This window comes from Streptomyces sp. NPDC036822 (assembly GCF_055609145.1).
On record NZ_JBVJPY010000006.1, the window covers coordinates 336775 to 391907 of the forward strand.

A 55133-nucleotide genomic window follows, 5' to 3' on the forward strand; every position below is an offset into this window, starting at 1 on the left:
GTACGCGAGGGAGACGACGCGCCCGTCCGCCGGGGAGAACTCGTTCGCGCACACGCCGAACGCCTGCTTCAGGGAACCCGCGAGCGGCACCAGGAACGCGCAGGACTCGCAGGACGCCGGCGCGGCCTGCGCCATCGGCGTCTTCGCGCCGAACGCCTCGTCCCAGCGGTCCGCCGCCACGTGCAGCCCGTACCGCGACAGGACCCGCGCCCTCCGCATGCCCAGGTCCTCGGCGACGGAGGCGATCGCACCCCGCGACGGCGTACGGGAGACGATCTCCGCGTCCTCGGCGTCGAGGTGGTCCGCCATCTCCTCCGAGACCGGGCTGTTCGGCGGCGGGGCGTCCTCGCCGGTGTAGCCGGGCTCGAGGCGCAGGTCGTCCTGTTCCGTCGGCAGCAGGTCGCCGGGGCCCATGTCACCCGGCCGCAGCCGCTCGCTCCACGGCACCCACTCGGGGGCCAGGAGGGCGTCGGAGCCCGGCAGGAGCACGGTCTCGTCGAGGGTGACCTCCTTGGCCCGGGAGGCGCGGGCGACGGTCACCGCCCAGCGCCAGCCGCGGTAGCCGAACTCCTTGCACTCGAAGAAGTGCGTGACGACCCGGTCGCCCTCGGCGACGACCCCCACATGCTCCCCTACGATGCCGGGGGCGGCGGCCTCCTCGGCGGCCTCCCTCGCGAGGTCTACCGCCTCGGCGCACAGGCGGTCGGGGGTACGCGGGGTACGCGGGGTACGGCTTCGCGTCGTCGCAGCACTCACAGGTCTCGCTTCTCTCCTACGCCGTCTCACGGGTGCGCCGGCCGAGGAGCGGGAGCGATATCACCGGGCGGCGGGCGGAGCGGACCAGGGGGCCGCATCGACGTCCGCACCCGACATGTCTCGCAGGTCTCGGGCACACCTATCGTCATCCATTCTGCGGGATGCCGAAGAGGCGCGCGGCCGAGAACTTCCGCCGGTGGCGCGCTACGCACGCTACCCCCTCCGCCGCCCGGCGCCCACCTGCCCGTCCCAAGTGGCCCGTATCCCGGACGCCCCAGGGGGTTCCGACGAGGCGGACGGGCGGTCCGGGACGGCATCGGAAGACCCGCGGAGATTCCGAAAGATCGCGAAAGATTCCCGGAGATCGCGGCAGATCGCGGCACATCACGTCCGGGCGGGCCCTGCCCGGACGCCGCAGGGCCGCGCTTCGGTTCGTACGGGAGGGGTGTGGGGCACTATGACGGGGTGGCAGCCGCACGGTCGTCCGCACGATCCCACGATCATGCCGGGCCGCTCCGCAGAGCGGGCCGGTCGGTCGGGCGCGCCCTGCGCCGGCCGTTCACGGGCACGGCGCGAGGGATCAGAAAGGCGACCCACGCGCACGGGGCCGGTGAATCGGGCCTCGGGAAGCTGATCGAGCTGCACGCCGTGAACGGCGCCGGCGACGTGATGATCACCGTGGCGCTCGCCTCCACGGTCTTCTTCTCCGTGCCGACGGACGAGGCCCGCGGCCGGGTCGCGCTCTACCTGGCGATCACGATGGCTCCCTTCACCCTGCTGGCCCCGGTCATCGGCCCGCTTCTCGACCGCATCCCGCACGGGCGGCGCGCCGCGATGGCCGGGGCGATGCTGACCCGGGCGGTCCTCGCCATCACGATGTCCGCGGTGGTGGCCACGGGCGGCATCGAGCTGTATCCGGCGGCCCTCGGCGTCCTGGTGGCCTCCAAGGCGTACGGAGTGGTGCGCAGCGCGGTCGTGCCACGTCTCCTTCCACCGGGCTTCTCGCTGGTCAGAGCGAACTCCCGGGTCACCTTGGCGGGTCTCCTCGCCACGGGCGTCGCCGCGCCGATCGGGGCGGGGCTCCAGCAGATCGGCCCGCCCTGGCCGCTGTACGGGGCGTGCGTGCTCTTCCTCCTGGGGGCGTTCTGGGCGTTCCGCATGCCGCACAAGGTCGACTCGGCGAAGGGCGAGCGCCGGGCGCATCTGCTGACGCACGGGGAGGAGAAGCCGAGCCTGCGGACCGTCGGCCCGGCCGTGCTGCACGGCCTCCAGGCCAACGCCGCGCAGCGCGTGCTCTCCGGCTTCCTGATCTTCTTCCTGGCCTTCCTGCTGCGCGAGCACCCGCTGGGGGACCAGAGCGCGGCGGTCTCCCTGGCGATCGTGGGCGTGGCGGCCGGCGTCGGGAACGCGTGCGGCACGGCGGTCGGCTCGCTGTTGCGGGAACGCGGCCACGGCCCGGAGGTGATCATCGCCACGATGATCACCATCGTGCTGGCCACGGCGATCTGTACGGCCGTCTTCTTCGGCGGGGTGATGGTGGCGGTCCTGGGCGCGGTGGCGGGCCTCACCCAGGCGCTGTCGAAGCTCTCGCTCGACGCCCTGATCCAGCGGGACGTGCCGGAGGTGGTGCGGACATCGGCGTTCGCCCGCTCGGAGACGTTGCTCCAGATGGCGTGGGTGGTGGGCGGTGCGATCGGCATCTCGCTGCCGCTGAACGGGACGCTGGGCATGGCGGTCGCGGCGGGCATCCTGGCCCTGGGCGCGCTCCTCGCGGTCCGGGGCCTGCTCAAGGCGGCACGGCGGCCCCTGCCGCGCAGGCGGCCCGCCTGAGCCGCGCCGGGACGGCGGCCCGGGGCCGGGTCAGGCCCGGCGGAGCGCGGCGGGGCCGGGTGGGGCCGAAAACGCGGCGCGCCGCACCCCCGCGTGGCGTAGCTCGACACGCCCGATAGCCTTCGGGCCATGACCGTTGCGTTCTTCACCGGCTCGCGCCGCCGGGCCGCCGTCGCCCTCGGGGCCGTCGCCGCCGGCCTCCTCTCCCTCTCGGCCTGCGACAAGCCGACTCCGCTCGCGACCCTGACGGTCGGGACCGATTCCGTGCACTCCGAGGCCTCCTGCTACAACGACGGCGACGCCATCAAGGAGTCGCAGGTCCAGCAGTGCCTGAACAAGAAGCCCGAGAAGACCCTCACGGTCTCGATGGACGACAAGATCCGGTTCGGTGTCGACCCGGAGATCGCGGAAAAGGGCTGGACCATCTTCCTGGGCGGCCAGCAGGCCGAGCCGGAGCCGTACAAGAAGACGTACCGGACCATTCCGGCCAGCGCCTTCTTCTCCAGCCAGACCGGTGAGACCACCGACAAGTCGCAGGTCACGATCGTCGAGACCGACGGCAAGAAGCTGACCGGCATCTGGCACTTCGAGCTGAAGAAGGACTCCTGATCCGCCGGTGGTCCTCCGGATCCTGATCGTGACGGCCGTGGCGGCGGAGGCGGACTCCGTCGCCGCCGGCCTCACCTTCGGCGTGCCGGGCTCGGGTGAGCACCCGCTCCCGGGCGGCTTCGTGCTGCGCCGCCACGCGCGTACGGTCCCGGAAACGGCGCTCCCGTCGCCCTCCGGCCCGCACCCCGGCGCCCGCCCGGGCACGCGCCCCGGAACCGCGTCCCGGCCTGTCCACGGAACCGACGCCGGAACCGCCTCCGCCACCGCCTCCCGGCCCGACGCCGGATCCGTCCACGCAACCGACGCCGGAACCGCCCCCGCCCCCGGCTCCCGCTCGGACACCGCCTCCGGCTCCCACTTCCCCTCGCGAACCGCCCCCGGCTCCGAGGCGCCCGGGCACGTCCTCGTCGACGTTCTCGTCGGCGGCGTCGGGCCGGCGTCGGTCGCCGTCGCCACCGCGACCGCCCTCGCCTGGGCGTCCCGCGCGAACGCCTCGCCTTCCGCCGCCGGGGACCCCGGCCCGCCGACGCCCCCGCCCGCCGACGCGCTCCCCTACGACCTCGTCGTCTCCGCCGGGATCGGGGGCGGGTTCCAGCCCGGCGCGCCGATCGGGTCCGTCGTCGTCTCCGACGCGATCGTGGCCGCCGACCTGGGGGCCGAGACCCCCGACGGCTATCTGGCCGTCGACGCGCTCGGCTTCGGCCGGTCCGTGCACCGGGTGCCCGAGGAGGTGACCGGGCGGATCTCCGCCGCCCTCGCCGGCGGCGGGCACCGCCACACCGTCGGGCCCGTGCTCACCGTCTCCACCGTCACCGGCTCCGCCGAGCGCGCCGCCGAGCTGGCGAGGCGTCACCCGGGCGCCGCCGCCGAGGCGATGGAGGGGTTCGGCGTGGCCGAGGCCGCCGCCGCGTACGGCGTGCCCGTGGTCGAGATCCGGGCGGTCTCCAACGCCGTGGGCCCGCGTGACCGGGGAGCCTGGCGGATCGGCCAGGCCCTGGACGCCCTGCGCGTCACCTTCCAGCTGCTCAGCCACTCCGTCCTCGTGGAGCCCGCCCCATGACGCCCAAGCTCAAGATCGCCTACTCGCCCTGCCCGAACGACACCTTCGTCTTCGACGCCTGGGCCCACGGCCGCCTCCCCGACGCGCCGCGGCTCGACGTGACCTTCGCCGACATCGACCTGACCAACGGGTGGGCCGAGAGCGGATCGTCCCCGTACGACGTACTGAAGGTCTCGTACGCCGTGCTGCCCTGGGTCCTCGACGAGTACGCGCTGCTGCCCTGCGGCGGCGCCCTGGGCCGTGGCTGCGGACCGCTGGTGCTCACCCGGGAGGAGGGCGCGGGCGCGGACCTCGCGGGGAGGACGGTGGCGGTGCCGAGCGAGCGCTCGACCGCCTATCTGCTCTTCCGGCTCTGGGCGGCCGACGTCGTCCCGGGAGGCGTCGGGAACGTCGTCGTCATGCCGTTCCACGAGATCATGCCGGCCGTGCGGGACGGGAAGGTCGACGCGGGGCTCGTCATCCACGAGGCCCGTTTCACGTACCGGAACTACGGCCTGCACGCCCTCGCCGACATGGGCGCCCACTGGGAGGACACCACCGGCCTGCCCATCCCGCTCGGCGCGATCATCGCCAAGCGCTCCCTGGGCGCGGACATGCTGCGACGGCTCGCGGACACGGCCCGCGCCTCCGTGCGGATGGCCTGGGACGACCCGGCCGCCTCCCGGCCGTACGTCCTGGAGCACGCGCAGGAGATGGACCCCGCGGTGGCGGACCAGCACATCGGGCTCTACGTCAACGAGTTCACGGCCGACCTCGGCGAGGCCGGCTACGCGGCGGTCCGCGGCCTGCTCACGCGCGCCGCGGCCGAGGGGCTGGTGCCGCCCCTCGGCCCGGACGCGCTGGCGTTTCCCTGAGGCCCCGAGGGCTCCGCGCGCCTCGCGGGGCGGGGCTCAGACGTCGAGCTGGTCCGCCACCGCCCGCAGCAGGCCCGCGATCTTCTTGCCCTGCACCTTGTCGGGGTAGCGGCCCCGCTCCAGCATCGGGGTGATGTTCTCCAGCAGCGTCGTCAGGTCCTGGACGATGGACGCCAGTTCGTCGGGCTTACGGCGCTGCGCCGCGGCGACGGACGGGGTCGGGTCGAGAACGGTCACGGAGAGCGCCTGGTCGCCGCGCTGCCCGGCCACGACGCCGAACTCCACGCGCTGCCCGGGCTTGAGCGCGTCGACTCCGGCAGGGAGCACCGACGAGTGGACGAAGACGTCGCCGCCGTCGTCGCGGGAGAGAAAGCCGAAGCCCTTCTCGCTGTTGAACCACTTGACCTTGCCGGTAGGCACGTCTGTCCTCGTCCTCGTACTCGATGGGTGCGCCGGGAATCCGGCTCGGGATAGCAAGACAGCGGGTCACCCGACCCGCCGGCACCAGGCTAATAGGCATCCGGCTGCTGACAAGACGTCGCCGGTTTGTTCCTCCGGCCGGGGAACTACCCTGGCCGAATGCGTAGTGAAACCCCTTCGGTCCCCTCGGACGACAGCGCCCCGGGTGACGTACTCGTCCGGGCCGGTGCGATCGTCTTCGTCATCGGCGCGGTGGCCACCCTCGTCACGGTCGCCCCGCTCTTCCTGGGCACCGATCCGTTCCCGCCCGTCGCTTACGCGGTGTGCATGCTGATGGGCGTCGGATTCCTCGTCGCGGGCGCCGGCGTGCTGCGGTCGATCGCGGCGCAGCGCCGGCAGGCGCGGGGGGCGGCCGTCCCGGGACGGTAGGGCCTGCTCCGGGGGCCGTCGGCGCGCCGGCGGGGAGGCGTGGGCGGTCAGGGCCGGCCGGTGGAGCGGTACGCCTCCAGCCAGGCACGGAAGTCCGTCAGATCGGCCAGGACCACGTCCGCGCCGGCCGCGCGCAGCTCCGTCTCGTCGCACGGTCCCGTCGCCACGGCCACCGACAGGGCGCCCGCCGTCGCGGCGCCCCTGACGTCGCCTATGTGGTCGCCGACGTACACGCTCGCGCCGTGCTCGCGCAGCGCCTCAGCCTTGCCCTCGGCCCACAGTCCGCCGATCACGGCGTCCGGGTCGATGCCGAGGTGGGTGAGGTGGAGCTTGGCGTGCGCCTCGTTCTTGGCGGTGACGACGATCGTCCGGCCGCCCGCCTCGTGAACGGCTTGAATCGCATCCCTCGCGCCGGGCAGCGGGAGCGACGGCCCGATCGCGTACGCCGGGTAGAGCGCCCGGTACTGCGCGACCCGCTGCTCGATCTCCTCCTCCGGGAACCAGTGCGCCAGCTCGTGCTGGAGCGGGGGCCCCAGCCGGGAGACCGCGAGGTCGGCGTCGATGGCCACACCTGTCTCGGCGGAGAACGCCTCGTAGGCGGCCTTGATGCCGGGGCGGGAGTCGATCAGCGTCATGTCGAGGTCGAAGCCGACGGTGAGCGGAAGTCGTGGCAGCGTCATGCGGCCCATTGTGCCCAGACGTCCGCATCGGTCCGCCGCCCCGCGTGCGCCCCGCCCAGCCGGGGGCGAGCCCCCTTCCGGCCGGGGACGGGACGCCGCCTCAGAGCCGGCGGGCGCGCCAGAGCAGGAAGAGGGACGAGACGACGGCCGCCGCGCGCAGCACCCACGGCCAGGTCTCGGAGAGGGCCGCGCCCATCGCCTCGCCGCCGTGGGCGATCGGGGAGCCCCAGCGGCCCTCGACGCGGCCCCAGATCCAGACGGCACCGGAGGTGAGCGTGAGCCCCGGCAGGATCACGACCGCCCACCGGGCCTCGGCGCGGGTCAGGCGCCGGGAGGCGTAGGCGAGGAGCCAGCCGGCCGCGAGGGCGACCAGTGACCCGAAGGCGGCTCCGCCGAGGAGCAGCAGCGCGGCCAGCACCAGGAAAGGGCTGCCCAGGCGCAGGCGGCGCGGGCCGGGCACGGCGTCGGTGGCGGGCACGGGGTCCGCCGCCGGTACGGGAGCCTTGCGCCGCAACCGTGCCAGAGGGCGCGTCCAGCGGCGTCCGGCCGGCTCCGCCTCCGGTGCCCCGGGCCCCTCCGTCCCCTCCTCCGCCTCGTCGTCGGCCGGCGGCTTCAGCAGCTCCGGGATTTCCACCCCGCCCCTGAACCCCGGCACCAGCTCGTCCCCCGGCCGGGACGGGGCCTCGGTGCTCCACCAGTCCGGCTCGGTGTCGGCGGCCCCCACCTCGTCCTCGCCGGCCAGATGCGGCGGGGTCGGCCACCGGTCCTCCGTGCGCGGCTTCGGCACCGCGGTCGGCTCGGGCGCGAGCGCGCGCCCCGTCGCCCGGTCCACGACCTCGTCCGGGGTCCCCAGCGCGGCGAGGATCCCGCGCACCGCCCCGGGGTCGCCCTCGCCGTCCGTGGCGCGCCGACGGTCGATCTCGTTCCGGAGGGACGACACGAGCCGCATCCGCGACGCGGACGGAAGCTGCCGTTGCTGCGCCAGATCGCCGACCCGGCTCAGATAGTCGAAGACCAGCTGGTCGCTCTCGATCCCCACAATGCCCCTCCGCAGCCCGTACGCCCCGACGTTAGCGCCTGCGCAGGGGCTAACGTGGGGCGGATGGGGATCGGTGAGCTCGATCGGGAGGCGCACGTGCCCGCAGAATCCAGTGCCGCCACTGCGCCGCGCACGCTCGCGGAGGCGCTGCGTGCCCGGGGGGACGAGGGGCTCGCCGCGCTGCTGCGCGCGCGCCCGGACCTGCTCTCCCCGGTGCCGAACGACCTGACGCAGCTCGCCACCCGGGCCGGGACACGCGCCTCCGTCGTCCGCGCCCTGGAGCGGCTGGACCGGTTCGCGCTCCAGACGGCCGAGGCACTGGCCGTGGCCCCGGACCCCGCGCCGTATCCCGTGCTCCTCGCCCTGCTCACCGGCGACGACGGGGACGCGGAGATCGAGGCGGCGCTGCCGCGCGCGGTGGAGGCGCTGCGCGAACAGGCGCTGGTCTGGGGCGAGGACGACCGGCTGCGGCTGGTGCGGACCGCCCGCGAGCTGCTCGCCCCGTCGCCGCAGCACCCGTCGCCGACGGGGCTGGGGCCGACGGTCGCGGAGGCCACGGCCGGGATGTCGCCCGGCCGGATCCAGGAGATCATCGCGGCGGCGGGGCTGCCGGCGACCCACGATCCGGTGTCGGCGGTGGCGGCGCTGACGGGGCTGTTCACCGACCGGGACCGGATGGGCGAGCTGCTCGACACGGCTCCGTCGGACGCGCTGGCCGTCCTCGACCGGCTCGTGTGGGGGCCGCCGTACGGCGAGGTGTCGGCGAACCCGGCGCCGCCCGTGCGCTGGCTGCGCGACCGGGGCCTGCTGCTGCCGGTGTCGACCCGCACCGTCGTGCTGCCGCGTGAGGCGGCCCTGCACCTGCGGGGCGGCCGGGCGCACCGGGTGCCGGAGCCGCATCCTCCGGTGCTGTCCGTGGTGCGCGAGTACCGTCCACAGGTCGTGGACAGCGCCGCGGCGGGCCAGGCGTACACCGCCCTGGCCACGGTCGAGGAGCTGCTGAAGAGCTGGAACCAGGGCGGTCCGGCCGTCCTGCGGGCGGGCGGCCTGTCGGTACGGGACCTCAAGCGGACGGCCGCCGCCCTGGAGGTCTCCGAGCAGGCAGCGGCGTTCTGGCTGGAACTCGCCTACGGAGCGGGGTTGCTGGCCTCGGACGGCGAGGCGGACGAGCGGTACGCGCCCACCCCCGTCTACGACGACTGGCTGGACCTGCCGGCGGCCGAGCGCTGGGCCCGGCTCGCCGTCGTCTGGCTCACCGCGACCCGTACGTCCGGACTGGTCGGCGGCCAGGACGCGAAGGGCCGCACCCTGTCCGCGCTCGGCCCCGACCTCGACCGCGCCATGGCCCCGGAGGTGCGCCGCCGCGTGCTCGCCCTGCAGGCCACCGTGGAGCCGGGGTCCGCGGCCGACCCGGAGATGCTGCTGGCCAGGCTGCGATGGGAGCGGCCGCTGCGGTCCTCGTCCGCCGGGGGGCCGGGCGGATCCGCCGGTCGCGCGGTCCCGGCCGCCGTCGCCCCGGCCGCGAGCCGGGCGCTCGGCGGAGGCACGGCCTCGGCGGCGACGGCCACGACGGATCCGCGCACGGCGACCGGCACGAGCACCGGACCGGGTGCCGGGGCGGGATCGGCGGCGGGACACGGGGCGGGGCCGGGGATCGGCTCCTCCGCCGGCTCCGGCATGCCCGGCCGCCCCGCCCACAGCCCCGACCTGCGGTCCCGGATCGCCCTGTGGACCCTCGAAGAGGCCGAGATGCTCGGCGTCACCGGCCGGGGCGCCCTCTCCTCCCCCGGACGGGCGCTGCTCAACCTGCCCCTCGCCGAGGCGGCCCACGAGCCGGTGACCGGCGGCGGGGTCGAGCTGTCCGTGGCGGCGGGCCGCGCGGCGACCCTGCTCGCGCCGCTCCTCCCGGAGGCCGTCGACCACGTCCTGCTCCAGGCCGACCTGACCGCCGTCGCCCCCGGCCCCCTCCGGCGCCCGCTCGCCGACATGCTCTCCGTCCTCGCGGACGTGGAGTCGAAGGGCGGCGCGACGGTCTTCCGTTTCACCCCCGGCTCGGTCCGCCGCGCCCTCGACGCCGGCCGCAGCGCGTCGGACCTGCACGACTTCCTGACCGCCCACTCCCGTACGCCGGTCCCGCAGCCCCTCGCGTACCTGATCGACGACGTGTCACGCCGGCACGGGCATCTGCGCGTCGGCGCGGCGTCGGCGTACGTCCGCTGCGACGACGACGCGCTGCTCGGCGAGATCATGGCCGACAAGCGGTCGGCGTCCCTTCGGCTGCGGCGTCTGGCGCCGACCGTCCTGGCCGCGCAGACCGACCCGGCGGCGCTGCTCGACGGACTGCGGTCGATGGGCTACGCCCCGGCCGCGGAGTCCGCGGAGGGCGATGTCCTGATCACCCGCGCCGACGCCTACCGCACCCCCGCCCGCACCGCGCCCGTTCCGGTGCCGGACGGGCCTCCGGTGCCCGACGCGACCCTGCTCGGCGCGGCGGTCCGGGCGATCAGGGCCGGGGACCTGGCCTCCACGGCGGTGCGCAAGGAACGCCCCGACGGCGATCCGGCTCGCCCCGCGCCCACCGGCGGCGAACTCCCGCGCACCTCCCCCGCCGAGACCCTGGCCACCGTCCAGGCCGCGGCCATGACCGGCTCCGCCGTCTGGATCGGCTACGTCAACGCGGAGGGCGCCGCAAGCCAGCGGGTCATCGCTCCGGTCCGGGTCGAGGGCGGCTTCGTGACGGGCTACGACCACACGGCGGACGAGGTCCGCACGTACCCTCTGCACCGCATCACGGGCGTCGCCGAACTCGCGGACGACCAGGTGTAGGGGCCACGGCCCGCCCCGGGGGCGGCCCGACCGGCCGGTCATACCACCACTTCTCGCGACACGGTGGATACAGTGAGTCACCGTCCTGTCTCTGCGAGCGAAAGCGGTCGGGCATGGTGTCGGCACCGGCGGTCACAACGGACAACGCTGCGGAACCCCTCGTCTCCCCGGTCAACTCGCACAACGAGTGGGACCCGTTGGAGGAGGTCGTGGTCGGCCGTCTCGAGGGCGCGGTCATCCCGCCCTGCCATCCGGTCGTGACCTGCAACATCCCCCCGTGGGCGGCACGGTTGCAGCGTCTGGCGTCCGGGCGGCGCTATCCGCGCGCGCTGATCGAGTCGGCGCAGGAGGAGCTCGACGGGTTCGTCTCCCTCCTGCGGTCCCTCGGCGTCACGGTCACCCGTCCGGACCCGGTCGACTACAAGCGGCGCTTCGGCACCCCCCACTGGTCGTCGCGGGGTTTCTGCAACGCCTGCCCCCGCGACAGCATGCTCGTCATCGGCGACGAGGTCATCGAGACCCCGATGGCGTGGCCGTGCCGCTACTTCGAGACCCACTCCTACCGAGGGCTCCTCAAGGACTACTTCCGGCGCGGCGCGCGCTGGACGTCGGCTCCCCGGCCCCAGCTCACCGACGAGCTGTTCGACGCGGACTTCCGCATCCCCGGGCCCGGCGAGCCGATGCGCTACATCCTCACCGAGCACGAGCCCGTCTTCGACGCGGCCGACTTCATGCGCGCCGGCCGCGACCTGTTCGTCACGCGGAGCAACGTCACCAACCGCATGGGCATCGAGTGGCTGCGCCGCCACCTGGGACCCGGCTACCGCATCCACGAGATCGAGAGCCGCTGCCGCACGCCCATGCACATCGACACCACGTTCGTCCTGCTCGGCCCCGGCAGGGTCATGGTCAATCCGGAGTACATCGACGTCGACCGCCTGCCGGACGTCCTCGACTCCTGGGACGTCCTGGTCGCCCCCGAGCCCGACCCGATCGACGAGCGCCTGCTCAAGGTCACCTCGATGTGCGGCAAGTGGCTCAGCATGAACGTCCTGATGATCGACGAGAAGCGGGTCGTCGCCGAGCGGCATCACACCGGGATGCTGCGCGCGCTCGAGAGGTGGGGATTCGAGCCGATCCCCTGCGACCTGCTGCACTACGCGCCCTTCGGCGGCTCGTTCCACTGCGCGACGCTCGACGTGCGGCGGCGCTCGACGCCCGACTCGTACGTCCGCTGAACGCTCCCCCGGCCGGCGGTCCCTTCCGGCACGCCCTACGCGGTGATGTTCCCCGTCAGCAGCATGACGAGGAACACGCCCCAGCCGACGGTGGCGACCAGGAGCGGGAACCCGAGCGCGAGCACGCACCCCGAGACGCCCAGGCCGATCCGCGCCGGGCGCCGGCGCCGGGTGCGGGCGCCGAACCAGGCCGGGAGGATCAGCGCGAGGGACGAGGCGAGGCTCCCGGCGAAGAGGAGGGAGCCGGGGGCGAACAGGCTGTCCTGCCCGGCCGCGAGGCCCGCGAGGAGGGGCGCCGCCACCGTCGCGGCCAGCGGCGCCAACCACCACCGCGGGTCGGGCGCGTCGCCGTGGCCGCCGTTCGCGGGGGGAGCGGTGGGGAAGCCGTAGGTGCCGGACGGGCTCCACCGCGGCCGGGTGTGGTTCGTCATACGCCCAGTCCACCGCGCCAGGCCCCGCGGCACGCAGCGGGCACGTACTCATCTCGCGCGTTCCCCGTACTCATCCGCGATGCGGGACACTGGGTGTTTGGCCGTTACCGGAACGGCACGGGAAGGACCTGATCAAGCGTGAACGGACCTCTCATCGTCCAAAGCGACAAAACCCTGCTCCTGGAGGTCGACCACGAGCAGGCGGACGCCTGCCGCCGCGCCATCGCCCCCTTCGCCGAGCTGGAGCGGGCCCCCGAGCACATCCACACCTACCGGGTGACCCCGCTCGGCCTGTGGAACGCCCGCGCGGCCGGTCACGACGCCGAGCAGGTCGTCGACGCGCTGGTGGAGTTCTCCCGCTATCCCGTGCCGCACGCCCTGCTCGTGGACATCGCCGAGACGATGGCCCGCTACGGCCGGCTCACCCTCTCCAAGCACCCCACCCACGGCCTCGTGCTCACCACCACCGACCGTCCCGTCCTGGAGGAGATCCTCCGCTCCAGGAAGGTCCAGCCGCTGGTCGGCACGCGGATCGACCCGGACACGGTCGCCGTCCACCCGTCCGAGCGCGGGCAGATCAAGCAGACGCTGCTGAAGCTCGGCTGGCCCGCCGAGGACCTCGCCGGATACGTGGACGGCGAGGCGCACCGGATCGACCTCGCCGAGGACGGCTGGGCCCTGCGTCCGTACCAGAAGCAGGCCGTCGAGGGGTTCTGGCACGGCGGCTCCGGTGTCGTCGTGCTGCCCTGCGGCGCGGGGAAGACCCTGGTCGGAGCCGGTGCGATGGCGCAGGCGAAGGCCACGACGCTGATCCTGGTCACCAACACCGTCTCCGCCCGGCAGTGGAAGCACGAGCTGGTGAAGCGGACGTCGCTGACCGAGGACGAGATCGGCGAGTACAGCGGTACGCGCAAGGAGATCCGGCCGGTCACCATCGCCACGTACCAGGTCCTGACGACGAAGCGGAAGGGCGTCTACCCGCACCTGGAGCTGTTCGACTCGCGGGACTGGGGCCTGATCGTCTACGACGAGGTGCACCTGCTGCCGGCGCCGGTCTTCAAGTTCACGGCGGACCTCCAGGCACGGCGGCGGCTCGGCCTGACCGCGACCCTGGTCCGCGAGGACGGCCGCGAGTCGGACGTCTTCTCGCTGATCGGCCCGAAGCGGTTCGACGCGCCGTGGAAGGAGATCGAGGCGCAGGGCTACATCGCGCCCGCCGACTGCGTCGAGGTCCGGGTCAACCTCACGGACTCGGAGCGCCTGGCGTACGCGACCGCCGAGACGGAGGAGAAGTACCGCTTCTGCGCGACGACGGCGACGAAGCGGAAGGTGACGGAGGCCCTGGTGCGGAAGTTCGCCGGCCAGCAGATCCTCGTCATCGGCCAGTACATCGACCAGCTGGACGAGCTGGGCGAGCACCTGGACGCTCCGGTCATCAAGGGCGAGACGTCCAACGCGCAGCGCGAGAAGCTGTTCGAGGCGTTCCGTCAGGGCGAGATCAGCGTGCTCGTGGTGTCGAAGGTGGCGAACTTCTCGATCGACCTGCCGGAGGCGACGGTCGCGATCCAGGTGTCGGGCACCTTCGGTTCGCGGCAGGAGGAGGCGCAGCGCCTGGGCCGGGTGCTGCGGCCGAAGGCCGACGGACACCAGGCGCACTTCTACTCGGTGGTCGCCCGGGACACGATCGACCAGGACTTCGCGGCGCACCGGCAGCGGTTCCTCGCGGAGCAGGGGTACGCCTACCGGATCATGGACGCGGACGAGCTGCTCACGGGCGGCTGAGACCGGTCGACGCCGACGGGACGCTCGCGCGCGGCCGAGGCCGGTCGACGCGGGCGGGACCCTCGCGCGCGGTCGAGAGGGCGGTCCGTGCGCTCAGCCCGGGTCCGCGACGCGGCCGGGGCGGGGGTTCCTGACCCCCGCCTCCTCCGCGTACCGGCCGAGGAGGACGACGTCGACGGCCGCGCCGCCGAAGGCGCGTATCGCGCGCAGCGTGGTGGACACGGGCCGGGAGGCCGTGCGGGTGCCGGGGCGGGAGGCCGTGCGGGCGGCGGGGACCGACGGGGCCGGGGTGAAGGTCGCTGAGGTCATACCCCCATGATGGATTTCGGACATTCCGAACACATCGCCCTGGGGGTGGAGCCCGGGTCCCCCTCGCGTCGGACCCCGACCCCTACGGGTCGTCCACGGCGGAAAACCGTTCGCCCCTCCCGTACGCGGAAGCTACACTCTCCGACTTCCCCGCCTCCCTCCGTGGAGTGCCGCCGTCCGGCCGGAAACCGGCGGCCGCCCCGTCGTGTCCACATCTCCTGGAGGCACCGCCATGTCCGCTCCGGACGACCCGCTCGCGCGCGAGCGCGCCCATCTCACCGCGTCCCGCGCCGCCCTGCGCGCGATGCGCGAGGACGCCGAGGCGCTGGACATCAAGGACGTCACCGCGAACTGGGTCAACGCGGTGGTCCTCCAGGCGCAGATCGAGGAGCGGATCAAGGCGCTCGCCGATCTCGCCCACACCCCGCTCTTCTTCGGCCGCCTGGACTACCTGCACACCACCCAGGAGGGGCAGCGCTTCTACATCGGGCGCCGGCACGTCCACGACGCCGACGGCGACCCGATGGTGATCGACTGGCGCGCCCCCGTCTCCCAGCCGTTCTACCGGGCCTCGCGGAAGGACCCGCAGGACGTCGGGCTGCGGCGCCGGTTCGGCTACACGGGCGGTGACCTCACCGCGTACGAGGACGAGCACCTCTCCGACCCCGGGGAGCCGGCGCGCACGAGCAGGCTGCTCCAGGCGGAGATCGAGCGCCCGCGCGTGGGCCCGATGCGGGACATCGTCGCCACCATCCAGCCCGAGCAGGACGAGATCGTACGGTCCGGGCTCTCCGGCACGGTGTGCGTGCAGGGCGGCCCGGGCACCGGCAAGACGGCCGTGGGCCTGCACCGTGTCGCCTATCTCCTCTACGCGCACCGCGAGCGCCTCGCCCGCACCGGCACCCTGGTCATCGGGCCGAACCGGTCCTTCCTCCACTACATCGAGCAGGTGCTCCCGGCCCTCGGCGAGCTGGAGGTGCGGCAGGCGACGGTGGACGACCTCGTCGGGCACGTGGAGGTCCGGGGGACGGACGAGGCGGCGACGGCGGTCGTCAAGGGCGACGCCCGGATGGCGCAGGTGCTGAGCCGGGCGGTCCGGTCCCACGTCACGCTGCCGACCGAGCCGCTGATGGTGGTGCGCGGCTCGCGCCGCTGGCGGGTCCCCGCGTACGAACTGGAGGAGATCGTCCGGGAGTTGCTGGAGCGGGACATCCGCTACGGCGCCGCCCGTGACGCGCTGCCGCAGCGGATCGCGCACACGGTGCTGGTACGGATGGAGCAGGCGGGCGAGGCCCCGGACGACCGGGTGCAGGAGGCGGTGGCGCGCAACCCGGCGGTGAAGGCGGTCGTGAAGGCGGTCTGGCCGGCGGTCGACCCGGCGAAGCTGGTGCTGCGGCTGCTGAGCGACGCCGATTTCCTCGCCGCCCACGCGGAGGGGGTGCTGAGCGCCGACGAGCAGAAGCTGCTGCTCTGGACGAAGCCCGCCCGTTCGGTGAGGTCGGCGAAGTGGTCGCCGGCGGACGCGGTCCTGATCGACGAGGCGAAGGACCTGGTGGAGCGGACGCACTCGCTCGGCCATGTCGTCCTGGACGAGGCCCAGGACCTGTCCCCGATGCAGTACCGGGCGGTGGGCCGGCGGTGTTCGACCGGCTCGGCGACGATCCTGGGCGACCTCGCCCAGGGGACGACGCCGTGGGCGACGGAGAGCTGGGCGCAGGCGCTGGGGCACCTGGGGAAGCCGGACGCGGTGGTCGAGGAGCTCACGGCGGGCTTCCGCGTGCCGCGCGAGGTCATCGCGTACGCCTCCCGGCTCCTGCCCCACATGTCCCCGGGCCTGGCGGCGGTCGAGTCGGTCCGTGAGAACCCCGGTTCGCTGACGGTCCGCGAGATCGAGGGGGACCTGGACACCGAGGTGGTCGCGGCGTGCGTCGCCTCGCTCGCGCACGAGGGCTCGATCGGCCTGATCGCCGCCGACGCGCGGATCGCTCCCCTGGCGGAGGCACTGACCGCCGCCGGCCTGCCGTACCTCTCCCCGGGCGAGGAGACGACGGCCGAGTCCCGGCTGACCCTGGTCCCGGCCTCGCTGGCGAAGGGCCTGGAGTACGACTACGTGGTCCTCGACGACCCGGCGGCGGTCGTCGACGGCGAACCGGACGAGCGGACGGGTCTGCGGCGCCTGTACGTGGCGCTGACCCGCGCGGTATCCGGCCTGACGGTGCTGCACTCCTCGCCGCTGCCAAGGCAGTTGGGCCGGGCGGCGGAGGGCTAGGAGCCGCGCCGCCGGGCGGCGGGCGACGGGTCGGCGCTCGCGGCGCGGGGCCGACGTCCGGCGGGCCGGCTTCGTACACTGGCGGGCATGGCATGCCGCATCAGTGAGCTCGTCCTCGAAGCCGCCGATCCCGAGCGGCTCGCCGCGTTCTGGAGCGAGGTCCTCGGCTACGCCGAACTCGGCCGGGAGGACGACGGAAGCATCGAGATCGGGCCGCCCGACGCCGGATTCGGCGGCCCGCAGCCCACCCTCGTCATCAGCCCCGGCAGCGGGCCGAGGACCGGGGGTCACCGCCTCCACATCGACGTGAACGCCACCGACCGCGACCAGGACGCCGAACTGGAGCGGCTGCTCGCTCTCGGCGCCACGCCCGCCGACGTCGGCCAGACCGGCACGGAGGACTGGCACGTCCTGGCCGACCCGGAGGGCAACGTCTTCTGCCTCCTGCGCCGCCGGCTCCAGCCCCTCCCGTAGCGCAGGTCGCGAGGAAGGCGCGCACGCCCCGGGAGACGGTGTCGTCACCGAGCAGCGCGTGGTGGTCGAGGCAGCCGGCGGCGTTGTCGGCGGCGTCGGTCAGCGGCACGCTGCTGTCGGGTCGACCACCTCGTCGCAGCTGGACCACCGGGTGGCGTAGCGCACCGCCCCGGGGGTCTCGTCGCCTTCCGCGGGCCGCTTCCGGACGTAGGAGCCCGGAGTCGTGTCCCGGCAGGCCTGGTCCCACGGGGCGCAGGCCCAGGCGGCATGGCGGGGTCTGCGGGGCGAGATGAACAGCCCGGTGCGGGGCGGGAGTTCACCGGCGCCTCCGCCTCCTCACACTCCGGTCGCGTACTCGGCGAGCGCTTCGGAGAACGAGCGGCGGGCGACGGCGGCGAGGACCGGGTTCGTCTCGCGGTAGGAGTGCTCCGTGACCAGCCCCCAGCACAGCGCCCAGCCGCGCCCGCGCGCCCAGGTGGCGTCGTCGACCTCGGCGGCCTCCCGGAACAGGGGGCGCGTCCCGGCGGTGAACACGGTCCAGGCCGCCATCATGTCGCAGGCCGGATCGCCCGTACCGACCCCGCCGAAGTCGATGACGGCGCTCAGCCGGCCCGCGCGCGTCAGGAGGTTGCCGGGCAGCAGGTCGCCGTGGACCCAGACGGGGTCGCGGTCCCACTGCGGCAGCCGGAGCACCGACTCCCACGCGGCGGTCGCGGCGGCGGTGTCGACCGTGCCGTCGGTGCCGAGGTCGACGAGGGCGCGCGTGATGTGGTCCCCGCACCACTCGGTGATGTGTCCGCCCCGGAAGGAGCGGGGGCCGCCGCTCGCGTCGACGCGACGCAGGGCCGCTCCGAAGCGGCCCAGCGAGACGGCCGCGTGGGCGAGATCGGCGATCGGCTCGTCGAAGGCGTCGGCGCCGTCGAGCCAGCCGTACACCGACCAGGGCAGGCCGTAGCCCTCCGCCGGCACACCCGCCCCGAGCGGCACCGGCACCGGCAGGGGCAGGTGGGGGGCGAGGTACGGCAGCCAGCGCTGCTCCTTGTGGACCTGCCCGGCGGCGGACGGGACCCGGGGCAGCCGGACGGTCTTGTCGTCGCCGAGCCGGAACATGGCGTTGTCGGTACCGGCGGACGGCACCGCCGTGACCGGCAGCCCGGCCCACCCGGGAAACTGCGCCGCGACGAGCCGCGCGACGAGCCCGGCATCGACACCGACCTCGTCGGGGCGGCGGGCGGGGGGCGTGTGGGGAACTCGCGCGGCCGGCATGGCCGGAAGGCTAGCCAGCGGGCCGCCCGATGGGCCAACCCTTTTGGCCCGGGGGGCGACGCTCCCGGCCCCCCGGACGCTCTTGACCCGGGGGGCGGACGGCCTTGGCCCGGGGGCCGACGGTCCTGGGCAGTGGGCCGACGGCCTTGGCCCGGGGGCCGACGGTCCTGGCCCGCGGGCCGACGGCCTTGGCCCGGGGGCCGACGGTCCTGGCCCGCGGGCCCGACGCCGTCCGTCTCGCGGCCGTCGGCGAGGGCGGGTTCGCGTCCTCTCGACCGCGGCCTACGGACCGCCGCGCCCTCGCCGGCCCCGGCCGCCCCTCTACGCGTCGATCGCCTCGCGCCAGGTGCGGACCGCGTCCGTGGAGACCGGGTGGGTCCAGCCGTTCGGGCGGGCCGCCCCGCCGATGTGGAAGGCGTCGAGGCCGGCCGCGCGGAGTTCGGGGAGGTGGTCGAGGCGGAGGCCGCCGCCCACGAGGATCCGGGGTTCGTAGCCCGGCTCTCCCGCGCGGGCCGCCTCGGCCTTGAGGACCGGGAGGCCGTCGTCGACGCCCGTCGCCGCGCCCGCGGTGAGGTAGGTGTCGAGGCCGGGCAGGTCCGCGAGCTGCTTGCGCAGGGCGTCGCGGTCGGCCGCCCGGTCGACGGCCCGGTGGAAGGTCCAGCGGCAGCCGTCCAGGACGGCGATCAGCCGCTCGACGGCCACCAGGTCCGCGTCGCCGTGTGCCGTCAGGAAGCCCAGCACGAACTCGTCCGCACCGGCCTCCCGGAGCTCCGAGGCGCGGGCGACCAGGGCGTCCACGTCGCCCGCCGCGAAGCCGTCCGTCAGCCTGAGCATCACGCGCAGCGGGATGTCCACGGCGGCGCGGATCTCGCGGAAGCCGGTCAGGCTCGGGGTCAGCCCGTCCGCCGCCATGTCGGTGACCAGTTCGAGACGGTCCGCCCCGCCGGCCTGGGCCGCGACCGCGTCCCCTTCGTCGAGGGCGATCACCTCAAGGACTGCACGGTTGCTCATCGAGCCCATTCCTCCATGAATGACGGCTACAGGTCTAGTCCAATGACCAGACTAGCCGTGCGTGTGCTCTCCCGCATCGTGCGCGCCGCCCCCGGTCGGCGCCGGCGCCTTCTCCGGCGCCGCGTGCCCGGCGCCCGCGTGCACCGTGAAGGCCGCCGTCCGCACCGTGCCGCCGTGCTGGAAGTCGAGGAAGAGGCGGTACGTCCCCGGGCTGGGCGCCGTCGCCGTGAAGGAGACGTCCGGGCCGGGGCCGCCCTCGTTGGGGTGGACGTGCAGGTAGGCGAGGTCGCCGTCGCGGAGGGCGACGAGGTGGCCGTACGCACCGAGATACGGCTCCAGGTCCGTGACCGGCTTTCCGCCCTTGGTGACGGTGAGCTTCAGCTCGCCGGCCCTGCCGGGGGCGAGCGTGCCGCTCAGGGCGACCTGGTAGCCGTCGACGGCCGCGGTCGGCGCGGCGGCCGGCATCTGCCGCGGCGCGTACGCGCCGGGTACGGACAGGTCCACGCCCAGGGTCACGTTCCTCGCTCCCTCGATCGCCGGCTTGAAGTCGGCGAAGGCCTTGTAGCCGCCCGCCGCGGGCAGGTCGACGGGTGTCGACCAGGTGCCGTCGGCCGCCCGGACGGGGTGCAGGTGGCGGTAGACCGTCAGGTCGCGCGAGGCGACGATGAAGTGCAGCTCCTTGCCGTGCTCGGTCTCGTACGCGGTGACCTTCCGGCCGTCGCCGTCCTTGACGGAGAACGTCAGCACGCTCCTGCCGACGGCCGGCCGCGGCGTCTCGAGGTCGAGGGTGTAGCCGCCCTCCGAGACCTGGAGCCCCCCGGCGGCGGGCGCGTTCGCCTCGCCGTGCCCGGCGTGCCCGTCCCCGGCCCCCTCCGACGCTTCCGCCTCGCCCGTCGCGGCCGCGTGTTCACCGTGCGCGGCCGGCCGCGGCTCGTCCACGGGTCCGACGCCCTTGCCGACCCCGTACGCGGCCCCGAAGGTCGCGGCGAGCGCGGCGGCATAGGCGGTGATCTTCACTCCGGTGTTCATGACAGCTCTCCCGTGCGTGGGTGACCGTTCCGTCCGATACACCCCACGATACCCCTGGGGGGTATCAAGTCAAGCCGAGGAGGGCGCTTGCGCCGAATACGGGCGGGGGGTATACATGAACCCAGCTGGATACCCCCCGAGGGTATCGGATTTCCCTGATCACCGAACGAGGAGGAACCCATGTCTTCCTGCTGTACTCCTGACGGCAGCTGCTCGACCGGCGCCGGCGAGGCCACCACCGCCGTCGCCGACGCCACCACCACCGTCTACGCCGTGACCGGCATGACCTGCGCCCACTGCAAGACCGCGATCACCACCTCCGTCGGCGAACTGGCCGGCGTCCTCTCCGTGGACGTCGACGTCGCCGGCGGCCGGGTGACCGTCACCACGGGCGGCGAGCCGGACGACACCGCGATCGCCGCCGCGATCGACGACGCCGGCTACGAGCTCACCGGCCGCGCCTGACCCCTGGCGCACGCACCACCACGGCCGCCGGGGCCCGTCCCGTCCCTCCCGGGCCCCGGCCCCCGAGTGCCGGCGCAGATGATCGGCCGCCACGCGAAGGCGCACCCAGCCTCAGGAAAGAGGAGCCATGACCACGACCACTCCGGGCGCCGCCCAGGTCGAGCTCGCCATCGGCGGCATGACCTGCGCCTCGTGCGCGGCGCGTATCGAGAAGAAGCTCAACCGCATGGACGGGGTCGAGGCCACCGTCAACTACGCCACCGAGAAGGCGAAGGTCACCTTCGACGCGGACGCCGCCGTCTCGGTCGCCGACCTGATCGCGACCGTCGAGGCCACCGGCTACACCGCCCAGGAGCCCACCCCGCCCAAGGCCGCCGCACCGGGAGACGACGGGCCGTCCGACGAGGAGAAGGCCGACGAGGAGCTCCGGCCCCTGAAGCAGCGGCTGATCACCTCCGTCGCGCTCGCCGTCCCCGTCGTCGCGATGGCGATGATCCCGGCGCTGCAGATCGAGTACTGGCAGTGGCTGAGCCTCACGCTCGCCGCCCCGGTCGTCGTCTACGCCGCCTGGCCGTTCCACCGGGCCGCGTGGACCAACGCCCGGCACGGCGCGGCCACCATGGACACGCTGATCTCGGTCGGCACGATCGCCGCGTTCCTCTGGTCGCTGTGGGCGCTGTTTTTCGGCACCGCCGGTACGCCCGGGATGACGCACCCCTTCGAGTTCACGATCGCCCGCACGGACGGCGCCGGGAACATCTACCTGGAGGCCGCGGCGGGCGTCACCGCCTTCATCCTGGCCGGCCGGTACTTCGAGGCCCGCTCCAAGCGCAAGGCGGGCGCGGCGCTCAAGGCGCTGATGCAGCTGGGCGCCAAGGAGGTGACGGTCCTCAGGAACGGCCGCGAGGTCACGGTGCCCACCGCCGAACTCGCCGTCGGGGACCGCTTCCTGGTCCGCCCGGGCGAGAAGATCGCCACCGACGGCACCGTCGTCGAGGGCTCCTCCGCCGTGGACGCCTCGATGCTCACCGGCGAGTCCGTGCCGGTCGAGGTCGGCGTCGGCGACTCGGTCACCGGCGCCACCCTGAACGCCGGCGGCCGGCTGGTCGTCGAGGCCACCCGCGTCGGGGCCGACACCCAGCTCGCCCGGATGGCCAAGCTGGTCGAGGACGCGCAGAACGGCAAGGCCGCCGCCCAGCGCCTGGCCGACCGGATCTCCGCGGTCTTCGTGCCGATCGTCATCGCCCTCGCCCTCGGCACGCTCGGCTTCTGGCTGGGCTCCGGATCCGGCCTGACCGCCGCGTTCACCGCCGCCGTCGCCGTCCTGATCATCGCCTGCCCCTGCGCCCTGGGCCTCGCCACCCCGACCGCCCTCATGGTCGGCACCGGCCGTGGCGCCCAGCTCGGCATCCTCATCAAGGGCCCGGAGGTCCTGGAGACCACCCGCAAGGTCGACACCATCGTCCTGGACAAGACCGGCACCGTCACCACCGGCCGGATGACCCTCCTCAAGGTCCATACCGCCGACGGCACCGACGAGACAGACGTGCTGCGCCTGGCGGGCGCCCTGGAGCACTCCTCCGAGCACCCGATCGCCCAGGCCGTCGCCACCGGCGCCGCCGCCAAGGTCGGCACGCTCCCCACGCCCGAGGACTTCGCCAACATCCCCGGCCTCGGCGTCCAGGGCGTCGTCGAGGGCCACGCCGTCCTCGTCGGCCGCGAGAAGCTCCTCACCGAGTGGGCCTTGGAGCTCCCCCGGGCGCTCAAGACCGCCAAGGACGAGGCCGAGCAGGCCGGGAGGACCGCCATCGCGGTGGCCTGGGACGGCGAGGCCCGGGCGGTCCTGGAGGTCGCCGACGCCATCAAGGAGACCAGCGCCGAGGCGATCGGGCGGCTGCGCGCACTCGGCCTGACCCCGATCCTGCTGACCGGTGACAACGAGGCCGTCGCCCGGTCCGTCGCCGCCGAGGTCGGCATCGACGAGGTCTTCGCCGAGGTCATGCCCCAGGACAAGGTCGACGTCGTCAAGCGCCTGCAGAGCGAGGGGCGTTCGGTGGCCATGGTCGGGGACGGCGTCAACGACGCCGCCGCCCTGGCCCAGGCCGACCTGGGCCTGGCGATGGGCACCGGCACGGACGCCGCCATCGAGGCCGGCGACCTGACGCTCGTACGAGGAGACCTGCGGGCCGCCGCCGACGCCATCCGGCTCTCCCGCAAGACCCTCGGCACCATCCGCTCCAACCTCTTCTGGGCCTTCGCCTACAACGTCGCCGCCCTGCCGCTCGCCGCGGCCGGGCTGCTCAACCCGATGATCGCGGGCGCCGCCATGGCCTTCTCCTCGGTCTTCGTGGTCGGCAACAGCCTGCGCCTGCGCGGCTTCCGGGCCGCCGACAACTGACCCGCGCCACCGCCCGCAACCCGTCCGACGAGGAGGCCGCCGTGGCCCTGCTGGGCGATCACCTCAGCTGCTGCGTCACCGAGGTGATCGCCCAGGGCGGGGACCAGGCGAAGGTGAAGGTGGGCGAGGCGTCGAAGGCGGGGCCTCCCGGCGGGACGGACGGCGGAGGCGCTCCGGATCGTCCACATCGACTGAGGGGGCGGGGCTGCCGGGGCGTACCGGCAGGCCGGGCAGCCCGGGTCGCCCGGCTGACGGTACGCCGGCCCGACGACGGCGTCATCATGGGGCCGCGCCACCGTGAACTGGCCGGCGAAAGGGTGCACCCGCGAGCGGAGCCGCCCGCCCCTATGTCACCAGGTGCACCGCCAAGCCGGTGATCAGGGCGCTCGACGCGAGGGCGGTGCCGAGGCGGCCGCGGGCGCTCGTCAGGGTGCGGCCGAGCAGGGCGCCGCCCGTCGCCAGGAGGAGTTGCCAGCTCGCGGAGGCGGTGAGGGCGGCGAGCACGAAGGCGGTCCGGTCGAGCGTGGTGGCCGGGGCCGAAGGGCCGGTGGCCAGGATCAGGGCCGCGAAGTAGATCACGGTCATGGGGTTGAGGACCGTGATGCCGAGGAACGCGAGGAAGGCGCGCCACGGGGTGAGGGGGTGGTCGCCGCCCCGCCGCCCGGCAAGCGCTCCCTCGCGGTAGGCGCGTACGGCCGTCCACGCGGAACGGGCCGCGAGGACGACCAGGACCAGCGCCGAGATCCACCGCAGCGGGGTCATGACCGGCGCGAGCAGCGGGACGAGGGCCGAGCCGCCGAGGACCGCGACGAGGGCGTAGAGCCCGTCCGCCGCCGCGACGCCGAGCGCCGCGGCCGCTCCCGTACGCCAGCCGGTGCGGGCGGTGACCGCCACGAGGTACGCGCCGACGGCGCCGACCGGGATCGCGATGCCGTAGCCGGCCAGCAGGCCGGCCACCACCGCGGCCGTCACGCGACGGACGGAATCGCGCCTCCGGGCGAGCCGGGCCGCTGCTGTCGGCGGTAGGCCGCGCCGTCCTTCGTACGGGAGAGCAGGCCGCCGGTCACGAGGTAGCGGCGGAGCGCCGGGAAGTCGTCGTGGACGGTGAGCAGCGCTTCGTTGACCTCGCGTTCGCTGTAGGAGCGGGCGGGCTCGAAGAGCGTCTCGGCCAGGTGGGCGAGGAGCTGCTCGCGGCGGGCCGGCCTGCGCGGGATCGCCTTCAGGCGTCCGGCCGTCGAGAAGAGGTCCGCCACCGGGCGCGACTCGGGAGGGGAAGTCATACGCGGAAGAGTGGCGCGCGGGGCGCGGGTCCGGCAAAGGGTTTTCCCGGCCCGCGCGCCCTCGCGGCCGGTCAGGGCCGCCCGGCGTAGGGGGAGCCGTCGAGGGCGGTGGCGAGGAGGTCGAAGACGTGCTCGGCCTCCGGGACGAGGACGGCCGTGATGCGGTCGTCGGGGTCCCCGGCCAGGGTGAGCTCCTGGATCCGCCGGAACAGCAGGCGGTGCGCCGCCGCGATGAGGGCGGCGGCCGCCCGCGGGGCGATGCCGTCACCGGCGCCGGGCCGCTCCCCGGCGCCCGCCTCGATCCCGAGGGCGGCCAGGGCGGTGGCGAGCTCCTCCTCGCGCCGGTCGTGGAGCTCGCGCAGCCGGGCGGTGAGGGTCGGGCTGTCGACGATCATGCCCGCGAAGGCGGGACCGGCGAACCCGGCCACCGGGTCGTGGTGTTCCAGGGCGGTGAGGCACTCCCGCCGCAGCGCGTCGAGCGGCGACTCGCCCTCACCGCGCCCGGTGACGGCGGCGGCCAGGCTCGCGGTGAAGACCTCGTGGTGGTCGAGGGCCATGTCCTCCTTGCGCGCGAAGTAGTTGGTGACGGTCTTCTTCGCGACACGGGCCGCGGTGGCGATCTCGGCGATGGTCGTCGCCTCGAAACCCTGCTCCATGAAGAGCCGGGTGGCGTGATCGGAGATCAGCCGGCGCGTCTCCTGCTTCTTGGACTCGCGGAGCCCCATCTCGGTACCCATGGAGCAATCTTACATCGGTAGCAAAAATAGTCTTGACGCACGGAATCGGCTCTGCGTAAAGTTACGTCCGTCGCAAAATTCGCTGAGCCGATTCGCCGCTGCCCCAGGAGCGTTCTTGAACGTCACCACCTCCACCCTCTCGCTGACCGTCGCCGACCCGGAAGCCTCCCGGGACTTCCTCACCACCTACCTCGGCTACCAGGTCGCCATGGCCGAGGACGGCTTCGTCTCCCTGCGCCGGGAGGACGCCGCCGTCGACATCGTCCTGCTGCGCCAGGGCATCGAGGTCCTTCCGGCGGACCAGCGCGACCAGCACGCGGCCGGCCTGATCCTCGCCCTCACCGTCACCGGCATCGAGGCCGAGGAGTCGCGGCTGCGGGAAGCGGGCGCCCCCCTCACCATGCCGCTGCGCGAAGAGCCCTGGGGCGAACGCCTCTTCCAGATGACCGACCCCAACGGCGTCGTGGTCCAGCTCGTCGAATGGGTCACCCCGTCCGCCTGACGTCCACCCCCGGCACGTCGGCTCCCTCCGGTCGCCCGCGGGCCCCCGCCGGAGTGTGACGCCGTTGATCGACACGTCCACGATGACCACGAACCGGGCGGCGACGAGGACGACAAGGGGCATTCACGGACGTACGGGGTACCCAAGGGGGGTACCCCGTACGGCGAAGTGGCAGGGCCGTCGGAAGACGGCCTTGCGGGCGACGGGAGGCGGCACAATGCGCGTATGACCGCCGAAGAAGAGCACGCCGAGCACGCGCCGGACCCCGCGCTGCTCCAGCGCTGGACCTCGACCCTGCGCGCGGCCCGGGCGGGCCGCGAGGGCCCCGACCCCGTCCCGTACGGCCTCAACCTGCTGGCCCGCTGGGCCGAGCCGCAGCGCAAGTACCACACGGTCGACCACCTGCGGGCGGTCCTCGACCGCATCGACGAACTCTCCGACCTGGGCGGCGAGGGCGGCGAACTGGAGCTGGTCCGCCTGGCGGCCTGGTTCCACGACGCGGTCTACCGCCCGGACCGCTCGGAGAACGAGGAACGCTCCGCCGCCCTGGCCGAGAAGGCCCTCACGGAGGCCGGCCTGACGAGCCACGAGGTGACGGAGGTGGCCCGCCTGGTGCGCCTGACGGTCACCCACGACCCGGCGGAGGGCGACATCAACGGCGAGCTGCTCTGCGACGCGGACCTGGCGATCCTGGCGAGCGATCCGGATACCTACGCGGGGTATACGAAGGCCGTCCGCGAGGAGTACGCCTTCGTCCCGGACACGGCCTTCCGCGAGGGCCGCGCGGCGGTCCTCCGCCAGCTGATGTCCCTCCCCCGCCTCTTCCGCACGCCGTACGGCGCGGCGGCCTGGGAGGGAAGGGCCCGGACGAACCTGCGGGCGGAGCTGACCACCCTGACGTCGACGAACTGCCCACCGCCGCCGCGCTGAGGCTCCCTGAAACCGCTCACGTCGGCTTCGAGGCGCGTGCCACGGGCGACGAGCGGCGCCCGTCGGCGAGCATCCCCGTACTTGCGGCGAGCACCCCGTACGTACCGACCGGAATCGGTGGTCTCCAGGGCCGCTGGGGCCCCTGACCTGGTCAGGGACCCCAGCGGCCCTCCCCGTTCCCCCGCCCGTCCACATCGCAAGACACCTCCGGCCCCGAGGAATGTCAGGCACAACCACCCGGTTGACGCATGTCATGCCGTCTCCCTCCGCCGAGCCCACGACCTCCCCCGCCCCCACCGCCACCCCCGCCCGCATGCCCCTGGCCGTCTACATCCTCGGGCTCTCCGTCTTCGCGCTCGGCACGAGCGAGTTCATGCTGTCCGGGCTCCTGCCGCCCATCGCCGAGGACATGGGGGTCTCCATCCCCAGCGCCGGGCTGCTCATCTCCGCCTTCGCCATCGGCATGGTCGTCGGCGCCCCGCTGCTCGCCGTCACCACCCTCCGGCTGCCCCGCAAGACGACCCTCGTCGCCCTGATCACCGTCTTCGGCCTCGGCCAGATCGCGGGGGCCCTCGCGCCCGGCTACGGCGTGCTCTTCGCCTCCCGTGTCGTGAGCGCGCTCGCCTGCGCCGGGTTCTGGGCCGTCGGGGCCGCCGTCGCCATCGCGATGGTGCCGGTCGGGGCCCGCGCCAAGGCCATGGCGGTCATGATCGGCGGCCTCTCGATCGCCAACGTCCTCGGCGTCCCGGCAGGCGCCTTCCTCGGCGAGCACCTCGGCTGGCGCTCCGCCTTCTGGGCGGTCGGCGCGGCCTCCGCCGTCGCGCTCGTCGGCGTCGTGACCCGCATCCCGCACATCCCCCTGCCCGAGAAGACTCCCCGCCTCAAGCGCGAACTGGTGATCTACCGCGACCGCCAGGTGCTCCTCTCGGTCGTGGTCACCGCACTCGCCGCCGGCGGCGTCTTCTGCGCGTTCTCCTACCTCGCGCCGGTGATCACGGACGTCGCCGGGATCGACACCCGCTGGGTCTCCGCGATCCTCGGCCTCTTCGGCATCGGCGCCCTGATCGGTACGTACATCGGCGGCCGCGTCGCCGACGCGCACCTCGTCGGGGTGCTGCTGAGCGGCATCACCGCCTCGACGGTCTTCCTGGTCGCCCTGGCCCTCTTCGCCTCCAGTCCGGCCGCCACGATCGTCCTGGCCTTCCTCCTCGGCGTCTCGGCCTTCTACACCGCTCCGGCCCTCAACGCCCGCATGTTCAACCTGGCCGGCGCCGCCCCCACCCTGGCGGGCGCCACGACCACCGCCGCGTTCAACCTCGGCAACACCGGCGGCCCCTGGCTCGGCGGCACCGTCATCGACGCCGGCCTCGGGTTCGCGTCGACGGCCTGGGCGGGCGCCGCCATGACGGTCGTGGCCCTGGCCGCGGTCACCCTGTCGCTCCGCCTGACCCGGCGCACGCCGGCTGCCCCCGGCCACGTCGTCGCCTCGTCCGCGTCCGCCGTCTCGTCCGCCTCACGGCCGGAGGCGAACCTGGCCCCGGTGGACTGACCCCGACCACCCCGTGACCCCCTCAGGGGCGTGTGCGACCGGGCGGGGTCGGTCGACCTGCTCGCGGACGTGGCCGGTTACTACACGTCGTAACGCGGGCGGTCCTCCCCGGGCGCCGGCCGGCTCTTCGGCCGGCGCAGTCCCGCCTCCGTGATCCTGCGGACGAGTTCCTTGGAACCGACCTCGATGGCGCCCGCCGCCACCGCGTCCGCGTACCGCTCCGACGGGATGTCGTAGTGGTCGCGCTCGAAGGCGCGGGGCGGGGCGCCGATCGAGGCGGCGAAGGCGTGCAGCTCGTCGTGCGAGACGTCGCTGACGAGGTGCGACCACATGCGGCCGTGGCCCGGCCAGGTCGGCGGGTCGATGTAGAGGGCCACCTCAGACCCCCGCCGCGGCGGCCGCCCCGGGCCCGACCGTCTCCGCCCCGGGCCTGATCACCGACGTGCCGTTCCCTGTCGTCTCCGCCCCGGGCCTGATCACCGACGTGCCGTTCCCTGTCGTCTCCGCCCCGGCCCCCGTCGTCTCCGTCCCCGTCCCGGCCCTCACCGCAGGCCGCCCACCGGAGCCACGACCACACCCGCCTTGCCGCAGACCCAGTGCGGGTCCGGCCCAAGCTCCGGCTCCACGTCCAGGGCGTGCGGGTCGCCCGACGCGCAGACCGGGCAGAGCGGCCAGCGGCCGTACCGCTCCAGAAGCGCGTCCTGGACGTCCTGCGCGACGAGCCCGGCGACGTACGTGATGCCCTCGGGCCACTGCTCCACCCACCACCGCCGGTGCGTCACCGCGTCCTCGACCATCGAGACGACCTCGGCCGCGGCCACCTCACGTGCCGCCAGATCGGCGAGAACCAGGGCGCGGGCGGTGTGCAGTGCCTGCTCCAGGGAGTCGATGTCGTCCATGGACTCATTGTCACCCCAGAAGCCGCGACGGCGAAGATCCCCTCCGCATCCGGACCCATCAGGGGTCTTGACGCTCCTCCGGGCCGAAAATATCTTTCAGATGTGACCAATGACGTGAAGGAAATTTTCAGCGGCGGCTCCGGGACGGCGCCCGCGCCCGGCAACGCCCCGCCCGCGCCCGCGGCCCTCGCCGCCAAGGTGCGGACCCTCGCGCCGTCCATGACCCGCTCCATGCAGCGGGTCGCCGAGGCCGTCGCCGGCGACCCGGCCGGCTGCGCGGCCCTCACGGTCACCGGCCTCGCCGAACTCACCGGCACCAGCGAGGCGACCGTGGTGCGCACCGCGCGTCTCCTCGGCTACCCCGGCTACCGCGACCTGCGGCTCGCCCTCGCCGGCCTCGCCGCCCAGCAGCAGTCCGGACGCGCGCCCTCCGTCACCGCGGACATCGCCGTCGACGACCCGATCGCCGACGTGGTCGCCAAGCTCGCCTACGACGAGCAGCAGACCCTCGCCGACACTGCCGCCGGACTCGACACCGTCCAGCTCGGCGCCGCCGTCACCGCCCTCGCCACCGCCCGCCGCATCGACATCTACGGCGTCGGCGCCTCCGGCCTCGTCGCCCAGGACCTCGGCCAGAAGCTCCTGCGGATCGGCCTGCTCGCCCACGCGCACAGCGACCCGCACCTCGCCGTCACCAACGCCGTGCAGCTGCGCTCCGGCGACGTGGCCATCGCGATCACCCACTCCGGTTCCACCGGCGACGTCATCGAGCCGCTCCGCGTCGCCTTCGACCACGGCGCCACCACGGTCGCGATCACCGGCCGCCCGACCGGGCCCGTGACGCAGTACGCCGACCACATACTCACGACCTCCACCGCCCGCGAGAGCGAGCTGCGCCCGGCGGCCATGTCGTCGCGCACGAGCCAGCTCCTGGTGGTGGACTGCCTCTTCACCTGCGTCACACAGCGCACGTACGAGACGGCGGCCCCCGCGCTGGCGGCCTCGTACGAAGCCCTCGCCCACCGGCACGCGCCCCGTACCCGCTGACCCGCCGCACCCGTCGGACCACCGCACCCGCGCGAAGCCGACCCCCACGCACCCGAACTCCACGCAGCCGCCCCTGCCCCCGCACCCGCACCCGCACCCGCTGATCGTCAACGACGACGACGCACCGAAAGAGCAGCACGTGTCCTCTACGTACTCCGAACTGCGCGCCCAACTCGCCACCCTCACCACCGAGGCGTTCCGTCCCGAGCTGGCGGAGATCGACCGGCTCCCCACCGCCGAGATCGCCGCGCTGATGAACCAGGAGGACCAGACCGTCCCCGCCGCGGTCGCCGCGCAGCTGCCGCGGATCGCCGCCGCCATCGACGCCACCGCCGCCCGCATGGCCGCCGGCGGCCGGCTGATCTACGCGGGCGCCGGTACGGCGGGCCGGCTGGGCGTCCTCGACGCGAGCGAGTGCCCGCCGACCTTCGACACCGACCCCGGCGAGGTCGTCGGTCTGATCGCGGGCGGCCCGTCGGCGATGGTGAAGTCCGTCGAGGGCGCGGAGGACTCGCGCGAACTGGCCGCCGAGGACCTGAACGCCCTCGGACTGACCGCGCGCGACACGGTGGTCGGCGTCTCCGCCTCCGGCCGTACCCCCTACGCCATCGGCGCCGTCGCGCACGCCCGCGAGGCGGGAGCGCTGACCATCGGCCTGTCCTGCAACGCGGACAGCGCGCTGGCGGCCGCCGCCGAGCACGGCATCGAGGTCGTCACCGGCCCCGAACTCCTCACCGGCTCGACCCGGTTGAAGGCGGGCACGGCCCAGAAACTGGTCCTCAACATGATCTCGACGATCACCATGATCCGGCTCGGCAAGACGTACGGGAACCTCATGGTCGACGTCCGCGCCTCCAACGAGAAGCTCCGGGCCCGGTCCCGGCGGATCGTCGCCCTCGCCACCGGCGCGCCCGACGAGCGGATCGAGACGGCGCTCACCGCGGCGGACGGAGAGGTGAAGACGGCGATCCTGATGATCCTCGCCGACATCGACGCCCCCTCGGCCGCGCGGCGCCTGACGGACTCGGCCGGCCATCTGCGCGCGGCCCTCCACGCCCGCTGACACCCCCCTCTCACCTCAGCCCCCACCCCCCTCGCTCCCCTCCCCCCACAGCAAGGCACGACCCCATGAGCACAGACGACAAGAACCGCGCCATCGCCGCCGCGATCCTCCCGCTCGTCGGCGGCGCGGGGAACATCGACTCCGTGGCCCACTGCATGACCCGGCTCCGGCTGGGGCTGCGGGACCGCTCCCTCGTCCAGGACCACGCCCTGCGGGCGCTGCCGTCCGTGCTGGGGGTGGTGGAGGACGACACGTACCAGATCGTCCTCGGGCCCGGGACGGTGGCGCGCGTGACGCCCGCGTTCGAGGCGCTGGTCGCCGAGGCGGCTTCCGCGCCCGCGCCGGCGGCGGGTGCCGACCGGGCGGCGGCGGTCCACTCCGCCGAGGACCTGGCGGCGCAGGGCGCGGCGATCAAGGCGGCCCAGAAGGAACGCAACGCCACCCCCTTCAAGCTGTTCCTGCGCAGGATCGCGAACATCTTCGTCCCGCTGATCCCCGCCCTCATCGGCTGCGGCATCATCGCCGGCCTCAACGGCCTGCTGGTCAACCTCGGTTGGCTGCCCGCCGTCACGCCCGCGCTCGCGGCGATGGCGAGCGGTTTCATGGCGCTGATCGCCGTCTTCGTCGGCTTCAACACGGCGAAGGAGTTCGGGGGTACGCCGATCCTCGGCGGGGCGGTGGCGGCCATCATCGTCTTCCCCGGCGTCGCGAAGATCGACGCGTTCGGCCAGACGCTGTCGCCGGGCCAGGGCGGGGTGCTGGGCGCGCTGGGCGCGGCGGTCCTGGCGGTGTACGTCGAGAAGTGGTGCCGCCGCTGGGTCCCGGAGGCCCTGGACGTGCTGGTCACCCCGACCCTGACGGTCCTCGTCTCGGGCTTCGCCACCCTCTACGGCCTGATGTTCGTGGCCGGCGAGATCTCGACCGCGATCGGCGACTTCGCCGACTGGCTGCTGGCCCACGCGGGCGCCGGGGCCGGGTTCGTCCTCGGCGGTCTCTTCCTCCCGCTGGTGATGCTGGGTCTGCACCAGGCGCTGATCCCGATCCACACCACGCTGATCGAGCAGCAGGGCTACACCGTCCTCCTCCCCATCCTGGCGATGGCGGGCGCGGGCCAGGCGGGCGCGGCGATGGCGGTCTACGTCAAGCTACCCCGCAACGGCTCCCTGCGCCGCACCATCAGGTCCGCGCTCCCGGCCGGCTTCCTCGGCGTCGGCGAGCCGCTCATCTACGGCGTCTCGCTCCCCCTGGGCCGCCCGTTCGTCACGGCCTGCGTCGGCGGCGCCTTCGGCGGCGGCTTCGTCGGCCTCTTCAACATGCTGGGCGCCGAGGTCGGCTCCACCGCCATCGGCCCCTCCGGATGGGCCCTCTTCCCGCTCCTCGACGGCGACAAGGGCGTGGGCGAGACGATCGCGATCTACGCGGGCGGGTTGCTGGTCGGCTACGTGGTCGGTTTCGTGGCGACGTACTTCTGGGGCTTCAGCCGGGAACTCCTGGAGGAGTTCGACGTGGACACGGAGGCCGGGGCGGGGTCCGGGGCCTCCGGGGTGATCGCCTCGGGCGCCCCGAAGCCCTCGGAGCCGGTGAAGGTCTGACCGCCGGGGAGGGCCCGGCCCCGCGAAGATCTCACCGCCGGGGAGGGCCCGGCCCCGCGAAGATCTCACCGCCGGGGAGGGCCCGGCCCCGCGAAGGTCCGAGCGCCGGCGGACTCCGAACGCCGCCGTCCCGCCCCTCACCGGATCAGTTCGCGCAGTACGTGTCCTTGGTCGGCCGCTCGCCGTCCCGCAGGAACGCCGTCACCGCCCGGTCGCCGCACGCGTTGCCGTTCCCCAGGTACATCCCGTGCCCTCCCTGGTCCACGGTGACCAGCCTGGCCCGGTCGCCGAGGGCCGCCCGCATCCGCAGGCCGGCGGCGTACGGGGTGGAAGGGTCGCGCAGGCTCTGGATCATCAGGATGTTCGACGGGCCGCGATCGGTGATCCGGGCGGGCTTCCCGGCCGGGGCCTGCCAGAAGGAGCAGGGTGTGATGTTCACCGGGAAGCCGGCCGTCAGCGGGTGGCGGACGCGGTCGTCCGCGACGGCGCGCCGATGGGCGGGGACGGAGCGCGGCCACCGCACGTCGTTGCAGACGACGCCGACCATGATCGCCGCGTCCTCCTGGGAGAGCGCCTCGGTGAGGTCGGGCGTCGGCGCGGGCCTGCGGGCCGGGTCCAGGGCGTCGAGCACCAGCCGGGCGAATCCGGGGAAGGCGCTGTCCGAGTAGAGCGCGCTCTGCAGGGCCTGCCGCAGCATGGTGCCGGTCAGGGGCACGCCGGGCTTCGTCGACTCCTTGGGCTCCCGGTCGAGCCGGTCCGCGAGCGCCAGGACCATCGGCCGCACGTCCTCGGCCCGTTCCGCGAGCCGCAGGCCCCGGGCCGCCCGGTCCGGGTGCGACGCCCAGGCCGCGAAGTCGGGGAACCGGTCGTCCGCACCCTGCGACATGTACGCCAGCCAGCCCCGGGCGACCCTCGTGGGGTCGGGGTCGCTGCTGCTGTCCAGGACCCAGCGGTCGGTGCGTGCCGGGAACCTCTGCGCGTACACCGCGCCCACGTACGTCCCGTAGGAGACTCCCCAGGCGGAGAGCCTCTCCTCCCCGAGCGCCCGGCGGAAGCGGTCCAGGTCCCGCACCTGGTTCGCGGTCGTCATGTGGGCGAGGACCTCGCCGCCGACGCGTTCGCACGACTCGGCGGTACGCCGGGAGCGGGCGACGTTCGCGGCGATCCCCCCGTCGGCGGCCGGCCACGGCCGCAGGTTCACCAGTCGGCGGTCGTCCTCGTCGAGGCCGCAGCTCGCCCTCTCGCTGCCGCCCACCCCGCGCGGGTCCATCGCCACCAGGTCGTACGCCCCGCCCAACTCCCGCCGCAGCGCGGGCCCCTTCGCCGTCAGCCGCCCCACCCCGGAGCTGCCGGGGCCGCCGGGGATCACGACCAGCGTCCCGCGCCGCTCGTCGGGCCGGTCGCTCAGGATCCGGGACACGGCGATCGTGGTCCGGCGCCCGCCGGGATCGGCGTAGTCCAGCGGGACGGAGAGCGTGGCGCACTCCTGCCCGAGCCCGTCGGGCCCACAGGGCGTCCAGGCGAGCCCACCAGCGGGCTGCGCGGCCCGCGCCCCGGTGAGGGAGGCGGCCACGGCGGCGGCGGAGAGGGCCAGTACGAGAGTGTTGCGCGTCCAAGTCGTCATGAGTGAAGCCTTGTTGACGGGGACGCGCGATCCCATCCGGCAGCCGGGAGAGTGGAGGGTGGGGCTTGCCCCCGTCGGAAGCCGCCGCCGCAGCTGACCCCTCCGCCGAAGCCGCCGGTGCCCGCGGTCCCCGTGCCGCCGATGGCACCGCCCCCGGTGGCGGGGCCATGCCCGGGGGCGGAGGCGCGGACGACGCGATTTCCCGCCCGCCGAGGCAACGCACGACCGCCCGCTCACGTCCCTGAAGGCGTGAACGCTTTCCTCGACGCGGACGAACCCGGCACCGAAGAGACCCTGGCGGAGGGCCCGTTGTGGCGTCATGCCTGCTGGGTGGCGGGCGTGGCCGCCCTGGGGGTGGGTCTGGGGTGGGCGGGGTCCCTGTTCCGGTTCGGTCCGGACGAGTACGGGCTGCCGCCCGCCGCCCCGGGGACGCTCTGGCCGTATCTGGGCGCGTGGTTCGTGGTGGGTGTGGCGGCGGCGGCCGTCCTGCGGGCAGCCGCAGCGCGGGTTCCCGTCTACGCCACCGGGCGGATCGCCGTCGGAGTGGCCTTCCTGGGCACCCGCGTCTCCCTCGGCCTGCGCCCGGAGGCGGGCGCCCTGACGGCGATGGCCGTGGCGGCCCTGGCCTTCGCGGTCCTGTGGGCGGCGTTCGCGCTCCGGGGCCGCCGGGGCACCACGTCGACCTGAACCGGCAGCCGGGAGCCGGAAGTCGGGAGCCCGAAGCCGTCAGCGGTCAGCGGTCAGCCGCGAGCCGCCAACCGTCAGCCGTCAGCCCTCACATCGTGCGGAGGTACGCGGCGAGCCGGTCGTACTCCTCCTTGATCCCCGCCTCCATCCCGGTGGCGAGCGCCTGGTCCCTGATCTCCGTCGAGGGCCAGAGCGACGCACTCGTCAGCGCGGTGCCGCCGTCCGGGGTCGCGTCGAAGGTCAGGGTGACGTGCACCGGCGGGCCCGGCATCAGCTCGAACGTCTCGGTGTAGACGAGCCGCTCGTTCGGGACGATCTCCTCGTACGTGCCCGAGAAGACGATCTCCTGCCCCTCGGGGGACCGCTGGCCCCAGCGCCACGCGCCCCCGGTGCGGAGGTCGATGTCGCAGACGGTGGTGGTCAGGGCCGCCACGCCGTACCACCGGCGTACGTGCTCCGGGCGTGTCCAGGCCTCCCAGACGCGTTCGGGCGGGGCGTCGAAGGTCCGGGTGATGACCAGCTCGCGGTCCGTCGGGGTCGTCAGCAACGTGATCATGGTCCGCTCCCGCCGTGAGGGGTCCTCCCCCCAGCATCACCCCGAACGCCCGAGGGCGGCACCCCGCCTGGGGTACCGCCCTCGGTGAACAGCCGATCCCGGAGGATCAGAAGTCCATGTCACCGCCCGGCATGCCGCCCGGAGCGGCCGCGGAGGCCTTCTCCGGCTTGTCGGCGATGACGGCCTCGGTGGTCAGGAACAGCGCGGCGATGGAGGCCGCGTTCTGCAGCGCGGAGCGCGTCACCTTCGCCGGGTCGATGATGCCCTCGGCGATGAGGTCGACGTACTCGTTGGTCGCGGCGTTGAGGCCGTGGCCGACGGGCAGGTTGCGGACCTTCTCCGCCACGACGCCGCCCTCGAGGCCGGCGTTGATGGCGATCTGCTTCAGCGGGGCCTCGAGGGCCAGCTTCACGATCGCGGCACCCGTGGCCTCGTCGCCCGTGAGGTCGCCCTCGAGCTTCTCGAAGACCGAGGAGGCCTGGAGCAGGGCCACGCCACCACCGGCGACGATGCCCTCCTCGACGGCCGCCTTCGCGTTGCGAACGGCGTCCTCGATGCGGTGCTTGCGCTCCTTGAGCTCGACCTCGGTCGCGGCACCGGCCTTGATGACGGCCACGCCGCCGGCCAGCTTCGCGAGGCGCTCCTGGAGCTTCTCACGGTCGTAGTCCGAGTCGGAGTTCTCGATCTCGGCGCGGATCTGGTTGACGCGACCGGCGACCTGGTCACTCTCGCCCGAACCGTCGACGATCGTGGTCTCGTCCTTGGTGATGACGACCTTGCGGGCGCGGCCCAGCAGGTCCAGGCCCGCGTTCTCGAGCTTGAGGCCGACCTCCTCGGAGATGACCGTGCCGCCCGTGAGGATGGCGATGTCGTTCAGCATGGCCTTGCGACGGTCGCCGAAGCCCGGGGCCTTGACGGCGACGGACTTGAAGGTGCCACGGATCTTGTTGACGACCAGCGTGGACAGGGCCTCGCCCTCGACGTCCTCGGCGATGATCAGCAGCGGCTTGCCCGACTGCATGACCTTCTCCAGGAGGGGGAGCAGGTCCTTCACGGAGGAGATCTTGGAGTTGACGATCAGGATGTACGGGTCGTCCAGGGACGCCTCCATACGCTCCATGTCGGTGGCGAAGTACGCCGAGATGTAGCCCTTGTCGAAGCGCATACCCTCGGTGAGCTCCAGCTCCAGACCGAAGGTCTGGGACTCCTCGACGGTGATGACGCCTTCCTTGCCGACCTTGTCCATGGCCTCGGCGATGAGCTCGCCGATCTGGGTGTCGGCGGCGGAGATGGAGGCCGTGGAAGCGATCTGCTCCTTGGTCTCGACATCCTTCGCCTGCTCCAGCAGCGCGCCGGAGACGGCCTCGACGGCCTTCTCGATGCCGCGCTTCAGAGCCATCGGGTTGGCGCCGGCCGCCACGTTGCGCAGGCCCTCGCGGACGAGCGCCTGGGCGAGGACGGTCGCGGTGGTCGTACCGTCACCGGCGACGTCGTCCGTCTTCTTGGCGACTTCCTTGACCAGCTCGGCGCCGATCTTCTCGTACGGGTCCTCGAGCTCGATCTCCTTGGCGATGGACACACCATCGTTGGTGATCGTGGGGGCGCCCCACTTCTTCTCGAGGACGACGTTCCGGCCCTTGGGGCCAAGGGTGACCTTGACGGCGTCGGCGAGCTGGTTCATCCCGCGCTCGAGACCGCGCCGTGCCTCCTCGTCGAACGCGATGATCTTGGCCATGTGAAGTGGTCCTCCCGGACATGGGGTGGATAACGCTCCAGGACCGCGCCGACGCCCGCGACGGACGGCCTGCGGCTTCGGTGGTTCCTTGCCCCACCTGGCCACGGGCCTCGTCTGCCCGATCCTCGTAAGCACTCTCACCTTCAGAGTGCTAACGCCAATGATTAGCACTCGGCCCATGCGAGTGCAAGCGCCTCTCGGTGATCGGAACCCGACGGGCGTACGTGTCCGGGGCTCCCGGCGACCGGAAGCGGGGAACGCAGACGTCCGGGCACGCACGAGGGGTCCGCATCCTGGTCAGGATGCGGACCCCTCGGCGTGAGTGCGTACGTGGTGGCCGATTCGCGCCGTGCTCAGACGGCGAGCTTGACCATGTCCGCCTGCGGACCCTTCTGGCCCTGCGAGATCTCGAACTCGACTCGCTGACCTTCTTCAAGGGTGCGGTAACCGTCCATCTGGATCGCGCTGTAGTGGACGAAAACATCCGCACCACCGTCGACCGCGATGAAGCCGTAGCCCTTCTCCGCGTTGAACCACTTGACGGTGCCCTGAGCCATGCCTAACTCCCCTATTACTGGCCCTTGCGCGGGACCGCACTTCGCGGACCCGGGTCAGACCCTGCGCCGGAACGCGTCGACCGCGGCTGAATGTATCTGCCCAACTGCCCTCTGCAACAGGTCAATCGGGCGAGAATTCTGGGCACGCCGGAAAGGAGAATTCAGGAGAATTCATTGACTTCCGGGGCAAGTCGGGCCCGTCAAAGTGCGCAGAAGGTACACAACACTCGAACACATTGGCTGCATCTTGTCGGGTGCGGGCGCATTCTCATATGCGTCTGGCACGAGCAGCGGAGGGGGCTTCCCCAACTCTACCGTGCTCAACCCTGCAGAATTGCCCCCTCCGCTTCCCGAGCGGAGGGGGCAATTCGGTTACGGCGGGTAATGCGAGGGCTCAGCAGCCGCCGGCGACGGCCGGGATGATCGAGACGCCCGCGCCGTCCGGCGTCGCCGTCTCCAGGCCCTGCTCGAAGCGGACGTCGTCGTCGTTCACGTAGACGTTGACGAAGCGGCGCAGCTTGCCCTGGTCGTCCAGGACGCGGGCGGCGATGCCCGTGTGGTTCTTCTCCAGGTCGGCGATGACCTCGGAGAGGGTCGCGCCCTCCGCCGGGACCTCGGCCTGCCCGCCCGTGTACGTACGGAGGATGGTGGGGATGCGGACCTTGACGCTCATGGTGGTGCTGCCTTCCGTGACGGGGGTGGTCAGTGGGCCAGGCCGGCGTCGCGGAACGCGTCCAGGCTCGGGCGGATGGTGGCGGTCGCCTGCGAGGTCTCGGCCACCGCGTCCAGGGTCTTCAGACCGTCGCCGGTGTTCAGCACGACGGTGGTCAGGCTCGGGTCGAGGAGACCGGCCTCGATGAGCTTCTTCGTCACGCCGACGGTGACACCGCCGGCCGTCTCGGCGAAGATGCCCTCGGTCCGGGCGAGGAGCTTGATCGCCTCGACGACCTGCTCGTCGTTCACGTCCTCCACCGCGCCGCCGGTGCGGCGCGCGATGTCCAGGACGTACGGGCCGTCGGCCGGGTTGCCGATCGCCAGGGACTTGGCGATGGTGTTCGGCTTCTGGGGCCGCACGACGTCGTGGCCGGCCTTGAAGGCGGTCGAGACCGGGGAGCAGCCCTCGGCCTGGGCGCCGAAGATCTTGTACGGCTTGTCCTCGACGAGACCGAGCTTGATCAGCTCCTGCAGCCCCTTGTCGATCTTGGTGAGCTGGGACCCGGAGGCGATCGGGATCACCAGCTGGTCGGGCAGCTGCCAGCCGAGCTGCTCGCAGATCTCGTACGCGAGCGTCTTGGAGCCCTCGCCGTAGTACGGGCGGAGGTTGACGTTGACGAAGCCCCAACCCTCGCCCAGCGGGTCGCCGATGAGCTCGGAGCAGAAGCGGTTGACGTCGTCGTAGTTGCCCTCGATACCGACGAGTTCGCCGCCGTAGACCGCGGCCATGACGACCTTGCCCTGCTCCAGGTCGTGCGGGATGAACACGCACGAGCGGAAGCCGGCGCGGGCGGCGGCGGCGCCCACGGCGCCGGCGAGGTTGCCGGTGGAGGAGCAGGACAGGGTGGTGAAGCCGAAGGCGCGGGCGGCCTCGAGGGCCTGGGCGACGACGCGGTCCTTGAAGGAGTGCGTCGGGTTGCCGGAGTCGTCCTTGACGAAGAGCCGGCCCGGCTCGACGCCCAGCTCGCGGGCGAGGTTGTCGGCCTGGACGAGCTTGGTCCAGCCCGGGTTCAGGTTCGGCTTGTCGGCCACGTCGGCGGGGACGGGCAGCAGCGGGGCGTAGCGCCAGATGTTGGCGGGGCCGGCCTCGATCCGCTTGCGCAGGGCCTCGGGGTCGCCCGTGGGGAGGTCGTACGCGACTTCGAGCGGGCCGAAACACAGCTCACAGGCGAAGATCGGGCCGAGCGGGAAGACTTCACCGCATTCGCGACAGGAAAGCCCGGAAGCGGGACCGAGGTCGACCGTGTTCTGGGTGTTTGCGACAGTCTGTACAGCCATGGAGGCGAGGCCCTTTCTCCTCATCTTTCCCATGGCGAATTTCGCCATGAGACGGATTTGGCACCTTCCCTAGCCGGGGGACCTCGCTGGAGACGAGTACTGACCGACTGGAGGGTTGCCGGGGCTTCAACGGGCCGTTTCCCTCTGCCCCTCTGGATGAGCGGTATTCGATTGTGGAACGCGGGCGGCACCCCGACATGCGACGGGGATCCGCGTTGTTCAAGACTGTAACCGAAGGCATGGACGGTTGAGATAGTCGTCCGCACCGCGAGATGGATCACAACCCGGGAGTAACGGACGTGCTGGAAGAGGTGGAGCGCTGGCTGGGCCGGCGGTCCTGGTCCGTGGCCGATCGACCGCTGGAGCGGATCCTCGCGGCCAAGCGGGGGACGACGGTCAGCGTCGTGCTGCCCGCGCTCGACGAGGAGGCGACGGTCGGCGCGATCGTCTCCACGATCCGACGCGAACTGATGTCGGAGGAGGTCCCGCTCGTCGACGAGCTGGTGGTGATCGACTCCGGTTCCCGTGACCGCACGGCCGAGGTCGCGGCGGCCGCCGGCGCCAGGGTGGTGCCGCGGGACGCGGTGCTCCCGCGGATACCGGCCCTGCCCGGCAAGGGCGAGGTCCTGTGGCGGTCACTCATGGTGACCCGCGGGGACGTCGTCTGCTTCGTCGACGCGGACCTGCGGGACTTCTCCGCCGACTTCGTCTCGGGCATCGTCGGCCCCCTCCTCACCGACCCCGGCGTCGACCTCGTCAAGGCGATGTACGACCGCCCGCTGGGCGACGAGCCTGGTCAGGGCGGCCGGGTGACGGAGCTGGTGGCCCGGCCGCTGCTCAATCTGCACTGGCCGCAGCTGGCCGGTTTCGTGCAGCCGCTGGGCGGCGAGTACGCGGCGCGCCGCACGCTGCTCGAACGGCTGCCCTTCCCCGTCGGTTACGGAGTGGAGCTGGGCCTGCTCGTCGACGCGCTGCACACGGTGGGCCTGGACGCGCTCGCGCAGGTCGACGTCGGGGTCCGCAAGCACCGGCACCAGGACGGGCAGGCGCTGGGCCGGATGGCGGCGGCGATCTACCGGACGGCACTGCTGCGGCTCTCGCGCGGGCATCTGGTGCGGCCGCTGCTGACCCAGTTCGAGCGGGACGAGAAGGCCGGCGGCGGGGGGTTCTCACCGCGGACGTACGCGGTGGACACCGAGGAGCGTCCGCCGATGCTGGAGATCGCGGAGTACGCGCACCGCCAGGTGGCGTGAGCGCAGGGCGCACCGGCCCTATCGCCAAAGGGGGCGCCGCCGTCACGCGGCCGAGCGCGTGGCGCAGCTCGGAAGATCATGCTTTCTGCATACATTTCCGTTTCATGAGGTCCACACATCGCCAGGGAGCGCTCCTCGCGGCCGTCGGTGTCCTCGTCGGCGCGCTGCCGCTCATGACGGCCGGGCCGGCCGCGGCGGCCGCCCACGGCTCCGCCGTGGGACGTGAACCGATCACGGCCGTGCGGCCCGCGGCGGCCCTGACGTACGCGGCCCCCTCCCCGGCCCCGACGGCGCCCGAGCCGGACGCGGCGGCGGAGCCCGGGGCCGCGGAGGCCGCACCCGCCGAGCGGGCGGACCTCCCTTCGCCGGAAGCCCGCCGGCCGGCCCCGGCCCCGCACGGCCCCGGCGGCTCGATGGCACGGACCGGCGACCGTCACACCGAGCGGCTGTGGCTGCTCGGCGGCCTCGCGCTGGCGCTCGCGGCGGCGGGCGTGGTGGCCAAGGCCGCGCTGCGCGGCGTGGGGGCCACGGGCGCCACGCACGGCACGGGTGGCACGCGTGGCATACGTGGCGACTGAGCGCCGTCGTTCGTATACGCACGTTTGAGCGTTTACGGGACGGGCTAGGTTCGCCACATGGCTTCTGTGCTGGTGGCTTCCAACCGTGGTCCCGTCTCGTACGCCGTGGCGGAGGACGGCTCGCTCGACGCCCGTCGGGGCGGGGGCGGTCTGGTGTCCGGGCTGAGCGCGGTGTCCTCCGAGGACAGCGTGTGGGTGTGCGCGGCGCTCGGCGAGGGTGACCGGCAGGCGGTCAGGCGCGGGATCTCGGAGCCGGGCGTACGCATGCTGGACATCGACCCGGACGTCCACGCCGACGCGTACAACGGCATCGCGAACTCGGTGCTCTGGTTCGTCCACCACATGCTGTACCAGACGCCCGTGGAGCCGGTCTTCGACGCGGAGTTCCGGCGCCAGTGGACGTCGTACGAGACGTACAACCGCGCCTTCGCGGAGGCGCTCGCGGCCGAGGCGGACCCGGGCGCCCAGGTCGTCGTGCAGGACTACCACCTGACGCTGGTCCCGGGCATGCTGCGCGAGGCCCGGCCCGATCTGCGGATCGGGCACTTCTCGCACACGCCGTGGGCGCCGCCGGAGTACTTCCGGATGCTGCCGGACGACATCGCGGAGCAGGTGCTGCGCGGGATGCTCGGCGCGGACCGGCTGGGCTTCCTGACCCGGCGCTGGGCCGACGCCTTCGCCGCCTGCTGCACGGCCCTGGTGGGCGGCACGGGCGGCACGGAGCTGGGGGTGCACGGGCTCGGCGCCGACGCCGACTTCCTGCGGGAGCGTTCGCGGCGCCCTGACGTGGAGGACCGGCTGGCCGCGCTGCGCGAGCAGATCGGCGGCGGACCGGATCGGAAGACGATCATCCGGGTGGATCGCACGGAGCTGTCGAAGAACATCGTGCGGGGCCTCCTCGCCTACCGGGCCCTGCTGGAGGACCACCCCGAGTGGCGCGGCCGGGTCGTCCACGTGGCCTTCGCCTATCCCTCGCGCCAGGATCTGGCGGTCTACCGCGACTACACGGCGGAGGTGTCGCGGGTCGCGGAGGAGATCAACACCGCGTTCGGCACGGACGACTGGACCCCCGTGCTGCTCCATGTGAAGGACGACTTCGCCCGCTCGCTGGCCGCCTACCGCCTGGCGGACGTGGCCCTGGTCAACCCCATCCGGGACGGCATGAACCTGGTCGCCAAGGAGGTCCCGGTCGTCTCGGACGAGGGCTGCGCGCTGGTCCTGTCGCGGGAGGCGGGGGCGTACGAAGAGCTGGGCGAGGACGCGATCACGGTGAATCCGTACGACATCACGGGCACGGCGCGGGCTCTGCACGAGGCGCTGACGATGCCGGACGGCGAGCGCGCCGAGCGGTCGAAGCGCCTGGCGGCCTCGGCGACGGCGCTGCCGCCGCAGCGCTGGTTCCTGGAGCAGCTGGAGGCCCTGCGCGAGGTCCGCTAGGGATACACGTCCTGGCCTCGCACCCGCACCACCCGGCCTGACTCTGGAGGGCCCTGGCCGGGGCGGCGGAGGGCGCGGACGGGTCCGATGTGTCGGCCGAGGCTGGAGGGCCCGGGCCGGGACGGAGGAGCCACGGGCTCTCGGTACGGCAGGGGCGCCCCGGAATCGTCCGGGGCGCCCCTGCCGTGCCGTAGGGCCGGCCTCGCGGCGGGCGGGTCTCAGCCGGTCTTGTGGATCGTCCTCGCCAGGTCCGTGAGGAAGGCCACCACGGCCGCCGGGCCGGGGACCGAGAGGTCCGCGCGCTCGGAGAGTTCGGTGACCTCCGCCGAGCCGCTGCACACCAGCAGACCCGGGGTTCCGTTCGAGCGGAGCTTCTCCACGGCCGCGAAGGCCGGCAGGTCGCCCAGGTCGTCTCCCGCGTAGAGGACGGACCCGGCGTCCACCTCCCTCACGTACTCGGCGAGCGCCACGCCCTTGTCCATGCCCGGCGGGCGCAGTTCCAGGACCATGCGGCCGGGTTCGAGGACCAGGCCGTGGTGGGCGGCGAGGTCGGCGAGGGGGACCTTGAGGGCTTCGAAGGCTCCCTGCGGGTCGGTGGCGCGGCGGGTGTGGACGGCGACCGCGCGGCCCTTCTCCTCGATCCAGGTGCCGGGCCACGCGCCGACGCGGTCCAGGAAGCCGGGGAGTTCGGCGCGGACGGCGGCCACGCCGGGGTGCGGGGCGGCGGCCTGGACCGTGCCGGTCACGGCGTCCCAGCGTTCGGCGCCGTAGTGGCCGAGGACGACGAGGTGTTCGAGGCCGGGGACGCCGGCGAAGCCGCCGTACCGTACGGCCACCCCGGCGGGGCGGCCGGTCACCACGGCGATCGAGGCGATCCGGGGCGCCAGCGCGGCGAGGGCGGCGACGGCGCCGGGGTGGGCGCGGGCCTGTTCGGGGTCGGGGACGATCTCGGCGAGCGTCCCGTCGAAGTCGAGGGCGACGACGGCCCGCTCCGGCCGCGCGAGGAGCGCGGCCAGGCCGTCGCGGCCGGCGGACGTGGTCGGATGCGGAAGACTGACCATAGGACGACCCTACCGACGCCGCCTCAGCGGCGCTGCTCCTTCTCGGCACGGACGCGGCGCAGGCGGTTGACGGTCACCGGGTCGTGCGCCAGGGCGCGCGGGTCGTCGAGGAGGGCGTTGAGGAGCTGGTAGTAGCGGGTGGCCGACAGCCCGAGCCGCTCGCGGACGGCGCGCTCCTTGGCACCGGGGCCGGGCCAGGAACGGCGTTCGACGGCGAGCACGGCCCGCTCCCGCTCCCCCAGCCCGCCGCCACCGCCCGGGCCGCCCGCAGCGCCCTGGCCACCGCCGGAGCCGCCCCTGCCGTCCTCGTGCCCGGCGCCGTGCACCGCACCGTCCGCAGGCCCGGCACCGTCCGCGCGCACCGCACCGCCCCCGTCCCCGGTTCCGGTCCGGCCCGGGGTCTCCGGGCGGGTCGCCGGGGCCTCGTCCCGGCCGGGGCCCGGCTCCTCATCGTTGGTCATACGACCCAACTTATTCCGCGCTCTCGGCCGCCGTCGCGTCCCGTGCGATCTTCCCGAGCACCTCGGACACCTTGGCGTCGGGGGTGACGGCCTTGCCGATGTTCTGCTTGATGTCGTCGCTGACCTTCGCCCAGGAGGTCTTGCCGACCGGCGGCAGCTGCGAGTTCGGCAGCTCCTTCAGGAAGGCGCGGAGGTTCTGGTGCTCCGGCTCGGCCTCCATCGTGGCGTAGGCGCTGACGGTCGGCGGGAGCAGGTCGTTGTCACCGGCGAACTTCAGGACGTTGGCGTCGCTGAAGACGAAGTCCAGGAACGAGCCGATCTCCTTGCGGTGACCGTTCTGCTTGAAGCCCATGATCCAGTCGGCGACGCCCATGGACGCCTTGGCCTTGCCGTCCACACCCGGCAGGGCGACCTTGCCGACCTTGACGCCCTGCTTCTCGGCCTCCTGCATCAGCGAGGGATGGCCGTTGAGCATGCCGACCTCACCTCGCGAGAACGCGGCGAAGGCGTCCTTCCGGTTGAGCTTGCCCGGGGCTATGGGCCCGGTGAGGCCCTTCGCGACGAGGTTCGTCCTCAGCCACTCGAAGGTGTTGACGTTCGCCTCGGAGTCGATCTTGTACCGGTCGGTGGCGTCGGTGTACCCGTCGCCCCCGCTGAGCAGCCACATCATCGTCTCGGCCTGCGCCTCCTCCGGCCCGAGCGGCAGGGCGAAGGGGTACGGGACGTCGTCTTCGTCGAGCTTCTCCGCGGCGGCGGCGAGTTCGTCCCAGGTGGTCGGCGCCTTCTTGACGCCGGCGCGCTCGAACAGCTCCTCGTTGAAGAAGAGCAGCCGCGTGGAGGCGGCGAACGGCAGCCCGTACTGCGTGCCCTTCCGCTCGCCCGCCTCGGTCAGCGGGGCGAGGAAGTTGGCCTGGACGGGGATGGAGAGCAGTTCGTCGGCGGAGTACAGCTCGTCGGCTGCGGCGTAGTCGGCATAGGCGCCGATCTGGGCGATGTCGGGCGCCTGGCCGGACCTGACCATCTCGGCGACCTTGCGGTCGACGTCGTTCCACGACTCGATCTTCACGTCGATCGTCACGCCGGGGTGTTCGGCCTCGTAGGCGGCGGTTAGGCCCGCCCAGTACTTCTCGGTGGTGTCACCGCCGCTGAGGTCGTAGTCGGCGGCGACCACCGTGAGGGTGACGTCGCCGGCCTCCGTGCCGGTGAGGCCGCAGCCCGAGACCGCCGCGGTCAGGCCCAGCGCGGCGATGGTCGCGGTCAGTCCAAGGAGTCGCCGCTGCACAGCGTTGTCCCACCCTCTGCTCGTCGTCGAGCTGTGATTTTCACAGGAGAGAAAGCATAAGGTCTACACCACTTGGGTATCGCTTCGGCAACGCACGGCCCGGCCCGGCAGGCCCGCGCCGGGCGCCACGGGCGCGCATTTGTATCCCCACGCAACAATCCCGTCCAGTGGACTAGACCTTTCCTCGGTCACACGCGACACTGTCCCCCGTGAGACACGTCATCGCCCTGGATGTGGGCGGCACCGGCATGAAGGCCGCCCTCGTCGGGGCGGACGGCACCCTGCTCCACGAGGCACGGCGCGCCACCGCACGCGAGCGCGGCCCCGAGGCGGTCGTCGAGACCATCCTCGACTTCGCCGCCGAGCTGCGGGACCACGGCCTGGAGCGGTACGGCCGGTCGGCCGCGGCCGCCGGAGTCGCCGTGCCCGGCATCGTCGACGCCGACCAGGGCATCGCCGTCTACGCCGCCAACCTCGGCTGGCGCGACGTCCCGATGCGCGCCCTGCTCAGCGAGCGCCTCGACGGCATCCCCGTCGCCCTGGGCCACGACGTCCGCACCGGCGGCCTCGCCGAGGGCCGCATCGGGGCGGGCAACGGCGCCGACCGCTTCCTCTTCGTGCCGCTGGGCACCGGAATCGCCGGCGCCATCGGCATCGGCGGAGCCATCGAGGCCGGCGCCCACGGCTACGCCGGCGAGATCGGGCACATCGTCGTCCGCCCCGGCGGCGCCGACTGCGGCTGCGGCCAGCGCGGCTGCCTGGAGCGGTACGCCTCCGCCTCCGCGGTCTCCCTCGCCTGGGCCGAGGCCTCGGGCGACCCCGACGCGGACGCCGCCGACTGCGCGAAGGCGGTCGAGTCCGGCGACCCCGGCGCCGTACGGGTGTGGCAGGAGGCCGTCGACGCGCTCGCGGACGGCCTGGTCACCGCGCTCACCCTGCTGGACCCCCGCACGCTCATCATCGGTGGCGGGCTGGCCGAGGCCGGGGAAACCTTGTTCACACCCCTCAGGGCCGCGGTGGAGGAACGGGTCACCTTCCAGAAACTGCCCGCCATCGTCCCGGCGGCCCTCGGGGACACCGCCGGATGCCTGGGCGCGGGCCTCCTCGCCTGGGACCTGCTCTCCCACGACACCCGCACCGACAACGAGTCCGACTCGGAGGTATCCGCCTGATGGCCGATCGCACAGTTCTCGCCGGCGCGCGCGTCGTGCTGCCGACCGGAGTCGCCGAGAACGGACGCGTGATCGTCGAGGACGGCCGCATCGCGGACGCGGGCACCCCCCACGCCGAGGACCGTGGCGCGGCCACGGCCGGCGCCTCCTCGGTCGACCTCTCCGGCCACTGGGTCGTCCCCGGCTTCGTCGACATGCACAACCACGGCGGCGGCGGCGCGTCCTTCACCTCCGGCACGGTCGACGACGTCCTCAAGGGCGTCCACACCCACCGTCTGCACGGCACCACCACCGTCGTGGCGTCCTTCGTCACCGGCGACATGGACTTCCTGGCCCGGCGCGCGGGACTCCTGTCCGAGCTGGCCGAGCAGGGCGAGATCGCCGGCCTGCACTTCGAGGGGCCGTTCATCTCCCCGTGCCGCAAGGGCGCGCACGACGAGACGCTGCTGCGCGATCCCGACCCGGCCGAGGTCCGCAAGCTGATCGACGCGGGGCGCGGCCAGGCCAAGATGGTGACCCTCGCCACCGAACTGCCCGGCGGCATCGACTCCGTACGGCTGCTCGCCGAGCACGGCGTGATCGCCGCCATCGGCCACACCGACGCGACGTACGAGCAGACCGTCCAGGCCATCGACGCCGGCGCCACCGTCGCCACGCACCTCTACAACGCGATGCCCGCCCTCGGCCACCGCGCCCCCGGCCCGATCGCCGCGCTCCTGGAGGACGAGCGGATCACGGTCGAGCTGATCAACGACGGGACCCATCTGCACCCGGCCGCCCTGGAGCTGGCGTTCCATCACGCCGGCCGTGACCGGGTCGCGTTCATCACGGACGCGATGGACGCGGCGGGCTTCGGCGACGGGCTCTACTCGCTCGGCCCGCTGGCCGTCGAGGTGAAGGACGGCGTCGCACGGCTCGTCGAGGGCGGCTCCATCGCGGGCTCGACCCTCACCCTGGACCGGGCGTTCAAGCGGGCGGCGACCATCGACCGGCTGCCGGTCGAGTCCGTCGTACGGGCCGTCTCGGCCAACCCGGCACGGCTGCTCGGCATCGACGACAGGGTCGGCTCGCTGGAGCCCGGCAAGGACGCCGACCTCGTCGTCCTGGACGAGGAGTTCGAGCTCAGGGGCGTCATGCGCAAGGGCGCCTGGGTGGTGAAGCCCGACCTGGCGTGAGGTCGCGCGGGGCGGTTGGTCCGGGGGTCTGGGCCAACCGCCTTCTGTTTGGCATGATCAGGGCGCGTTCCACGGGCTCGACGCGGGACCGACGACGGATCAGGCCTCCACGAGGCACGAGGTACGGGGGTACCGCAGATGATGGTGACGGTCACCCTCAACACGGCGCTGGACCTCACGTACCGCGTCCCCGCCCTCACCCCGCACGCCACCCACCGCGTCACCCAGGTGATCGAGCGCCCCGGCGGCAAGGGCCTCAACGTCGCCCGCGTCCTCGCCGCCCTCGGCCACGAGACGGTCGTCACCGGATTCGCCGGCGGACCCACCGGAGAGGTCCTGCGCTCCCGGCTGGCGGACCTGCCCCTGACCGACGCGCTCGTACCGACCGCCGGACCCACCCGCCGTACCGTCGCCATCGTCGACACGGCGAGCGGCGACACCACCCAGCTCAACGAACCCGGCCCCACGATCACCCCCGCCGAGTGGGCCACCCTCACCGGCCGGTACGCCGAGCTGCTCACCGGCGCCGAGGCGGTGGCCCTCTGCGGCAGCCTGCCGCCCGGCATCCACGTCGGCGCGTACGCGGAGCTGATCCGGATGGCCCGGGCCGCCGGAGTCCCGGTCCTGCTCGACACCGGCGGCGAGCCGCTGCGACGCGGGATCGCCGCCCGGCCCGACCTGGTGAAGCCGAACGCCGACGAGCTGGCGGGGCTCACCGGGTCCCGCGAACCGCGCCGGGCCACCCACGACGCCCGGCGGCGCGGCGCGCACGCGGTCGTCTCCTCCCTCGGCCCGGAGGGTCTGCTCGCCGCCACCCCGGAAGGCGAGTGGCGCGCCGCCCCGCCGGCGCCGGTGAAGGGCAACCCGACCGGAGCCGGCGACTCCGCCGTCGCGGGCCTGCTGTCGGGCCTGGCCGACGCGCTGTCCTGGCCCGACCGCCTTGCCCGCGCGGTGGCCCTGTCGGCGGCGACGGTGCTCTCCCCGGTCGCGGGCGAGTTCGACCGCGCGGCGTACGAGGACCTGCTGCCCCGGGTGACGGTGACCGAACGCCCCGCGGCGGCCTGAACGACGCGGCAGGGCGCCCGGCAGGTGCGAGCCGCCGGAGCGGTCCGCCCGGCGCGGACAGCCGGCGAAGCCCGGCAGGCCCGGGACAGCCGGAGTGACCCGCCCCGGCGAAGCCCGGCGGGGTCGGCGCCGCCGGAGCGATCCGGTCCAGCCCGCCCAGCCGGTCCGGCCGGTGCCGTCCCGCCCGGCGGGACCGCCGGAGCATCGCCGAGCGGCGCGATCCGCGCCCGGCGGGCGACGACATGGCGGTGCCCCCGGAGCCTGGCTCCGGGGGCACCGCCGCCGTTCGTCCGAAGGGGGCGTCAGCCGCTCAGCTTCGTCTTGCTGATCTTCAGCCAGTCGAAGACGGCGTCACACTGGTTGCCCTGCTCGCACGACAGCTTGATCGTGTTCGAGCCCTCCTTGAGCTTCACCGGCGCCCATGTGGTCTGCCAGTTCTTCTCGAGGTTCGGGTCCGAGGAGGAGATGAAGTTCTTCAACCCGATCGGCGACCCGTTGGGCTTGTCGTTGACGGTGAGCGTGGCGTTGGCGTCCTTCGCCGGGATCGCGTACCGCACGTACAGGTAGTACTCCCCGGCCTCGGCGAGGTCCGCCTGCCAGGTCACCGACGAGCCGATGGCGTTGAAGCCGGTGACATAGGCACCGTCCGCGCCCTCCGCGCCCTTGATGTCCTTGGCGAGGAGCGCCGAACCGCCCAGCTTGAGCGTGGCCGCGTCCTGCTGCGGCAGCTCGGCCGGGGTCTCGTCCGCGCTGGGACGGCTGCTCGGGGTCTCCTGGACCTGCGAGGAGCCGTCGGTGGGCGAACCGCCCGCGTTCCCGCCGCTGTCCTTGTCGCCGCCGGTGTTGCTGATGACGGCGGCCGTGATCCCTATCACGACGACCGCGACGACCGCGATCGCGCCGATCAGCAGCCCCTTGGTGTTGGGGCCGCGGCCGCGCTGGGGCGGCATCGGCGACTGGCGGGTGCGGTCGGCGCCGGGGTAGCTCTCGGGCGCCGCGTACTGCGGGTTCGGCTGGCCGTACTGCTGCTGGCCGCCGTAGCTCTGCTGCTGCGGCACGTGCGCCTGGGCCGGCCCGCCGTACTGGCGCTCGCCGACCGTCCTGACCTGGTTGTACGAGGTTCTGGGGACGCCGGGCTGCGCGGCCGGGCCGGGGTAGCCGTAGCCACCCTGTCCGGGCGGCTGGGCGCCCGCCGCCTGGCCGTCCGCGTACAGGTAGCCGAACGGATCGTCGTCCTCGGGCGTGTTCGCGCCGTCGTTACCGGCAGCCATCCCTGGTCACTCCTATCCATGCTCGCCAGCCGTCGCCGACCGGCCGAGCCTACCTCGAACGGGGAACGCTTCGGTCCGGTCCTTGACCGTCCGGAAGATGACCCGTGGGTGACGCGAACGGCTATCCGGCGCGGCGGTGGACCTTGGCCCGGGACCGCTTCTCGATGTACATGCGCTGGTCGGCGGAGTTCAGGACCTCTTCGACGGTCATGCCGCACTCGGCCCAGCCGATGCCGAAACTCGCTCCGACCCGGACCGCCCGTCCGTCGACGCGGATCGGCGGAATGATGGCGTTCCGCAGGCGTACGGCCAGGTCAGCGGCGTCGGCGGCGCCGAGGCCGTCGGCGAGGACGACGAATTCGTCACCCCCGAGCCTGGCGACGGTGTCTCCGTCGCGTACGCCGGTGGTGAGCCGGCGGGCGACCTCGATGAGGACGGCGTCGCCGGTGTGGTGCCCGAAGCGGTCGTTGATCGACTTGAAGCCGTCGAGGTCGCAGAAGAGGACCGCGAGCCCTTTCGTCCCGTCGTCGATGTCCCCGCCGGTGGGGGAGACGGAGTGGACGTGGTGGTCGTAGGGCCCGCCGGTGGGGGCGCCGGGCGCCGGATCGAAGCCGAAGCCGTGTTCGTGCCCGTACGGGGAGTCGAAGCCGCTGTCGTGTCCGGCGTCGAACTCGTCGGCGCGGGCGGCGTAGGGACGCTCGCAGAGCCGGGCGCTGAGCCGGGAGCGGAGTTCCGCGCCGTTCGGGAGGCCGGTGAGGGCGTCGTGGGAGGCGCGGTGGGCGAGCTGCAGTTCGTGGCGCTTGCGCTCCTCGATGTCCTCGACGTGGGTGAGGAGGAAGCGGGGGCCGTCGGTGGTGTCGGCGACGACGGAGTTGCGCAGGGAGACCCATACGTAGGAGCCGTCCCGGCGGGCGAGCCGCAGCTCGGCGCGGCCGCCCTCGGCGGAGGTGCGCAGCAGCGTCCCTATGTCCTCGGGGTGGACCAGGTCGGCGAAGGAGTAGCGGCGCATCACGGAGGCGGGGCGGCCGAGGAGGCGGCACAGCGCGTCGTTGGTGCGCAGCAGGCGGCCGTGCTGGTCGCCGCCCATCTCGGCGATGGCCATGCCGGAGGGGGCGTACTCGAAGGCCTGCCGGAAGGACTCCTCGCTGGCGCGCAGGGCCTGCTGCTCGCGTTCGAGGCGGACGAGGGCCCGCTGCATGTTTGCTCTCAGGCGCGCGTTGCTGATCGCAATCGCCGACTGGGAGGCGTACATCTGGAGGGCTTCCTGACCCCAGGGGCCGGGGTGCCGTCCGTTGCGCGGCCGGTCGACGGAGATCACGCCGAGGAGTTCGCGGCCGGAGCCGGAGGCGTACATCGGGGCGTAGAGGCGGTCGTGCGGGTGCCACTCGTCCTCGAAGCGGGGGGCGGGGCCTTCGGTGTGCCACTGCGGGACGTCGTCCTCGATGAGGACCCAGCCCTCGGTGTGCGGGATGAACCGCAGGTCGCCCCAGGCGACTCCCATGGAGAGGCGGCGTTCCCAGGACGCGCGCGAGCCGACACGGCCGGTGATCAGCGCTTCGGCGGCGGGGCTGCCGGCGAAGGCGGCGACGACGAGGTCTCCGTCGGGGCGTACGAGGTTGACGCAGGCCAGCTCATAGTTGAGTCCGGCGACGATGCCGTCGGCGACGGTCTGCAGGGTGTCCGCCAGACTGCGCGCTGTATTGAGGTCGGCGACGACCTGATGCAGCTGCCGCAAGGTCGCAAGACGGACGTACGGCTCCGACTCGGTCTCCATCGCTCGCTCTCCCCGAGACCTCGACAGCAACTCCAGGGTTCTCATCGGCTCTCATGCTGCTCTGTCCCCGCCACTGAATCACAGCGAGCTGCGCCCCCGGTACACAGGGTCAACAAATACTGGGCTCTGTGACTCAAGTCACAACAGATGCCGAAGCGTTACCCGAAGCGGCGGAAAGCGCTCCCGCTCTTTCTTGAACGCAAAGGGAACGTTGTAGACCGGTGGTCCGGAACGGCCGGTGGTCCGGGACCGTGATCACGGGCCTGGGATCGGGGACTCCGCCCGGGGAGGGTCCGGGGTGGGCGGTCCTAGGACCGTCGGGGGTGGCCGGTCTGGTCCCCCGGCCCGATGCGGCGGCGCGTGGGCCCGGACTAGCGTGCGGGTGTGCTGCTGAACACCCTCGTCCTTCCGTCCCCGCCGCCCCCGGCCGCCGTGCCGGATCCGGCCATCCCTCATGCTGAGGGGGTGAGCGACGACGAGTTCCGGGCGGCGATGTCCCGCCTCGCGGCGGGCGTGGTGCTGGTGACGGTCCACGATCCTGACGACGGCCCGCGCGGCGAGGACGTCGGGATGACGGCGACCGCGTTCATGTCCGTATCCCTGGACCCGCCCCTGGTCCTGGTCAGCCTCCGCAACGGGTCCCGGATGGACGACCTGCTGTCCGAGGTCCCCGTCTGGGCGGTCTCGGTCCTCTCCGAGAGCCAGCGGCACGTCGCGGGCCGCTTCGCGATGAAGGGCCGGGTGAGCGACCGGCTCCTCTTCGCGGACGTGCCGTACACGCGCGGCGAGGAGAGCGGCGCGCCCCTGATCGGCGGGGCGCTGGCGACGCTGGAGTGCCGCACGGAGAACCGCGTCCTGGCCGGCGACCACACCCTGGTCGTCGCCCGCGTCCTGACGGCCGCCTTCCCCTCGCCGCAGGGCTCCCCCCTGACGTACTTCAAGGGCAAGTACCGCCACCTGGCCTGACGGCCCGGGCCCGGCGAGCCGCCGGCGCCGAGGGCCAAGGGCCGGGCGCTCGGGGTCGAGCGCGCTCAAGGTCGAGGGCCCGGCGCCGAGGGCCGAGGGCCAAGGGCCGGGCGCTCGGGGTCGAGCGCGCTCAAGGTCGAGGGCCCGGCGCCGAGGGCCGAGCGCCGAAGGCGCGTCAGCCCCAGTCGCGGCCCTGGCGGCCGCGCTTCGTCTCCGCGCGCTGCTTCTTCACCCGCAGCCGGCGCTCGTTGATGCCCCGGGGGATCTTCGTCGCCCGGCGCGGCTTCGGCGGCGGGGCCGTCGCCTCGGCGAGGAGCGCGGTGAGGCGGACCGCCGCCGTCTCGCGGTTGCGCCACTGCGAGCGGTGCTCCGACGCCCGTACCGTCACCACCCCGCCCACCAGGCGCGACGCCAGCCGTTCCAGCGCCCGCGCCTTCCACACCTCCGGCAGCGCTTCGGTGCGCTCCAGGTCGAAGCGGAGCTCCACCTGGGAGTCGCTGGTGTTGACGTGCTGTCCGCCCGGACCGGACGACCTGGAGAAACGCCACATCAGCTCGGCCTCGGGAAGCGAGACGGAGCCACGGATGACATACGGACCGGACATGCCCCCCATGTTCCCCGGAGCGGGGCGCGCACGTCATCCTGTTTTCGCCCCGGATTCCCGTTGGAACCAGCAGGGCCCCGTCCGCGTTATCCCGTGTGACGACATCACGACGAAAGGGACTTCCCATGGCTGTAAGCCTGTCCAAGGGCGGCAACGTCTCACTGACCAAGGAGGCCCCGGGCCTCACCGCCGTCACCGTGGGCCTCGGCTGGGACGTCCGTACGACCACCGGCACCGACTTCGACCTGGACGCCTCCGCCATCGGCGTCGACGCCGCCGGCAAGGTCGCCTCCGACGCGCACTTCGTCTTCTTCAACAACAAGTCGACGCCGGACCAGACCATCGTCCACACCGGTGACAACCGCACCGGCGAGGGCGGCGGCGACGACGAGCAGATCAACGTCAACCTCGCCGCCCTGCCCCCGAACGTCGACAAGATCGTCTTCCCGGTCTCCATCTACGACGCGGTCGCCCGCACGCAGAACTTCGGCCAGGTCCGCAACGCCTACATCCGCATCCTCAACCAGGCCGGCGGCGCCGAGATCGCGCGCTACGACCTCTCCGAGGACGCCGCCGTCGAGACCGCCATGGTCTTCGGCGAGCTGTACCGCAACGGCGCGGAGTGGAAGTTCCGCGCCGTCGGCCAGGGTTACGCCTCCGGCCTCGAGGGCATCGCCCGCGACTTCGGCGTCAACCTCTGACCCGACCGGCGACGGCCCACCGGCGGCAGCCGGTCAGCGGCACGCGCCGAGCGCATGCGTCGAGCGGACGCGCCGAGCGGACGCGCCGAGCGGACGCACTGAGCGACATGCGTGGAGCGACACGCGCTGAGCGAATGCGCTGAGCGACAAGGCCCCGGCTCCGGCCGGGGCCTTACCGTTTCCGCATGATCGTCGAGCCGTACGCCCCCGCCGACCACGCCCTCCCCGGCCCGCTCCTCACCGAGCTGACCGAGCTCTACGCCTCCAACCGCGACTTCCACGCGATCACCGGCGACTTCCCGGACCCGGACGGCATCCGCCCGGAGCAGGTCGCCGCCGCCCTGGCCGACGAGCTCGCCCGCCCCGGCGCCGAGGTGCTCCTCGCCCGTTCCGAGGGCCGGCTGATCG

53 protein-coding genes, 1 pseudogene and 1 riboswitch (2 of these 55 only partly in view) are annotated in these 55133 nt (G+C 73.3%); of the genes and pseudogenes, 28 read left to right on the top strand and 26 right to left on the bottom strand.

The genetic code is table 11. The features are described 5' to 3' along the window. Window positions 1-756, bottom strand: the 5' portion of a protein-coding gene (locus tag ACZ68P_RS17315; protein ID WP_471006897.1) for a DUF3027 domain-containing protein. The gene continues 165 nt to the left of window position 1, outside the view; 756 of the gene's 921 nt are visible here — the first part of the coding sequence; it begins with the start codon at window positions 754-756; its stop codon lies off the left edge, out of view. A gap of 465 nt (window positions 757-1221) precedes the next feature. Between ACZ68P_RS17315 and ACZ68P_RS17320 the strand changes: the two genes are divergently transcribed. The 4 genes and pseudogenes from ACZ68P_RS17320 (at window position 1222) to ACZ68P_RS17335 (ending at window position 5109) form a co-directional block, all read left to right on the top strand. Next, window positions 1222-2586, top strand: a complete 1365-nt coding sequence (locus ACZ68P_RS17320; protein ID WP_471006899.1) for an MFS transporter — start codon at window positions 1222-1224, stop codon at window positions 2584-2586. Between the two features lie 129 nt (window positions 2587-2715). Next, window positions 2716-3195, top strand: a complete 480-nt coding sequence (locus ACZ68P_RS17325) for a DUF2771 domain-containing protein (protein ID WP_471006901.1) — start codon at window positions 2716-2718, stop codon at window positions 3193-3195. A 403-nt stretch (window positions 3196-3598) separates the two neighbouring features. After that, window positions 3599-4255: pseudogene (locus ACZ68P_RS17330) on the top strand (futalosine hydrolase); the annotation flags it as partial. Further along, window positions 4252-5109 (top strand): 1,4-dihydroxy-6-naphthoate synthase, encoded by an 858-nt coding sequence (locus ACZ68P_RS17335; protein WP_471006904.1) that lies wholly within the window; start codon window positions 4252-4254, stop codon window positions 5107-5109. The pseudogene ACZ68P_RS17330 and the gene ACZ68P_RS17335, both read left to right, overlap by 4 nt. Before the next feature lie 36 nt (window positions 5110-5145). Here the strand turns inward: ACZ68P_RS17335 and ACZ68P_RS17340 are convergent, their stop codons facing one another. Beyond that, window positions 5146-5529, bottom strand: coding sequence for a cold-shock protein (locus ACZ68P_RS17340; protein WP_391143746.1), 384 nt, complete (start codon window positions 5527-5529; stop codon window positions 5146-5148). A 159-nt stretch (window positions 5530-5688) separates the two neighbouring features. Here ACZ68P_RS17340 and ACZ68P_RS17345 point away from each other — a divergent pair, with 159 nt between their 5' ends. After that, window positions 5689-5958, top strand: a complete 270-nt coding sequence (locus ACZ68P_RS17345; protein ID WP_471006906.1) for a hypothetical protein — start codon at window positions 5689-5691, stop codon at window positions 5956-5958. Window positions 5959-6005: 47 nt separating this feature from the next. On the opposite strand, the gene ACZ68P_RS17350 is transcribed toward ACZ68P_RS17345, so the two are convergent. Further along, window positions 6006-6647 (bottom strand): HAD family hydrolase, encoded by a 642-nt coding sequence (locus ACZ68P_RS17350; protein ID WP_471006908.1) that lies wholly within the window; start codon window positions 6645-6647, stop codon window positions 6006-6008. A 91-nt stretch (window positions 6648-6738) separates the two neighbouring features. Further along, the gene (locus tag ACZ68P_RS17355) at window positions 6739-7677 is read right to left on the bottom strand and encodes a hypothetical protein (RefSeq protein ID WP_471006909.1); all 939 of its coding nucleotides are present in this window, start codon (window positions 7675-7677) and stop codon (window positions 6739-6741) included. A 63-nt stretch (window positions 7678-7740) separates the two neighbouring features. Between ACZ68P_RS17355 and ACZ68P_RS17360 the strand changes: the two genes are divergently transcribed. Both ACZ68P_RS17360 and ACZ68P_RS17365 read left to right on the top strand, forming a co-directional pair. Continuing rightward, window positions 7741-10503: a helicase-associated domain-containing protein gene (locus tag ACZ68P_RS17360; RefSeq protein ID WP_471006910.1), complete on the top strand. Its 2763-nt coding sequence runs from the start codon at window positions 7741-7743 to the stop codon at window positions 10501-10503. A gap of 113 nt (window positions 10504-10616) precedes the next feature. Next, window positions 10617-11741 carry an amidinotransferase gene (locus ACZ68P_RS17365; protein ID WP_471006912.1) on the top strand — a complete coding sequence of 375 codons (1125 nt, stop codon included), beginning with the start codon at window positions 10617-10619 and terminating at the stop codon, window positions 11739-11741. 35 nt (window positions 11742-11776) lie between these two features. Here the strand turns inward: ACZ68P_RS17365 and ACZ68P_RS17370 are convergent, their stop codons facing one another. Beyond that, window positions 11777-12172 (bottom strand): hypothetical protein, encoded by a 396-nt coding sequence (locus tag ACZ68P_RS17370; protein ID WP_471006913.1) that lies wholly within the window; start codon window positions 12170-12172, stop codon window positions 11777-11779. Between the two features lie 138 nt (window positions 12173-12310). On the opposite strand from ACZ68P_RS17370, the gene ACZ68P_RS17375 reads away from it, so the two are divergent. After that, window positions 12311-13954 carry a DNA repair helicase XPB gene (locus tag ACZ68P_RS17375; RefSeq protein WP_471006915.1) on the top strand — a complete coding sequence of 548 codons (1644 nt, stop codon included), beginning with the start codon at window positions 12311-12313 and terminating at the stop codon, window positions 13952-13954. A gap of 93 nt (window positions 13955-14047) precedes the next feature. On the opposite strand, the gene ACZ68P_RS17380 is transcribed toward ACZ68P_RS17375, so the two are convergent. After that, window positions 14048-14263, bottom strand: coding sequence for a hypothetical protein (locus ACZ68P_RS17380; RefSeq protein ID WP_471006916.1), 216 nt, complete (start codon window positions 14261-14263; stop codon window positions 14048-14050). A gap of 232 nt (window positions 14264-14495) precedes the next feature. Between ACZ68P_RS17380 and ACZ68P_RS17385 the strand changes: the two genes are divergently transcribed. Further along, window positions 14496-16532 (top strand): HelD family protein, encoded by a 2037-nt coding sequence (locus ACZ68P_RS17385; protein WP_471006919.1) that lies wholly within the window; start codon window positions 14496-14498, stop codon window positions 16530-16532. Window positions 16533-16619: 87 nt separating this feature from the next. Then, window positions 16620-17006, top strand: coding sequence for a VOC family protein (locus ACZ68P_RS17390; RefSeq protein ID WP_471006922.1), 387 nt, complete (start codon window positions 16620-16622; stop codon window positions 17004-17006). Between the two features lie 336 nt (window positions 17007-17342). Here ACZ68P_RS17390 and ACZ68P_RS17395 read toward each other — a convergent pair whose 3' ends face one another. From ACZ68P_RS17395 to ACZ68P_RS17405, 3 genes are all read right to left on the bottom strand, one after another. After that, window positions 17343-18272, bottom strand: coding sequence for an aminoglycoside phosphotransferase family protein (locus ACZ68P_RS17395; protein WP_471006923.1), 930 nt, complete (start codon window positions 18270-18272; stop codon window positions 17343-17345). A gap of 321 nt (window positions 18273-18593) precedes the next feature. Then, window positions 18594-19283 carry a copper homeostasis protein CutC gene (locus tag ACZ68P_RS17400; RefSeq protein ID WP_471006925.1) on the bottom strand — a complete coding sequence of 230 codons (690 nt, stop codon included), beginning with the start codon at window positions 19281-19283 and terminating at the stop codon, window positions 18594-18596. A gap of 51 nt (window positions 19284-19334) precedes the next feature. Beyond that, window positions 19335-20312, bottom strand: coding sequence for a hypothetical protein (locus ACZ68P_RS17405; RefSeq protein ID WP_471006927.1), 978 nt, complete (start codon window positions 20310-20312; stop codon window positions 19335-19337). A 180-nt stretch (window positions 20313-20492) separates the two neighbouring features. Between ACZ68P_RS17405 and ACZ68P_RS17410 the strand changes: the two genes are divergently transcribed. After that, window positions 20493-20777, top strand: coding sequence for a cation transporter (locus ACZ68P_RS17410; protein WP_471006930.1), 285 nt, complete (start codon window positions 20493-20495; stop codon window positions 20775-20777). A gap of 127 nt (window positions 20778-20904) precedes the next feature. After that, window positions 20905-23175 carry a heavy metal translocating P-type ATPase gene (locus tag ACZ68P_RS17415; protein WP_471006932.1) on the top strand — a complete coding sequence of 757 codons (2271 nt, stop codon included), beginning with the start codon at window positions 20905-20907 and terminating at the stop codon, window positions 23173-23175. 345 nt (window positions 23176-23520) lie between these two features. Here ACZ68P_RS17415 and ACZ68P_RS17420 read toward each other — a convergent pair whose 3' ends face one another. The 3 genes from ACZ68P_RS17420 to ACZ68P_RS17430 all read right to left on the bottom strand — a co-directional run bounded on the left by ACZ68P_RS17420 (window position 23521) and on the right by ACZ68P_RS17430 (window position 25192). Further along, window positions 23521-24147, bottom strand: a complete 627-nt coding sequence (locus ACZ68P_RS17420; RefSeq protein ID WP_471006934.1) for a LysE family transporter — start codon at window positions 24145-24147, stop codon at window positions 23521-23523. After that, entirely contained in the window at window positions 24144-24455 is a 312-nt protein-coding gene (locus ACZ68P_RS17425) for a DUF2087 domain-containing protein (RefSeq protein WP_471006936.1), read from the bottom strand. The genes ACZ68P_RS17420 and ACZ68P_RS17425 overlap by 4 nt, the downstream gene beginning before the upstream one ends. 71 nt (window positions 24456-24526) lie before the next feature. Beyond that, a complete protein-coding gene (locus ACZ68P_RS17430) occupies window positions 24527-25192 on the bottom strand; it encodes a TetR/AcrR family transcriptional regulator (protein ID WP_471006938.1) in 666 nt (221 codons plus the stop codon). Between the two features lie 115 nt (window positions 25193-25307). Between ACZ68P_RS17430 and ACZ68P_RS17435 the strand changes: the two genes are divergently transcribed. From ACZ68P_RS17435 to ACZ68P_RS17445, 3 genes are all read left to right on the top strand, one after another. Further along, the gene (locus ACZ68P_RS17435; protein WP_471006941.1) at window positions 25308-25694 is read left to right on the top strand and encodes a VOC family protein; all 387 of its coding nucleotides are present in this window, start codon (window positions 25308-25310) and stop codon (window positions 25692-25694) included. Between the two features lie 225 nt (window positions 25695-25919). Next, on the top strand, window positions 25920-26624 hold the full coding sequence (locus ACZ68P_RS17440) for an HD domain-containing protein (protein ID WP_471006942.1): 705 nt from the start codon (window positions 25920-25922) through the stop codon (window positions 26622-26624). Window positions 26625-26937: 313 nt separating this feature from the next. Then, window positions 26938-28173: a Cmx/CmrA family chloramphenicol efflux MFS transporter gene (locus ACZ68P_RS17445; RefSeq protein ID WP_471007162.1), complete on the top strand. Its 1236-nt coding sequence runs from the start codon at window positions 26938-26940 to the stop codon at window positions 28171-28173. An 80-nt stretch (window positions 28174-28253) separates the two neighbouring features. Here ACZ68P_RS17445 and ACZ68P_RS17450 read toward each other — a convergent pair whose 3' ends face one another. Both ACZ68P_RS17450 and ACZ68P_RS17455 read right to left on the bottom strand, forming a co-directional pair. Then, window positions 28254-28550 (bottom strand): DUF4031 domain-containing protein, encoded by a 297-nt coding sequence (locus ACZ68P_RS17450; protein ID WP_471006944.1) that lies wholly within the window; start codon window positions 28548-28550, stop codon window positions 28254-28256. A 165-nt stretch (window positions 28551-28715) separates the two neighbouring features. Continuing rightward, window positions 28716-29072, bottom strand: coding sequence for a hypothetical protein (locus ACZ68P_RS17455; RefSeq protein ID WP_365722121.1), 357 nt, complete (start codon window positions 29070-29072; stop codon window positions 28716-28718). A gap of 102 nt (window positions 29073-29174) precedes the next feature. Between ACZ68P_RS17455 and ACZ68P_RS17460 the strand changes: the two genes are divergently transcribed. The 3 genes from ACZ68P_RS17460 (at window position 29175) to ACZ68P_RS17470 (ending at window position 32774) form a co-directional block, all read left to right on the top strand. Then, window positions 29175-30119 (top strand): MurR/RpiR family transcriptional regulator, encoded by a 945-nt coding sequence (locus ACZ68P_RS17460; protein ID WP_471006945.1) that lies wholly within the window; start codon window positions 29175-29177, stop codon window positions 30117-30119. A gap of 139 nt (window positions 30120-30258) precedes the next feature. Next, window positions 30259-31182 carry an N-acetylmuramic acid 6-phosphate etherase gene (gene murQ / locus ACZ68P_RS17465; protein ID WP_471006947.1) on the top strand — a complete coding sequence of 308 codons (924 nt, stop codon included), beginning with the start codon at window positions 30259-30261 and terminating at the stop codon, window positions 31180-31182. 65 nt (window positions 31183-31247) lie between these two features. Continuing rightward, entirely contained in the window at window positions 31248-32774 is a 1527-nt protein-coding gene (locus ACZ68P_RS17470) for a PTS transporter subunit EIIC (RefSeq protein WP_471006948.1), read from the top strand. 145 nt (window positions 32775-32919) lie between these two features. Here the strand turns inward: ACZ68P_RS17470 and ACZ68P_RS17475 are convergent, their stop codons facing one another. Then, entirely contained in the window at window positions 32920-34398 is a 1479-nt protein-coding gene (locus ACZ68P_RS17475) for an alpha/beta hydrolase (RefSeq protein WP_471006950.1), read from the bottom strand. Between the two features lie 249 nt (window positions 34399-34647). Between ACZ68P_RS17475 and ACZ68P_RS17480 the strand changes: the two genes are divergently transcribed. After that, window positions 34648-35085: a hypothetical protein gene (locus ACZ68P_RS17480; RefSeq protein ID WP_471006952.1), complete on the top strand. Its 438-nt coding sequence runs from the start codon at window positions 34648-34650 to the stop codon at window positions 35083-35085. Between the two features lie 88 nt (window positions 35086-35173). On the opposite strand, the gene ACZ68P_RS17485 is transcribed toward ACZ68P_RS17480, so the two are convergent. The 5 genes from ACZ68P_RS17485 to thrC all read right to left on the bottom strand — a co-directional run bounded on the left by ACZ68P_RS17485 (window position 35174) and on the right by thrC (window position 39925). Beyond that, a complete protein-coding gene (locus ACZ68P_RS17485; protein WP_471006953.1) occupies window positions 35174-35641 on the bottom strand; it encodes an SRPBCC family protein in 468 nt (155 codons plus the stop codon). 106 nt (window positions 35642-35747) lie between these two features. Then, the gene (gene groL / locus ACZ68P_RS17490) at window positions 35748-37376 is read right to left on the bottom strand and encodes a chaperonin GroEL (protein WP_471006955.1); all 1629 of its coding nucleotides are present in this window, start codon (window positions 37374-37376) and stop codon (window positions 35748-35750) included. A gap of 353 nt (window positions 37377-37729) precedes the next feature. Beyond that, window positions 37730-37933 (bottom strand): cold-shock protein, encoded by a 204-nt coding sequence (locus ACZ68P_RS17495; RefSeq protein WP_005315736.1) that lies wholly within the window; start codon window positions 37931-37933, stop codon window positions 37730-37732. A gap of 394 nt (window positions 37934-38327) precedes the next feature. Then, the gene (locus tag ACZ68P_RS17500) at window positions 38328-38606 is read right to left on the bottom strand and encodes a MoaD/ThiS family protein (RefSeq protein WP_361857748.1); all 279 of its coding nucleotides are present in this window, start codon (window positions 38604-38606) and stop codon (window positions 38328-38330) included. Between the two features lie 29 nt (window positions 38607-38635). Continuing rightward, window positions 38636-39925, bottom strand: a complete 1290-nt coding sequence (gene thrC, locus ACZ68P_RS17505; protein WP_471006957.1) for a threonine synthase — start codon at window positions 39923-39925, stop codon at window positions 38636-38638. Between the two features lie 17 nt (window positions 39926-39942). Further along, a riboswitch (SAM riboswitch) is annotated at window positions 39943-40088 on the bottom strand. 136 nt (window positions 40089-40224) lie between these two features. Here thrC and ACZ68P_RS17510 point away from each other — a divergent pair. From ACZ68P_RS17510 to ACZ68P_RS17520, 3 genes are all read left to right on the top strand, one after another. Beyond that, on the top strand, window positions 40225-41178 hold the full coding sequence (locus tag ACZ68P_RS17510; protein WP_471006958.1) for a glucosyl-3-phosphoglycerate synthase: 954 nt from the start codon (window positions 40225-40227) through the stop codon (window positions 41176-41178). 104 nt (window positions 41179-41282) lie between these two features. Next, window positions 41283-41756 carry a hypothetical protein gene (locus ACZ68P_RS17515; RefSeq protein ID WP_471006960.1) on the top strand — a complete coding sequence of 158 codons (474 nt, stop codon included), beginning with the start codon at window positions 41283-41285 and terminating at the stop codon, window positions 41754-41756. Window positions 41757-41813: 57 nt separating this feature from the next. Beyond that, window positions 41814-43193: an alpha,alpha-trehalose-phosphate synthase (UDP-forming) gene (locus ACZ68P_RS17520; RefSeq protein ID WP_471006961.1), complete on the top strand. Its 1380-nt coding sequence runs from the start codon at window positions 41814-41816 to the stop codon at window positions 43191-43193. Window positions 43194-43411: 218 nt separating this feature from the next. On the opposite strand, the gene otsB is transcribed toward ACZ68P_RS17520, so the two are convergent. The 3 genes from otsB to ACZ68P_RS17535 all read right to left on the bottom strand — a co-directional run bounded on the left by otsB (window position 43412) and on the right by ACZ68P_RS17535 (window position 45997). Beyond that, the gene (otsB, locus tag ACZ68P_RS17525; RefSeq protein ID WP_471006962.1) at window positions 43412-44254 is read right to left on the bottom strand and encodes a trehalose-phosphatase; all 843 of its coding nucleotides are present in this window, start codon (window positions 44252-44254) and stop codon (window positions 43412-43414) included. A gap of 23 nt (window positions 44255-44277) precedes the next feature. After that, window positions 44278-44496 (bottom strand): DUF3263 domain-containing protein, encoded by a 219-nt coding sequence (locus tag ACZ68P_RS17530; protein ID WP_471007163.1) that lies wholly within the window; start codon window positions 44494-44496, stop codon window positions 44278-44280. 229 nt (window positions 44497-44725) lie between these two features. Further along, window positions 44726-45997 (bottom strand): ABC transporter substrate-binding protein, encoded by a 1272-nt coding sequence (locus ACZ68P_RS17535; RefSeq protein WP_471006963.1) that lies wholly within the window; start codon window positions 45995-45997, stop codon window positions 44726-44728. Window positions 45998-46206: 209 nt separating this feature from the next. On the opposite strand from ACZ68P_RS17535, the gene ACZ68P_RS17540 reads away from it, so the two are divergent. From ACZ68P_RS17540 to ACZ68P_RS17550, 3 genes are all read left to right on the top strand, one after another. Next, window positions 46207-47169, top strand: coding sequence for an ROK family protein (locus ACZ68P_RS17540; protein ID WP_471006964.1), 963 nt, complete (start codon window positions 46207-46209; stop codon window positions 47167-47169). Next, window positions 47169-48344, top strand: coding sequence for an N-acetylglucosamine-6-phosphate deacetylase (nagA, locus tag ACZ68P_RS17545; RefSeq protein WP_471006965.1), 1176 nt, complete (start codon window positions 47169-47171; stop codon window positions 48342-48344). The genes ACZ68P_RS17540 and nagA overlap by 1 nt, the downstream gene beginning before the upstream one ends. 138 nt (window positions 48345-48482) lie before the next feature. Then, window positions 48483-49409, top strand: coding sequence for a 1-phosphofructokinase family hexose kinase (locus ACZ68P_RS17550; RefSeq protein ID WP_471006966.1), 927 nt, complete (start codon window positions 48483-48485; stop codon window positions 49407-49409). A 302-nt stretch (window positions 49410-49711) separates the two neighbouring features. Here ACZ68P_RS17550 and ACZ68P_RS17555 read toward each other — a convergent pair whose 3' ends face one another. Both ACZ68P_RS17555 and cdgB read right to left on the bottom strand, forming a co-directional pair. After that, window positions 49712-50680 carry a CBM35 domain-containing protein gene (locus tag ACZ68P_RS17555; RefSeq protein ID WP_471006967.1) on the bottom strand — a complete coding sequence of 323 codons (969 nt, stop codon included), beginning with the start codon at window positions 50678-50680 and terminating at the stop codon, window positions 49712-49714. A gap of 121 nt (window positions 50681-50801) precedes the next feature. After that, window positions 50802-52454, bottom strand: coding sequence for a diguanylate cyclase CdgB (cdgB, locus tag ACZ68P_RS17560; protein ID WP_471006969.1), 1653 nt, complete (start codon window positions 52452-52454; stop codon window positions 50802-50804). A gap of 387 nt (window positions 52455-52841) precedes the next feature. On the opposite strand from cdgB, the gene ACZ68P_RS17565 reads away from it, so the two are divergent. Continuing rightward, window positions 52842-53420, top strand: coding sequence for a flavin reductase family protein (locus tag ACZ68P_RS17565; RefSeq protein WP_471007165.1), 579 nt, complete (start codon window positions 52842-52844; stop codon window positions 53418-53420). 175 nt (window positions 53421-53595) lie between these two features. Here the strand turns inward: ACZ68P_RS17565 and arfB are convergent, their stop codons facing one another. After that, window positions 53596-54033, bottom strand: a complete 438-nt coding sequence (arfB, locus tag ACZ68P_RS17570) for an alternative ribosome rescue aminoacyl-tRNA hydrolase ArfB (RefSeq protein ID WP_365718833.1) — start codon at window positions 54031-54033, stop codon at window positions 53596-53598. Between the two features lie 116 nt (window positions 54034-54149). Between arfB and ACZ68P_RS17575 the strand changes: the two genes are divergently transcribed. Together ACZ68P_RS17575 and ACZ68P_RS17580 are read left to right on the top strand one after the other, a co-directional pair. Next, window positions 54150-54725, top strand: a complete 576-nt coding sequence (locus ACZ68P_RS17575; protein WP_365718831.1) for a TerD family protein — start codon at window positions 54150-54152, stop codon at window positions 54723-54725. Between the two features lie 185 nt (window positions 54726-54910). Next, on the top strand, window positions 54911-55133 hold the 5' portion of the coding sequence (locus ACZ68P_RS17580; protein WP_471006971.1) for a GNAT family N-acetyltransferase. It continues 287 nt past the right edge of the window; only the first 223 of its 510 coding nucleotides appear in the window; its start codon is at window positions 54911-54913; the stop codon falls past the right edge of the window.

What these genes read in the sequence shown, in the direction of transcription:
- ACZ68P_RS17325 (WP_471006901.1), top strand. Translation starts at nt 2,716, where the DNA reads ATGACCGTTGCGTTCTTCACCGGCTCGCGCCGCCGGGCCGCCGTCGCC.
- ACZ68P_RS17335 (WP_471006904.1), top strand. Translation starts at nt 4,252, where the DNA reads ATGACGCCCAAGCTCAAGATCGCCTACTCGCCCTGCCCGAACGACACC.
- ACZ68P_RS17345 (WP_471006906.1), top strand. Translation starts at nt 5,689, where the DNA reads ATGCGTAGTGAAACCCCTTCGGTCCCCTCGGACGACAGCGCCCCGGGT.
- ACZ68P_RS17350 (WP_471006908.1), bottom strand. Translation starts at nt 6,647, where the DNA reads ATGGGCCGCATGACGCTGCCACGACTTCCGCTCACCGTCGGCTTCGAC.
- ACZ68P_RS17360 (WP_471006910.1), top strand. Translation starts at nt 7,741, where the DNA reads ATGGGGATCGGTGAGCTCGATCGGGAGGCGCACGTGCCCGCAGAATCC.
- ACZ68P_RS17365 (WP_471006912.1), top strand. Translation starts at nt 10,617, where the DNA reads ATGGTGTCGGCACCGGCGGTCACAACGGACAACGCTGCGGAACCCCTC.
- ACZ68P_RS17370 (WP_471006913.1), bottom strand. Translation starts at nt 12,172, where the DNA reads ATGACGAACCACACCCGGCCGCGGTGGAGCCCGTCCGGCACCTACGGC.
- ACZ68P_RS17380 (WP_471006916.1), bottom strand. Translation starts at nt 14,263, where the DNA reads ATGACCTCAGCGACCTTCACCCCGGCCCCGTCGGTCCCCGCCGCCCGC.
- ACZ68P_RS17385 (WP_471006919.1), top strand. Translation starts at nt 14,496, where the DNA reads ATGTCCGCTCCGGACGACCCGCTCGCGCGCGAGCGCGCCCATCTCACC.
- ACZ68P_RS17390 (WP_471006922.1), top strand. Translation starts at nt 16,620, where the DNA reads ATGGCATGCCGCATCAGTGAGCTCGTCCTCGAAGCCGCCGATCCCGAG.
- ACZ68P_RS17395 (WP_471006923.1), bottom strand. Translation starts at nt 18,272, where the DNA reads ATGCCGGCCGCGCGAGTTCCCCACACGCCCCCCGCCCGCCGCCCCGAC.
- ACZ68P_RS17400 (WP_471006925.1), bottom strand. Translation starts at nt 19,283, where the DNA reads ATGAGCAACCGTGCAGTCCTTGAGGTGATCGCCCTCGACGAAGGGGAC.
- ACZ68P_RS17405 (WP_471006927.1), bottom strand. Translation starts at nt 20,312, where the DNA reads ATGAACACCGGAGTGAAGATCACCGCCTATGCCGCCGCGCTCGCCGCG.
- ACZ68P_RS17410 (WP_471006930.1), top strand. Translation starts at nt 20,493, where the DNA reads ATGTCTTCCTGCTGTACTCCTGACGGCAGCTGCTCGACCGGCGCCGGC.
- ACZ68P_RS17415 (WP_471006932.1), top strand. Translation starts at nt 20,905, where the DNA reads ATGACCACGACCACTCCGGGCGCCGCCCAGGTCGAGCTCGCCATCGGC.
- ACZ68P_RS17425 (WP_471006936.1), bottom strand. Translation starts at nt 24,455, where the DNA reads ATGACTTCCCCTCCCGAGTCGCGCCCGGTGGCGGACCTCTTCTCGACG.
- ACZ68P_RS17430 (WP_471006938.1), bottom strand. Translation starts at nt 25,192, where the DNA reads ATGGGTACCGAGATGGGGCTCCGCGAGTCCAAGAAGCAGGAGACGCGC.
- ACZ68P_RS17440 (WP_471006942.1), top strand. Translation starts at nt 25,920, where the DNA reads ATGACCGCCGAAGAAGAGCACGCCGAGCACGCGCCGGACCCCGCGCTG.
- ACZ68P_RS17445 (WP_471007162.1), top strand. Translation starts at nt 26,938, where the DNA reads ATGCCCCTGGCCGTCTACATCCTCGGGCTCTCCGTCTTCGCGCTCGGC.
- ACZ68P_RS17455 (WP_365722121.1), bottom strand. Translation starts at nt 29,072, where the DNA reads ATGGACGACATCGACTCCCTGGAGCAGGCACTGCACACCGCCCGCGCC.
- ACZ68P_RS17470 (WP_471006948.1), top strand. Translation starts at nt 31,248, where the DNA reads ATGAGCACAGACGACAAGAACCGCGCCATCGCCGCCGCGATCCTCCCG.
- ACZ68P_RS17475 (WP_471006950.1), bottom strand. Translation starts at nt 34,398, where the DNA reads ATGACGACTTGGACGCGCAACACTCTCGTACTGGCCCTCTCCGCCGCC.
- ACZ68P_RS17485 (WP_471006953.1), bottom strand. Translation starts at nt 35,641, where the DNA reads ATGATCACGTTGCTGACGACCCCGACGGACCGCGAGCTGGTCATCACC.
- groL (WP_471006955.1), bottom strand. Translation starts at nt 37,376, where the DNA reads ATGGCCAAGATCATCGCGTTCGACGAGGAGGCACGGCGCGGTCTCGAG.
- ACZ68P_RS17495 (WP_005315736.1), bottom strand. Translation starts at nt 37,933, where the DNA reads ATGGCTCAGGGCACCGTCAAGTGGTTCAACGCGGAGAAGGGCTACGGC.
- ACZ68P_RS17500 (WP_361857748.1), bottom strand. Translation starts at nt 38,606, where the DNA reads ATGAGCGTCAAGGTCCGCATCCCCACCATCCTCCGTACGTACACGGGC.
- thrC (WP_471006957.1), bottom strand. Translation starts at nt 39,925, where the DNA reads ATGGCTGTACAGACTGTCGCAAACACCCAGAACACGGTCGACCTCGGT.
- ACZ68P_RS17515 (WP_471006960.1), top strand. Translation starts at nt 41,283, where the DNA reads ATGAGGTCCACACATCGCCAGGGAGCGCTCCTCGCGGCCGTCGGTGTC.
- ACZ68P_RS17520 (WP_471006961.1), top strand. Translation starts at nt 41,814, where the DNA reads ATGGCTTCTGTGCTGGTGGCTTCCAACCGTGGTCCCGTCTCGTACGCC.
- otsB (WP_471006962.1), bottom strand. Translation starts at nt 44,254, where the DNA reads ATGGTCAGTCTTCCGCATCCGACCACGTCCGCCGGCCGCGACGGCCTG.
- nagA (WP_471006965.1), top strand. Translation starts at nt 47,169, where the DNA reads ATGGCCGATCGCACAGTTCTCGCCGGCGCGCGCGTCGTGCTGCCGACC.
- ACZ68P_RS17550 (WP_471006966.1), top strand. Translation starts at nt 48,483, where the DNA reads ATGATGGTGACGGTCACCCTCAACACGGCGCTGGACCTCACGTACCGC.
- ACZ68P_RS17555 (WP_471006967.1), bottom strand. Translation starts at nt 50,680, where the DNA reads ATGGCTGCCGGTAACGACGGCGCGAACACGCCCGAGGACGACGATCCG.
- cdgB (WP_471006969.1), bottom strand. Translation starts at nt 52,454, where the DNA reads ATGGAGACCGAGTCGGAGCCGTACGTCCGTCTTGCGACCTTGCGGCAG.
- arfB (WP_365718833.1), bottom strand. Translation starts at nt 54,033, where the DNA reads ATGGGGGGCATGTCCGGTCCGTATGTCATCCGTGGCTCCGTCTCGCTT.
- ACZ68P_RS17575 (WP_365718831.1), top strand. Translation starts at nt 54,150, where the DNA reads ATGGCTGTAAGCCTGTCCAAGGGCGGCAACGTCTCACTGACCAAGGAG.